General features: G+C 69.1%; 49 protein-coding genes and 2 pseudogenes. 24 read left to right on the top strand and 27 right to left on the bottom strand.

Features of this window, described 5'->3' with window-relative positions; genetic code table 11:
- The coding region (locus O3Q52_RS04895; RefSeq protein WP_269647542.1) for a histidine kinase dimerization/phospho-acceptor domain-containing protein at nucleotides 1-1,046 on the bottom strand (1,046 nt) is incomplete at its 3' end.
- The gene (locus O3Q52_RS04890; protein ID WP_269647541.1) at nucleotides 1,033-1,713 is read right to left on the bottom strand and encodes a response regulator transcription factor; all 681 of its coding nucleotides are present in this window, start codon (nucleotides 1,711-1,713) and stop codon (nucleotides 1,033-1,035) included. The genes O3Q52_RS04895 and O3Q52_RS04890, both read right to left, overlap by 14 nt.
- A gap of 725 nt (nucleotides 1,714-2,438) precedes the next feature.
- Here O3Q52_RS04890 and O3Q52_RS04885 point away from each other — a divergent pair.
- The 8 genes from O3Q52_RS04885 to O3Q52_RS04850 all read left to right on the top strand — a co-directional run bounded on the left by O3Q52_RS04885 (nucleotide 2,439) and on the right by O3Q52_RS04850 (nucleotide 12,023).
- Nucleotides 2,439-3,461 (top strand): hypothetical protein, encoded by a 1,023-nt coding sequence (locus O3Q52_RS04885; protein WP_269647540.1) that lies wholly within the window; start codon nucleotides 2,439-2,441, stop codon nucleotides 3,459-3,461.
- Nucleotides 3,462-3,577: 116 nt separating this feature from the next.
- Complete coding sequence (locus O3Q52_RS04880; protein WP_269647539.1) at nucleotides 3,578-3,940, top strand: hypothetical protein; 363 nt, start codon at nucleotides 3,578-3,580, stop codon at nucleotides 3,938-3,940.
- A 222-nt stretch (nucleotides 3,941-4,162) separates the two neighbouring features.
- Nucleotides 4,163-5,188 carry a LacI family DNA-binding transcriptional regulator gene (locus O3Q52_RS04875; protein WP_269647545.1) on the top strand — a complete coding sequence of 342 codons (1,026 nt, stop codon included), beginning with the start codon at nucleotides 4,163-4,165 and terminating at the stop codon, nucleotides 5,186-5,188.
- Nucleotides 5,189-5,247: 59 nt separating this feature from the next.
- A complete protein-coding gene (locus tag O3Q52_RS04870) occupies nucleotides 5,248-6,846 on the top strand; it encodes an FAD-dependent oxidoreductase (protein ID WP_269647538.1) in 1,599 nt (532 codons plus the stop codon).
- A 99-nt stretch (nucleotides 6,847-6,945) separates the two neighbouring features.
- Nucleotides 6,946-9,075 carry a hydantoinase/oxoprolinase family protein gene (locus O3Q52_RS04865; RefSeq protein WP_269647537.1) on the top strand — a complete coding sequence of 710 codons (2,130 nt, stop codon included), beginning with the start codon at nucleotides 6,946-6,948 and terminating at the stop codon, nucleotides 9,073-9,075.
- Nucleotides 9,072-9,671 carry a hypothetical protein gene (locus O3Q52_RS04860; RefSeq protein ID WP_269647536.1) on the top strand — a complete coding sequence of 200 codons (600 nt, stop codon included), beginning with the start codon at nucleotides 9,072-9,074 and terminating at the stop codon, nucleotides 9,669-9,671. The genes O3Q52_RS04865 and O3Q52_RS04860 overlap by 4 nt, the downstream gene beginning before the upstream one ends.
- Nucleotides 9,672-9,674: 3 nt before the next feature.
- Nucleotides 9,675-10,955 (top strand): TRAP transporter large permease subunit, encoded by a 1,281-nt coding sequence (locus O3Q52_RS04855; RefSeq protein ID WP_269647535.1) that lies wholly within the window; start codon nucleotides 9,675-9,677, stop codon nucleotides 10,953-10,955.
- A gap of 66 nt (nucleotides 10,956-11,021) precedes the next feature.
- Nucleotides 11,022-12,023: a hypothetical protein gene (locus O3Q52_RS04850; protein ID WP_269647534.1), complete on the top strand. Its 1,002-nt coding sequence runs from the start codon at nucleotides 11,022-11,024 to the stop codon at nucleotides 12,021-12,023.
- 15 nt (nucleotides 12,024-12,038) lie between these two features.
- Here the strand turns inward: O3Q52_RS04850 and O3Q52_RS04845 are convergent.
- The 3 genes and pseudogenes from O3Q52_RS04845 to O3Q52_RS04835 form a co-directional block, all read right to left on the bottom strand.
- Nucleotides 12,039-12,637 (bottom strand): annotated as a pseudogene (locus tag O3Q52_RS04845) (IS5 family transposase); the annotation flags it as partial.
- 131 nt (nucleotides 12,638-12,768) lie between these two features.
- Nucleotides 12,769-13,263, bottom strand: a complete 495-nt coding sequence (locus O3Q52_RS04840) for a hypothetical protein (protein WP_269647533.1) — start codon at nucleotides 13,261-13,263, stop codon at nucleotides 12,769-12,771.
- 318 nt (nucleotides 13,264-13,581) lie between these two features.
- Nucleotides 13,582-13,932, bottom strand: a pseudogene (locus O3Q52_RS04835) (ABC transporter permease); the annotation flags it as partial.
- Nucleotides 13,933-14,126: 194 nt separating this feature from the next.
- Between O3Q52_RS04835 and O3Q52_RS04830 the strand changes: the two are divergent.
- Nucleotides 14,127-14,447, top strand: coding sequence for a hypothetical protein (locus tag O3Q52_RS04830; RefSeq protein WP_332112867.1), 321 nt, complete (start codon nucleotides 14,127-14,129; stop codon nucleotides 14,445-14,447).
- Between the two features lie 241 nt (nucleotides 14,448-14,688).
- Here the strand turns inward: O3Q52_RS04830 and O3Q52_RS04825 are convergent, their stop codons facing one another.
- Nucleotides 14,689-15,321 carry a hypothetical protein gene (locus O3Q52_RS04825; protein ID WP_269647531.1) on the bottom strand — a complete coding sequence of 211 codons (633 nt, stop codon included), beginning with the start codon at nucleotides 15,319-15,321 and terminating at the stop codon, nucleotides 14,689-14,691.
- Between the two features lie 314 nt (nucleotides 15,322-15,635).
- On the opposite strand from O3Q52_RS04825, the gene O3Q52_RS04820 reads away from it, so the two are divergent.
- Nucleotides 15,636-15,803 carry a hypothetical protein gene (locus tag O3Q52_RS04820; RefSeq protein ID WP_269647530.1) on the top strand — a complete coding sequence of 56 codons (168 nt, stop codon included), beginning with the start codon at nucleotides 15,636-15,638 and terminating at the stop codon, nucleotides 15,801-15,803.
- Between the two features lie 79 nt (nucleotides 15,804-15,882).
- Here O3Q52_RS04820 and O3Q52_RS04815 read toward each other — a convergent pair whose 3' ends face one another.
- From O3Q52_RS04815 to O3Q52_RS04805, 3 genes are all read right to left on the bottom strand, one after another.
- Nucleotides 15,883-16,374 carry a hypothetical protein gene (locus O3Q52_RS04815; protein WP_269647529.1) on the bottom strand — a complete coding sequence of 164 codons (492 nt, stop codon included), beginning with the start codon at nucleotides 16,372-16,374 and terminating at the stop codon, nucleotides 15,883-15,885.
- A gap of 230 nt (nucleotides 16,375-16,604) precedes the next feature.
- Complete coding sequence (locus O3Q52_RS04810; protein ID WP_269647528.1) at nucleotides 16,605-17,342, bottom strand: hypothetical protein; 738 nt, start codon at nucleotides 17,340-17,342, stop codon at nucleotides 16,605-16,607.
- A gap of 124 nt (nucleotides 17,343-17,466) precedes the next feature.
- Nucleotides 17,467-18,795 carry an MFS transporter gene (locus O3Q52_RS04805; RefSeq protein ID WP_269647527.1) on the bottom strand — a complete coding sequence of 443 codons (1,329 nt, stop codon included), beginning with the start codon at nucleotides 18,793-18,795 and terminating at the stop codon, nucleotides 17,467-17,469.
- Nucleotides 18,796-18,918: 123 nt separating this feature from the next.
- Here O3Q52_RS04805 and O3Q52_RS04800 point away from each other — a divergent pair, with 123 nt between their 5' ends.
- Entirely contained in the window at nucleotides 18,919-19,881 is a 963-nt protein-coding gene (locus tag O3Q52_RS04800; protein WP_269647526.1) for a LysR family transcriptional regulator, read from the top strand.
- A gap of 51 nt (nucleotides 19,882-19,932) precedes the next feature.
- Here O3Q52_RS04800 and O3Q52_RS04795 read toward each other — a convergent pair whose 3' ends face one another.
- Nucleotides 19,933-20,565: a DUF1707 domain-containing protein gene (locus O3Q52_RS04795; RefSeq protein WP_269647544.1), complete on the bottom strand. Its 633-nt coding sequence runs from the start codon at nucleotides 20,563-20,565 to the stop codon at nucleotides 19,933-19,935.
- A 421-nt stretch (nucleotides 20,566-20,986) separates the two neighbouring features.
- On the opposite strand from O3Q52_RS04795, the gene O3Q52_RS04790 reads away from it, so the two are divergent.
- Nucleotides 20,987-21,829: a sugar nucleotide-binding protein gene (locus O3Q52_RS04790; protein ID WP_269647525.1), complete on the top strand. Its 843-nt coding sequence runs from the start codon at nucleotides 20,987-20,989 to the stop codon at nucleotides 21,827-21,829.
- A gap of 12 nt (nucleotides 21,830-21,841) precedes the next feature.
- Here O3Q52_RS04790 and O3Q52_RS04785 read toward each other — a convergent pair whose 3' ends face one another.
- The gene (locus O3Q52_RS04785; RefSeq protein ID WP_269647524.1) at nucleotides 21,842-22,708 is read right to left on the bottom strand and encodes an LLM class flavin-dependent oxidoreductase; all 867 of its coding nucleotides are present in this window, start codon (nucleotides 22,706-22,708) and stop codon (nucleotides 21,842-21,844) included.
- 206 nt (nucleotides 22,709-22,914) lie between these two features.
- On the opposite strand from O3Q52_RS04785, the gene O3Q52_RS04780 reads away from it, so the two are divergent.
- From O3Q52_RS04780 to O3Q52_RS04770, 3 genes are read left to right on the top strand one after another with little or no spacing between them, the layout of a single operon-like run.
- The gene (locus O3Q52_RS04780) at nucleotides 22,915-23,751 is read left to right on the top strand and encodes a CPBP family intramembrane glutamic endopeptidase (protein ID WP_269647523.1); all 837 of its coding nucleotides are present in this window, start codon (nucleotides 22,915-22,917) and stop codon (nucleotides 23,749-23,751) included.
- Nucleotides 23,748-24,896 (top strand): sensor histidine kinase, encoded by a 1,149-nt coding sequence (locus O3Q52_RS04775; RefSeq protein ID WP_269647522.1) that lies wholly within the window; start codon nucleotides 23,748-23,750, stop codon nucleotides 24,894-24,896. Before O3Q52_RS04780 ends, O3Q52_RS04775 begins: the two co-directional genes overlap by 4 nt.
- Nucleotides 24,893-25,552: a response regulator transcription factor gene (locus O3Q52_RS04770; RefSeq protein ID WP_269647521.1), complete on the top strand. Its 660-nt coding sequence runs from the start codon at nucleotides 24,893-24,895 to the stop codon at nucleotides 25,550-25,552. The genes O3Q52_RS04775 and O3Q52_RS04770 overlap by 4 nt, the downstream gene beginning before the upstream one ends.
- A 77-nt stretch (nucleotides 25,553-25,629) precedes the next feature.
- Here O3Q52_RS04770 and O3Q52_RS04765 read toward each other — a convergent pair whose 3' ends face one another.
- Entirely contained in the window at nucleotides 25,630-26,082 is a 453-nt protein-coding gene (locus O3Q52_RS04765; protein WP_269647520.1) for a DoxX family protein, read from the bottom strand.
- 235 nt (nucleotides 26,083-26,317) lie between these two features.
- Here O3Q52_RS04765 and O3Q52_RS04760 point away from each other — a divergent pair, with 235 nt between their 5' ends.
- Entirely contained in the window at nucleotides 26,318-26,605 is a 288-nt protein-coding gene (locus O3Q52_RS04760) for a hypothetical protein (protein WP_269647519.1), read from the top strand.
- A 394-nt stretch (nucleotides 26,606-26,999) separates the two neighbouring features.
- On the opposite strand, the gene O3Q52_RS04755 is transcribed toward O3Q52_RS04760, so the two are convergent.
- Nucleotides 27,000-27,590: a TetR/AcrR family transcriptional regulator gene (locus tag O3Q52_RS04755; protein WP_269647518.1), complete on the bottom strand. Its 591-nt coding sequence runs from the start codon at nucleotides 27,588-27,590 to the stop codon at nucleotides 27,000-27,002.
- 152 nt (nucleotides 27,591-27,742) lie between these two features.
- On the opposite strand from O3Q52_RS04755, the gene O3Q52_RS04750 reads away from it, so the two are divergent.
- On the top strand, nucleotides 27,743-28,762 hold the full coding sequence (locus O3Q52_RS04750; protein WP_269647517.1) for an aldo/keto reductase: 1,020 nt from the start codon (nucleotides 27,743-27,745) through the stop codon (nucleotides 28,760-28,762).
- Nucleotides 28,763-28,885: 123 nt separating this feature from the next.
- Here the strand turns inward: O3Q52_RS04750 and O3Q52_RS04745 are convergent, their stop codons facing one another.
- Nucleotides 28,886-29,635: a TioE family transcriptional regulator gene (locus O3Q52_RS04745; protein WP_269647516.1), complete on the bottom strand. Its 750-nt coding sequence runs from the start codon at nucleotides 29,633-29,635 to the stop codon at nucleotides 28,886-28,888.
- A 58-nt stretch (nucleotides 29,636-29,693) separates the two neighbouring features.
- Here O3Q52_RS04745 and O3Q52_RS04740 point away from each other — a divergent pair, with 58 nt between their 5' ends.
- Nucleotides 29,694-30,896 carry an erythromycin esterase family protein gene (locus tag O3Q52_RS04740; RefSeq protein WP_269647515.1) on the top strand — a complete coding sequence of 401 codons (1,203 nt, stop codon included), beginning with the start codon at nucleotides 29,694-29,696 and terminating at the stop codon, nucleotides 30,894-30,896.
- Nucleotides 30,897-30,946: 50 nt separating this feature from the next.
- On the opposite strand, the gene O3Q52_RS04735 is transcribed toward O3Q52_RS04740, so the two are convergent.
- The 6 genes from O3Q52_RS04735 to O3Q52_RS04710 form a co-directional block, all read right to left on the bottom strand.
- A complete protein-coding gene (locus tag O3Q52_RS04735; RefSeq protein WP_269647514.1) occupies nucleotides 30,947-32,371 on the bottom strand; it encodes a glucoamylase family protein in 1,425 nt (474 codons plus the stop codon).
- 197 nt (nucleotides 32,372-32,568) lie between these two features.
- Nucleotides 32,569-33,771: a glycoside hydrolase family 1 protein gene (locus tag O3Q52_RS04730; RefSeq protein WP_269647513.1), complete on the bottom strand. Its 1,203-nt coding sequence runs from the start codon at nucleotides 33,769-33,771 to the stop codon at nucleotides 32,569-32,571.
- Nucleotides 33,772-33,910: 139 nt separating this feature from the next.
- The gene (locus O3Q52_RS04725) at nucleotides 33,911-34,780 is read right to left on the bottom strand and encodes a carbohydrate ABC transporter permease (protein ID WP_269647512.1); all 870 of its coding nucleotides are present in this window, start codon (nucleotides 34,778-34,780) and stop codon (nucleotides 33,911-33,913) included.
- On the bottom strand, nucleotides 34,777-35,754 hold the full coding sequence (locus O3Q52_RS04720) for a carbohydrate ABC transporter permease (RefSeq protein WP_269647511.1): 978 nt from the start codon (nucleotides 35,752-35,754) through the stop codon (nucleotides 34,777-34,779). Before O3Q52_RS04720 ends, O3Q52_RS04725 begins: the two co-directional genes overlap by 4 nt.
- Nucleotides 35,755-35,769: 15 nt before the next feature.
- Nucleotides 35,770-37,014, bottom strand: coding sequence for a sugar ABC transporter substrate-binding protein (locus O3Q52_RS04715; RefSeq protein ID WP_269647510.1), 1,245 nt, complete (start codon nucleotides 37,012-37,014; stop codon nucleotides 35,770-35,772).
- Nucleotides 37,015-37,658: 644 nt separating this feature from the next.
- The gene (locus O3Q52_RS04710) at nucleotides 37,659-38,747 is read right to left on the bottom strand and encodes a LacI family DNA-binding transcriptional regulator (RefSeq protein ID WP_269647509.1); all 1,089 of its coding nucleotides are present in this window, start codon (nucleotides 38,745-38,747) and stop codon (nucleotides 37,659-37,661) included.
- Between the two features lie 254 nt (nucleotides 38,748-39,001).
- Between O3Q52_RS04710 and O3Q52_RS04705 the strand changes: the two genes are divergently transcribed.
- Both O3Q52_RS04705 and O3Q52_RS04700 read left to right on the top strand, forming a co-directional pair.
- Nucleotides 39,002-39,883 (top strand): MFS transporter, encoded by an 882-nt coding sequence (locus O3Q52_RS04705; RefSeq protein ID WP_269647508.1) that lies wholly within the window; start codon nucleotides 39,002-39,004, stop codon nucleotides 39,881-39,883.
- A gap of 554 nt (nucleotides 39,884-40,437) precedes the next feature.
- The gene (locus tag O3Q52_RS04700; RefSeq protein ID WP_269647507.1) at nucleotides 40,438-41,208 is read left to right on the top strand and encodes a YhjD/YihY/BrkB family envelope integrity protein; all 771 of its coding nucleotides are present in this window, start codon (nucleotides 40,438-40,440) and stop codon (nucleotides 41,206-41,208) included.
- A 98-nt stretch (nucleotides 41,209-41,306) separates the two neighbouring features.
- On the opposite strand, the gene O3Q52_RS04695 is transcribed toward O3Q52_RS04700, so the two are convergent.
- A complete protein-coding gene (locus tag O3Q52_RS04695) occupies nucleotides 41,307-42,593 on the bottom strand; it encodes an MFS transporter (RefSeq protein WP_269647506.1) in 1,287 nt (428 codons plus the stop codon).
- Entirely contained in the window at nucleotides 42,590-43,078 is a 489-nt protein-coding gene (locus tag O3Q52_RS04690; protein ID WP_269647505.1) for a MarR family winged helix-turn-helix transcriptional regulator, read from the bottom strand. The genes O3Q52_RS04695 and O3Q52_RS04690 overlap by 4 nt, the downstream gene beginning before the upstream one ends.
- Nucleotides 43,079-43,485: 407 nt before the next feature.
- On the opposite strand from O3Q52_RS04690, the gene O3Q52_RS04685 reads away from it, so the two are divergent.
- The 3 genes from O3Q52_RS04685 to O3Q52_RS04675 all read left to right on the top strand — a co-directional run bounded on the left by O3Q52_RS04685 (nucleotide 43,486) and on the right by O3Q52_RS04675 (nucleotide 45,245).
- Nucleotides 43,486-43,725 carry a hypothetical protein gene (locus O3Q52_RS04685; protein ID WP_269647504.1) on the top strand — a complete coding sequence of 80 codons (240 nt, stop codon included), beginning with the start codon at nucleotides 43,486-43,488 and terminating at the stop codon, nucleotides 43,723-43,725.
- Nucleotides 43,726-44,041: 316 nt separating this feature from the next.
- Nucleotides 44,042-44,395 (top strand): hypothetical protein, encoded by a 354-nt coding sequence (locus O3Q52_RS04680; protein ID WP_269647503.1) that lies wholly within the window; start codon nucleotides 44,042-44,044, stop codon nucleotides 44,393-44,395.
- A 289-nt stretch (nucleotides 44,396-44,684) separates the two neighbouring features.
- Nucleotides 44,685-45,245 carry an AAA family ATPase gene (locus O3Q52_RS04675; RefSeq protein WP_269647502.1) on the top strand — a complete coding sequence of 187 codons (561 nt, stop codon included), beginning with the start codon at nucleotides 44,685-44,687 and terminating at the stop codon, nucleotides 45,243-45,245.
- Nucleotides 45,246-45,283: 38 nt separating this feature from the next.
- On the opposite strand, the gene O3Q52_RS04670 is transcribed toward O3Q52_RS04675, so the two are convergent.
- The 3 genes from O3Q52_RS04670 to O3Q52_RS04660 form a co-directional block, all read right to left on the bottom strand.
- Entirely contained in the window at nucleotides 45,284-45,646 is a 363-nt protein-coding gene (locus O3Q52_RS04670) for a methyltransferase domain-containing protein (protein ID WP_269647543.1), read from the bottom strand.
- A 220-nt stretch (nucleotides 45,647-45,866) separates the two neighbouring features.
- Nucleotides 45,867-46,805 (bottom strand): sigma-70 family RNA polymerase sigma factor, encoded by a 939-nt coding sequence (locus O3Q52_RS04665; RefSeq protein ID WP_269647501.1) that lies wholly within the window; start codon nucleotides 46,803-46,805, stop codon nucleotides 45,867-45,869.
- Between the two features lie 10 nt (nucleotides 46,806-46,815).
- Nucleotides 46,816-48,030 carry an NAD(P)/FAD-dependent oxidoreductase gene (locus tag O3Q52_RS04660; RefSeq protein WP_269647500.1) on the bottom strand — a complete coding sequence of 405 codons (1,215 nt, stop codon included), beginning with the start codon at nucleotides 48,028-48,030 and terminating at the stop codon, nucleotides 46,816-46,818.
- Nucleotides 48,031-48,420: 390 nt separating this feature from the next.
- On the opposite strand from O3Q52_RS04660, the gene O3Q52_RS04655 reads away from it, so the two are divergent.
- A complete protein-coding gene (locus tag O3Q52_RS04655; protein ID WP_269647499.1) occupies nucleotides 48,421-48,870 on the top strand; it encodes a spore-associated protein in 450 nt (149 codons plus the stop codon).
- Between the two features lie 354 nt (nucleotides 48,871-49,224).
- Here O3Q52_RS04655 and O3Q52_RS04650 read toward each other — a convergent pair whose 3' ends face one another.
- Entirely contained in the window at nucleotides 49,225-49,467 is a 243-nt protein-coding gene (locus tag O3Q52_RS04650; protein WP_269647498.1) for a DUF6411 family protein, read from the bottom strand.
- A gap of 132 nt (nucleotides 49,468-49,599) precedes the next feature.
- The coding region (locus tag O3Q52_RS04645) for a dihydrofolate reductase family protein (protein WP_269647497.1) at nucleotides 49,600-49,890 on the bottom strand (291 nt) is incomplete at its 5' end.

The raw sequence follows: 49,890 nt of genomic DNA, 5'->3' as shown, positions 1-49,890 counted from the left end.
ATGGGGGTGCGGGTGTCGAGGCGGGCGAGGAGCAGCAGGTCTTCGGCGAGGGCCTGGAGGCGGTGGGTCTGTCGTGCGGCGGTGGTGGCCGCGGCGGGCCAGTCGGGGCGTTCCGGGTAGGTGAGCGCGACTTCCAGGCTGGCCAGCAGTGTGGTGAGGGGACTGCGCAGTTCGTGGGCGGCGTCCGCAACGAAGCGGCGCTGCTGGGCGGCGGCGTCGTCGAGGCGTTGGAGGGTGGTGTTGATGGTGGTGGCCAGGGCGGTGATCTCGTGTCCCGCGGCGGGGACAGTGACGCGTTCGCGGGGGTCGCTTGCGGTGACCGAGGCGGTGAGGACACGGATGGCTTCGACCGGCCGCAGCGCGATGCGGACGGCGAAGTAGGCGACGGCGGCGATCAGTACGAGGCTGACGAGCCCGGCCCGCAGCAGCCGGCGGTCGGTGGCCTCGGTGATTGCCTCGGCGATGTCCTCGCCTGCGTGTGGAAGCACCACCACATAGACCCGCAGCTGGGCGTCGGCGGCGACACCCAGAGCGGCGACTCTGTCGCTGCTCAGTTCATCGGCCCTGACATCGTCGTACATGACCTGGTAGGTTCCGCCGTCCTTGCCGAACCGGTCCCCGGGTGCGGAGTCGGGGCGCGCCGGCAGGCGCACGGGACGGGTCGTATAGCCCCAGTTCGGCCCCTCGTCCGGTGGGGCGGGCAACTCGGCCTTCGGTGGGGCGGGCAGCACATGGCGGGTGCCGGGATCGAACTCCTCCATGCCTCCGCCGTAGGCGACGGCGGCGCGTCGGCCGGTCGCGACGATCTCATACGGCACGGTGCTTCGGCGAGCGGGAACCGCACCCTTCTCCAGCTGATCGACGAGAGCCAAGAACTGTTTCTCCGTCTGCCCTTGGGCGATCCCTGTGCTCTCGCGGTAGACGTCGCGGTGTACCCACCAGCCGATGCTCACCAGGATGACGGCGGCGGCTGATGCGGCGGCCAGGGCGGTGCGGGCTCGTACCGAACGCGGCCACCAGCGGCGTCGCGGCTCAGTCTCGTTCACGGTCGTCCACCAGTCGGTAGCCGGTACCCCGTACGGTCTGCAGGGACTGCCGGTCAAACGCGGCGTCCACCTTCTTGCGCAGGGCGCTGACGCGCGCCTCCACCAGGTTGGGATCCAGGGCTTCGTCGGGCCACGCGTGATAGAGCAGATCCGTTTTGGGGACCGCCTGGCCCGCCCGGCGGGCCAGCAGCTCCAGCACGGCGAACTCCCGGGGTGTGAGGTCCACCCGGGCCCCGGCCCGGCGGCAGACCCGGCCGGCGACATCCAGCGAGAGGTCGCCCACGGCAAGGACGGGCGGGGCGACCGTGGCCGCTCGCCTGACCAGGGCTCGCAGCCGTGCGACGAGCACCACGTAGGAGAAGGGTTTGGCCAGGTAGTCGTCGGCCCCCGTGTCCAGGGCCTCTGCCTGATCCCACTCCCCGTCCTTGGCGGTGAGCACCAGGATGGGGGTCGCGTTGCCCTCCCGGCGCAACTGGGCGCAGACCTTGTAGCCGTTGAGTCCGGGCAGCATCAAGTCCAGTACGACAAGGGCGTATTCGCCGGTCCGGGCCATCCACAGTCCCTGCCGGCCGTCATGGGCGAGGTCGACACTGTAGCCCTCGGCGGTCAGACCGGTGTGCAGGGTATGGGCAAGGTCCACCTCGTCTTCGACCACCAGGATGCGCATGGGGTGCAGCCTCGCACAGCGCCGGCCTGCCTTCCTGATCGGCCGGTCAGGTTGGATCAGCAACTGGTCAACGAGGTCCGGGCACGCTGGCGGAACGTCTTCGCCACTGCTGAAAGGCCCTGCCACCGATGGCCATTGATGAGTTCAACATTGTCAATGATACGGAAAATACTCCTCAGGCACACTCTCAGAAAAGTTCCCTGCTCTCACGCCGAAGACTCCTCACTCCCTTGCTCTTGCCGGTTACATTGTCCGCCCTTCTCGGTATATGGAGAATTCGCAGAGAAGGAACCTTGTGGCATGACGAGGCTGTGACTCTCGAATTGGCTTCCCGTAGCCTGCCGGACCTTTGGCAGACGCTGGGTAACATAGACGCCGTGCATGGAGCATATTACCTTCTCATGCATGGGCTGTTTGGCCTCTTCGGGACCGACCTCCTGGTGCTGCGTCTTCCCTCTGTTCTTGCCGGTGCGCTGGCAGCGGCAGGAGTCACAGCGCTCGGGGTCCGATTGTCAGGGACGCGAGCTGGAATACTGGCAGGCCTTTCCTTCGCAGTACTCCCAGATGTTCAAAGATATTCTCAGGAGGGGCGCTCGTACTCACTGGTCTGCGCACTTGTGGTCTGGGCCACATATTCTCTTGCGAGTGCGACACTCAGTTGCCGCGCCCCGGTAATTACCGGGCGTAGAAGTTCGAGGGTGCCGTGGATCATATATGGCGCTCTCATGCTGGCAGCGTGCATTCTGCATCAGTTCGCCGCCCTTGCCCTGGTAGTACATGCCTTCGCCGTGCCGGATTATGCGCGGCGCACTTGGGCATACACCGCACTTTTGGTTGCGACGGGAGTCGCACCCCTCGCGGCTCTGGGAATGGCGCAATCCGAGCAAGTCGCATGGATCGACGGTGTCACCGTTAGTGAATACCAGCTCTTCGCGATACTGGCTTCCTTCGCGATAGTGCTGTCCTACTTCGCATCATCAGGGAACGCCGGCAAAGTTTCTCCTGAAGCGCCTTTCAGTCTACGGGCGATCGCCCTACCTCTGTTCATATTGCCCACTGCCCTTCTCATGCTGATTTCTCTTTACAAGCCTTTCTATGTAGAGAGGTACGTGCTCTACGGCCTCGTCGGCCTGGCGCTCCTTCTGGGGGCCGCGCTTGACCGCATGCTCGGGCTAGGGCGCAGCCTGCAAGTAACTGCAGCGATTGCTGTCGCGTCGGCAATCGCACTGCTCATACCCGAGTCCCTTAATCTGCGGACGCCGGAAAGCCGATCGGACAATGTCACCGCTCTGGCAATAGTCCTGTCCAGGGAATACGCTCCTGGTGACGGGGTTCTCTACTTGTCCGTGAAGAGGCGTGCATGGTCGCTGGCCTACCCTTCGGTGAACAGAGGGATGTCCGACCTTGCCCAGGAGCTCACTCCGGCAGCCTCGCACGACCTTTACGGCACCGAATTGCCCTCCCCTCAGATCCGCGAGCGCATGCGCAGCAGCTCACGAATTCTCGTAGTAACGGAACCCAAAGGCGTTCGTGCCGAAAGCAACGGGACAGAGGTAATGAAGGAGAGGGTTCTGGAAGAATATTTCACCAAGGACGACACCATACAAATCGACGGGGCTCAGGTCATTATTTACGAGCCCCGTACAGCGGCTACCGAGGCTGAGCTCACGGTGTCCCAGGAGCTGACGGTTCGTCACCCCTCAGGCGTGCCCGGAGCTCGGCGAAAAGGCCGCCCAGACAGCCGTTGACCGCCTCGCTGCATGAGACGTCGCAGGCGGCTGCGGAAGATCTTCGCGCCGGGCTCCACTGCTCTCGGAGCGGGCAAATCAGCCTCAAGGATGTGTGGTGCTTCAGTTGCGACGAGGTGGCCGAAGCTGAAGCCCAGTTCCTGGAGATCGACGACTCGTTCGACGTCGACCACAGCCGCACCCCCGACGACCTGGCCACCATCGGCCGCAACGCAGAGTCGGCAACTCCGGTCCCGCGCCCGGTCTCACAGACACCGACGAACCGGGCGACCGCACCGCATCACGCTGCGGGATTCGACGCGACCACCGTCGAGGAACGGCGCGACGGGGCGGGCGCGTTCTGGGCGGACGTCGTCCGCGAGTCAGGGGCGGCGGCCGCACTCCGGACGGCCGCCAGGTCGACATCGAGGTCGCGAAGGCGGGCCGACCGCTCGGCGGCTCCTCCAGCGACGGTCCGTACGACTACAGCGTCCACCTGACCGTCGCCACGCTCGTCCACGGCACTTCTGTTCCACCTCTTGACCCGCTGGGCAGAGAGGTGCAATCTCTCGTCAATGCGCATTAGGTAATACGCATTAACGATGCCGTCGCCGACAGCGCCAGGCCCTGCCCCGGAGGAGAGAAGCACTGTGGAACCCAGGAAGCGGCCCGGACGTACGCCCGCTCCGGCCGGTCGGACGTCGCGGCCCCGGCAGGCCGAGGTGGCTCGGCTCGCGGGGGTGTCGCAGGCGACCGTGTCCCTGGTGCTCTCCCCGAAGCCCGACGGCAAGGGGCGCATCATCTCCGAAGAGACCCGGCAGCGGGTCCTGGAAGCGGCCCGCAGCCTCGGCTACGTACCCGACCCGGCCGCACGACGACTGGCCGCCGCCCGCAACAACCTGCTCGGCGTCTTCAGCTTCACCGCCACGTTCCCGACCGATGTGCAGCACTCGTACTACCCCTTCCTGGTCGGCGTGGAGCGCGAAGCAGCGGCGCTCGGTTACGACCTGGTGCTGTTCACCGGGTCGAGCACCGGCGGCGCGGGGGCCGCGGGTCCCGACGCCCTGAGCCGGGTCCGGCTCGCCGACGGCTGTCTCTTCATCGGTCGGCACACACCCCGGGCAGAGCTCAAGCGGCTGGTCGAGGACGGCTTCCCGGTCGTGCACCTGGGCCGCCGCGAGGAACTGGAGGGCGTGGCATGGGTCGGCGCGGACTATGTCGAAGCCACACGTGAAGTCGTGGGCCATCTGGCCGAGTTGAGGCATCGACGGATCGTCCTCGTCCGTGAGGACGACGACGCGCCTGCCTCGGCGGACCGTCAGCGCGGCTTCCTGGAAGGGCTGGAGGCAGCGGGTCTGCCTTCCGGGCCCACGACCGTCTTCCGGTCCGCGGATCCGCAGCGGGACCTGACGCCCGAACGGCTGCGCGCCTGGGCCGATGAAGGAGTGACTGCCTTCGTCGCTGAGGAGACCGACACCGGGGCGGCCTGGAGGGGCCTGCTCTCCGCCGTACGCGAGGCAGGCCTCGACTGTCCCGGAGAGGTATCCCTCGCCCTGCTCGGCAGCCCGCCCGCCGACCTGGCGGGTGAACCCGAACCGACCGGATTCGACATCCCGCGGCCGCAGTTGGGCGCCGCGGCCGTACGTCTGCTGGCCGCGCTCGTCGCGAGCGAGGAGGCGCGGGAACCACTCGTCAGCTGCGTCTTCCGCCCGGGCCTGACGGCCGCACCGCCGCGTGCTCGTTCCTGAAAACACGGTCCCCACAGACCCCTCTCCCCCACTGAACGCGAACAGCAGCAAGGAGAAGCGTGATACCCGAAGCAGACATCCTCGTCGTGGGCGGCGGCCTCGGCGGCGTGGCCGCCGCACTCGCCGCCTGCCGGGCAGGACGCAGCGTCGTGCTCACCGAGGAGACGGACTGGATCGGCGGCCAGCTCACCAGCCAGGCCGTACCGCCCGACGAGCACCCGTGGGTCGAGCAGTTCGGTACGACCGCGTCATACCGGCGGCTGCGCGAGGAGATCCGGAGGTACTACCGCCACTGGTACCCCCTGCGGGCCGAGGCCCTGACACTCACCGACCTCAACCCCGGAGCGGGCCGCGTCAGCAAGCTCTGCCACGAGCCGAGGGTTGCCCTTGCGGTCCTGGAGGGCATGCTCGCGCCTCACCGGGCAGCGGGACGACTGACCGTTCTCACCGAGCACCGGCCGATCTCCGCCGAGTCCGACAACGATGTCGTACGGTCGGTGACGCTGGAGGACCTGCGCGACGGGACACATCGCACGCTCACCGCGCGGTACGTCCTGGACGCCACCGAGACGGGTGAACTTCTCCACCTCGCGGGCATCGAGCACGCCAACGGGGCCGAGGCACGCGCCGAGTTCGACGAACCGCACGCCCCGGACGAGGCCCAGCCTCTCAACCAGCAGGGCATCACGGTCTGTTTCGCGCTCTCCCACCACGAGGTCGAGGACCACACGATCGACCGGCCGCAGGACTACGACTTCTGGCGCACCTACCAACCCTCGTTCTGGCCGGGCCCGTTGCTCGGCTTCGAGGCACCCGACCCGCGCACGCTGGAGCCGGTGCCGCGGACCTTCGTACCGAATCCGGATCTCGATCCGCTCGGCGTCTCGGCCGACCAGAGTGCCGACGCCGGTGACAAGGAACTGTGGGGCTTCCGCCGCATCCTCGCCCGCAAGCTGCACTCGCCGGGCGCCTTCGACTCCGACATCACGCTCGTCAACTGGCCGCTCAACGACTACTGGCTCAAGCCGTACATCGGGCAGGAGGCGGAAGCTCTGGGCGAGGCACGGCAGTTGTCGCTGTCGCTGCTGTACTGGCTGCAGACCGAGGCGCCCCGGGCGGACGGCGGGACCGGCTTCCCGGGCCTGCGGATCCGCCCGGACGTGACCGGCACGGCGGACGGCCTGGCCAAGGCGGCGTACGTCCGTGAGTCCCGCCGTATCAAGGCCGTCACCACGGTCACCGAGCACGATGTGGCGATCGACCTCGTCGGCCCACGCGGCGGAACGCGCCACCGCGACTCGGTGGGCGTCGGCAGCTACCGCATCGACCTGCATCCCTCGACCGGCGGCGACGACTACATCGACATCGGGTCCGTGCCGTTCGAGATCCCGCTCGGCGCGCTCGTGCCGCGCCAGGTGCGCAACCTGCTGCCCGCCGGCAAGAACATCGGCACGACGCACATCACCAACGGCTGCTACCGGCTCCATCCGGTGGAGTGGAACGTCGGCGAGGTCGCCGGTGCCCTGGCCGCGCACTGCGTGGCCGAGGACGTCGAGCCGCACCAGGTGCAGGCCGAGGACAAGCGGTTCGAGGAGTTCGGGCGGCTGCTCGACCGCGACGGAGTGCAACGCCACTGGCCGGACGTACGCGGCTACTGAACAACCCCCGCGTGGGCGGGAGTTCGGGCACGGCGGCTCCACCCGCCCCGCCCGGCGACCGCCCGCGTGAACCGATCCAGCACAAGGAGGTGCACGGATATGAACACACCCCGCATCCGCGTCGGCATCGACGTGGGCGGAACCTTCACCGACGCCGTAGCCGTGGACGCCACGACCCTCGAACTTCTGGGGCAGGTCAAGGTCCCCACCAGCCACCACCACGAGGACGGCGTCGCGCACGGCATCGTCGAGGCGCTCGACCGGCTCCTGGAGCAGACCAACTGCGCCCCCGCCGACGTCGCCTTCCTGGCACACGGCACGACCCAGGCCACCAACGCCCTCCTGGAGGGCGACGTGGCGACCGTCGGACTGATCGGCATCGGTACCGGTCCCGCAGCGGTGCTCACCCGCCGCCTCGCGTCGTTCGGGAAGCTCGAACTCGCCCCCGGCAAAAGGCTTCCGCTGACCTACGCGCATGTCACCGACCCTCAGGACACGGCAGACGTCCGCCGCGCGGTCGAGGAGCTGAAGGGCGAAGGCGCTCAAGTCCTCGTCGCCAGCCAGCCGTTCAGCGTCGACCGTCCCGAGGGCGAGCAGGCCGTCCTGGACGCGGCACGGCCGTACGGGCTGCCGATGACCGCCGCGCACGAGATCACCTCGCTGTACGGTCTGCACAAGCGCACCCGCACCGCCGTCGTCAACGCGGCGATCCTGCCTCGGATGCTGGCCACCGCCGATCTCGTCGACGCCTCCATCACCAAGGCGGGCGTGACCGCGCCGCTGATGGTGATGCGCTGCGACGGCGGTGTGATGGCGCTCGACGAGATGCGCCGCCGACCGCTCCTGACCGTCCTGTCGGGACCGGCTGCCGGAGTCGCGGGTGCGCTGATGCAGGAGCGGGTGAGCGAGGGCGTGTTCCTGGAGACCGGGGGCACTTCGACCGACATCGGCGTCGTACGCCGCGGCAAGGTCGCCGTCCGGCACGCCACCATCCTCGGCAAGACCTCGTATCTGAGCGCCCTCGACGTGCGCACGGTCGGCGTCGGCGGTGGGTCCATGGTGCGGATCGGCGGCGGCCGGGTGACGGGGGTGGGACCGCGCAGCGCCCACATCGCGGGGCTGCCGTACGCCTGCTTCGCCTCCCCCGACCAGTTGCGCGACGCCAAGGTGGACATCGTCCGGCCCATGGACGGCGACCCCGCCGACTACGCCGTGATCGACGCGGCGGGCGGTCGGTTCGCCATCACCATGACCTGCGCCGCCAATGCCCTCGGCCGCGTCCCCGAGGGCGACTTCGCCCGCTGCGATCCCGAGAGCGCGCGTGCCGCGATCGCGCCGCTGGCCGCCCATCTCGGCACCGACGTCGCGACCGCGGCGACTCGGATCCTCGACGCGGGCATCGCCCAGGTGAAGACAGTGGTGGACGCCATGATCCGCGACTACCGCCTGGACAAGGACACGGCGATCCTCGTCGGCGGAGGCGGCGGTGCCGCGTCGGTCACCCCACACCTTGCTGACACCAGTGGCATGGAGGGCCGGATCGCCCGCCACAACGAGGTCATCAGCCCCATCGGCGTCGCCCTCGCACTCGTACGGGAACAGGTCGAGCGGATCGTGCCCGGCGCCACGCAGGAACAGATCCTCGCCGTCCGGGCCGAGGCGGAGCGGGCGGTCGTCGCCCAGGGCGCCGCCGCCGAAGGCGTCGAGGTCGAGGTCACTGTCGACCCTCAGACCAACACCGTGCGCGCGGTCGCGACCGGCGCCACCGAACTGCGCACCCAGGACCGGTCCCACCGCGCCGACGACACCGAACGACTCCGCGCCGCAGCGGCCAGTCTCAAGACCGACCCCGCGGCGGTCCATGTCCTGGCGGGCACCTCCGCCCACACCGTCTACGGCGCCGAGACGCACCGCCGCCTGCGGCCGACCCGCCGGCCCATACGGATCGTCGACGTGGACGGTGTCGTACGCCACCACGCCGCCGACGCCCGCGTGGAGACCACCACCGTGGCCGGTGCCCCGGAGGTGCTCGCCCGGCTGGTGGGCGAGTCCACCTCGTACGGCGACGGCGGGGTACGCGCTCCCGCCCTGCGGCTGCTCCTCGGCGCCCGCATCGCCGACCTGTCCGGCGTCCTCGACCCCCAGCCTCTACTCGCGCTGGCCCGCAGCGAGTTGCGGGCCCGAGCGGCCGACGAGCCGGTGGTCGCGGTGCTGGAGGTGCGGTCATGACAGCCATCGAACTCACCTCTGGCGACCAGGCGTTGATGGATCCCGCGTCCGTCGACGACGTCGAATGGGGCGTACGGCTGCTGGCCGCCACGCCGACCCACGAGGGCCGGGACCGCGAGCTGCTGCGCCAATGGGCCCGTAGGGCCGACGAGTTCGGGTCCCGGCTCGCCACCGTCCCATCCACCGCGCGTGTGGTCGAGCGGTCCGACGGGGTGGACCGGATGCTGCTCGCCCGCTACACGTCACGGCCCCCGACCGTCGAGCTGTACACCGACACACTTGCCCTCGCCGGGGAGTTGGTCGACGCCCGTGGCTGGCGGGCCTGGTACCCGCCGGGCTCGATGCGCGCCGCCGCGCTGGCCCACGAGGCGGTGCACGCCCACCTCCACCACGGCCCCGCGAAGGCCTCACTCAAGCAGGCGCTCGACCACACCGTGCTGCGCCTCGGACGCCACCGCGTGGCCGGCCATGTCGCCGGTGCCGAGGAGGTCGCCGCGCACGCCTACGCCCGAACCGTCTGCGGACTCGGTCGCAGCCCCCTGCTCCTCACCGCCGCGCTTCGCGCGGAACTCACCCGGCCCGGAAGAGAGAAGTGACCCATGGGTGTCGTCATCCTTCTCGTCATGGCGGCCGGCGTCGCCCTGATGCTCACCCGCAAACTGCCTACCGCCTTCGCGCTGGCCCTGCTCGCCGTCGCCATCGCCTTTCTCGCCGGGGCACCGTTCACCGGCAAGAACAGCGTGCTGGACACCGTCCTCCAGGAAGGCGCGCCGGCCCTGGCCGCCACCATGATCGCGATCATTCTCGGGTCCTGGCTGGGCAAGCTCCTCGACGAGACGGGCATCGCGGGAACACTCGTCCGCAAGATCGTCGAGTTCGGCGGTGACCGCCCGACCGTGGTGGCCCTCGGCGTCCTCGCCGTGTCCGCACTCGTCGGTACGGTGACCGGCTCGGCGCCCGCCGCCATGCTCGCCGGCATCATCGGCATCCCCGCCATGATCGCCGTCGGCGTGCCCAAGGTGACCGCCGCGGGCACGGTGCTGATGGGCATCGCCGTGGGCGTCCCCTTCGAGCTGCCGTTGTGGCAGTTCTTCTCCACCGCACTGGAACTGCCGATCCCGACCGTGCGCGGCTTCATGGTGAAGCTCTTCCCGTTCGCCCTGGCCGCGGCTCTCGCGTTCGTCCTCGTCGAGACGCGACGGCGTGGCACCGAGCACGCCTGGTCGCTCAAGTCCGTTGACGCGAAACCGCGTTCACGACGCGAGGAGCTGGGCGACGCACCCTGGTACGCGCTGCTCGCCCCCGCCGTCCCGCTCGTTCTCGCCCTGGGCTTCGAACTCGCCATCATCCCCTCACTGTTGGCGGGCGTCCTGTACGCGCTGGTCACCACGACACGGCCCGGCGGCATGAACAAGCGGCTGCTGCGCACCCTGTACGGCGGCTTCGAGGTGGCCGCCCCGCCGCTCGTCCTGTTCATCGCCATCGGCATCCTGCTCGCGGCCGTGAAACTGCCCGGCGCCGTGGACGCACTCGAACCGCTCGTCAAGGCCGTCAGCCCGCACAACCCCGTGGTGTTCGTCCTCGTCTTCACGCTCCTCGTCCCGCTGTGCCTCTACCGCGGCCCCCTCAACGTGTTCGGGCTCGGCGCGGGCATCGCCGGCGTCCTCATCGCCACCGGCATCTATCCCGCGGTCGCCGTCCTCGGCATGGCCACCTCGTACAACCAGGTCTTCGGCGTCGCCGATCCCACCAGCACACAGACCGTGTGGAGCGCCCAGTACGCGGGCGTATCTCCCCAGCAGGTCATGGTGCGCGCCCTGCCGTACGTCTGGGCGGTCGCCCTCGGTGGTCTGTGCGTGACCGCGGCGACCTATCTCTGAGCCCGGGCCCCGTTCGGGCCCGCCGAGCGACACACCTTCTGTCACCCTTCTGCCATTGGAGCCACCATGCAGGAGCAACACCTCGACCGACGCCTCTTCCTGCGCGCCACCGCGGCCACCGGAGCCGCCCTCGCCGTCGGAACGTCGCTGGGCGCCCAGTCGGCTGCCGCAGCACCCGGCGGATTCCCCAACTACACATACGTCCGCACGCTTCTGATGGCGTCTCAGCTGAAGTACAACCCCACCGGTGAGATCATCTTCCCCTGCGTCAGAGGCGTCTACGACAAGCTGAGCTCCCCGCTCGGCCGCTACTACCTGTACTACGCGCCGCACGACGCGCCCGGTGGCATCTGCCTGGCATACGGCAACTCGCTGGAAGGGCCGTTCACGGAGTACCCGTCGAACCCGATCGTCTCCAACAAGTGGTCCCCGCACTACTCCGTCAGCCATGTCTCGTCCCCCCACGTGCTGTGGAACGCGGACGCCAAGGAGTTCTGGCTGTACTTCCACGGAGAGAACACCACGACCCGCCTCGCCCGCTCGACCGACGGGATCCACTTCACGTACGACAAGGTCGTGCTGTCGACATCCATGCTCCCGGCAGGCACCAACGAGACGTCGTACGCCCGGGTCTTCCGCCACGACCTGCCCTCACGCGGCGCCCGCTACGTGATGGTCTTCATGCTCAACAACACCACCAACCACCGTGACATCCACTGGGGTTGGTCCGCCGACGGACGCACCTGGGCCTACGACCAGCAGCCGTTGATCCGGCACGGCGACGTCGGCGCCGTCAACGTCGGCGGCCCGCACCTTCTCCACCGCAACAACAGCACCTACGTCGTCTACAACAAGGACAAGGAGAGCGGCGGCGACATCATGATCACCGAGGTCGGCAACGACTTCAGCAAGCGCACCCACCTCGGCGTCTTCTACAACTCGCGCGGCACCGCTCCGGAGAACGGTCGCGCCGCGGCACCTTCCTTCGGCACCGACGGCGGCGTCCCGTACATGATCTACGAGGCGGGAGAGAGGCTCTCGGGGGCCATCGCGGTGGCCCGGGGCTAGGCAGTCTCGTCTGGATCAGCGGGCGGACCAGAGGAAGATGCCTGCCACGTGGAGTCCGGCCAGGTGGATGGTCGCGGTCTTCTCGTAGCGGGTGGCGATCCCGCGCCACTGTTTCAGGCGGTCGATGCACCGCTCGACGATGTTGCGCTGCTTGTAGGTCTCGCGGTCGAAGCCCGGCGGCCTGCCTCCACGGCTGCCCCGTCGCAGCCGGTGGCCTCGCTGCTCCGCCAGGACTGGGATCACCGCCCGGACGCCGCGCTTGCACGGGTGTTCACGGATCGCGCGGGACGAATAGGCCTTGTCGGCAAGGATCACGTCCGGCCTGGTGCGGGGGCGTCCTCGCGGCCGGGGAACGCGCAGGCGGGCCATAACGTCTGGTAAGGCGGGCGCATCCCCGGCCTGCCCGGCGGTGAGATGGAAGGCCGGCGGCCGACAGCGGTCATCTGCAGCAAGGGGGATCTTCGTGGCCAGTCCCCCGCGGGACCGGCCAATGGCGTGGACGTCGGGTTCGCTGGCTGGGGCCCCTTTTCCCGGGCCCCGGCGGCGTGCTGGTGAGCGCGCACGATCGTGGAGTCCACGGCGACAGCCCAGTTGAGGTCCTCGTCCGCGTCGGCCCCTACCAGTTGCCGTACTTCTGCGGCAGATGCACCCACTGCGCATCGCTCAACGACACACCCGAAACCAACGACAAGCCGATCCAAACGAAACTGCCTCGGGCAAGGCTGCCGCGTGGGCCCAGAGGGGCCTAGAGGGCGTCCCACACCTTGAACCAGCCGATGTTGTCGTTCGCTCGGGCACCCACGTTCGGCGTGCCGAACCCGTAGTAATAGACGGCGCTGTGGCCGTCGTTGAGGACGGCCTGCTGGCCGTCGCAGCTGTTGTAGGTGATGAACGAGGAGATCGAGCGCCACCACGTCCCGGTGCTCAGGACGTAGCCGTCTGCGTCGCAGGGGCCGTAGTCCCCGTATACGTCGGTGCTGTCGCCGCCGTACTCGGCGTGCTCGTACCAGGTCATGAGCAGGGTCCGGCCGCTGCGGTTGACCGCCGCCGTCCCGGAGTCGGAACAGGTCCGGCTCTTCACCTGGGAGAACTTCTCACCCGGCTTCACCCGCTCCACCACCACGGAGCAGTGCGTGCCGTCCGACGACGCCGAGGCCGATGCCTGCGGTGCGAGTCCGACGAGGCCGATGAACGAAGCCGCCACACTCAGCGTGGCGGCCATACGCGTGTACAGGGACATGATGCTCCTCGCGGCTGGGCTGACAGGGCATTGGGCACCGCAAGCCTAGGAAGCTCAATCGCGCAGCGGTCCCTGACAGATGTCAGGGACAGGGGCCGGGGCCGGGCCTGGGAGCGTGGCAGCCCCTACTTGACGAACCCCTCCGCCTTCATCCAGTCCAACGCCAGCTGATGCGGATCCTCCCCGTCCACTGGTGTTGATCACCGGGCGGCGTTGTAGCTGCGGATTGCCGGGATACCGCTTGGTCAGGTTCTCCAGCTCGATGGAGGCGCCGTGATGCTCGCCGGTGGTGCCGTCTGGGGCGCCGGGGCCGTTCTCAGATACGGATCTCCTCGGAATGGTCAGCCGCCCGATCAGGACGTACGCGGCGTCGAACAGCAGCGCCAGGACGCTGGTCCCGAGCGTGCCCGCGAGCACCTGGTTGAGCGCGTTCACGCTGCCCAGCGAGGCGAGGCCGCGGAAGATCACTTTGCCTAGTCCAGGGCCGGAGGCGTACGGCAGCAGGCCGTACAGCGTCAGAGCGATCACCGCGAGCGGTACGACCAGCCCCACGACCGGGATGAGCAGACCGATCAGCACCCCGAGTACGCTCGCCACGACCATGCACTGGAAGACGGTGCTGGCCTGGTGCCAGACGTCGGTGAGCAGCTGCTGGTGGCAGTTGCCCAGGTACTCCCAAAGCTCACGGACTCACCCCACCAGGTCGCGGCCACAGGGCCTGTACCCGCCGAGACGGGGCGCCCCGGCTCGGCGGCACGTCCAGTGCTGCACGTCGTATATCGCGTTGTGGGTTCAGGGACGCCCGCCATAAGGTCACGGGCATGTCTGTACGTCTTCGAATGCGTCAAGCACTGCCGGAAGCGATGCGTGCCCGTGACAAGGCCGCGGTGAGCGCCCTGCGTTCAACACTCGCTGCGCTGGACAACGCCGAGGCGGCGCCCGTGGACGAAGCCGAGCTGCGTGGCATGGCCCTTGAACAGTCACCGGTCGGTGCCGGCGCCACCGAAGCGGTGCGGTGTGAGCTGAGCGAGCGCGGTGTGGTGGATGTCGTGCGCGCCGAGGCCGCCGAACGGCTGGAGGCCGCGGAGCAGTTGACCGCACCCGCGCACGCCGACCGAGCCGCGCGGCTTCGCACGGAGGCCGCCGTGCTGCTGGGGTTCCTCGACGGTCCTGACACCCCGTAGGCACGGCGAGGCATCGCACTCGACCACAGATCTCCTTGAGGACAGACTGCTGCCCATGGCACTGACAGGCATGGGCGCCGGCTCACGGAGCGGGCAGCAGCGGTGAGTGTCGGCCTGCCCGTCTTCCGTTACCACCCCGACCCGCTCGCCAGCGGGTCCGTCCGCGCGAGCACCGCGAAGTACACAGGCTCCGCCCGACGGTCACGGGTCACGTCACGCGTCACGCGTCACGCGTCACGCGTCACGCGTCACCGACATCGTGTGGGTTCGCCGCCAAGTGAACGGCCGCGTCGACCAGCACGTCCACCGCCGAAGGCGAGTGCGGCCAGCCCTCGTACCGCACGCGCAGTTCGCCGTCGCCCGTCTCCACCGAATCCACGCCGTACGGCAGGCCCAGGCGACGTATCTCCCGACGGCTCAGCCGCGCGGGCGGCCGCTGACCAGGCAGACGGACCACGACCACCGTGACTACCGTTCCCGCCTCGCCCACGTCTTCGACAGAGCAGGCGACGCCCACCTCAACGCCCTGTGGGCGGCCCAGGGCAAGCAGCTCACCCCGGAATCGGGGACTTGTCGGCAACTCCCACCCCTGTACGTCCCCGGTGAACACCGCCACGGTGGTGCCGAAGCGCCCCTCGTTGCGGCCGGCCCACGTGGCCAGAGCTCCGTGGGTCAACGCCTTCCGACGTGCGGCGCTTCGCACATCAGCCAGCGTCATCCCGGAGATAAGGCCGGCAATCGCGACTGAGACAACGACAAACAGCAGCGACACCTGCCACGGAAATCCCCAGAACAGCCCGATCACCACGAGCAGCGCCGACGAGAACACCGCGAGGAAGACCCCCGTCTTCAGCACTTCCCGTTCTTCGTCCATAGACGGCATGTATTGCAGTACACCACCGGCTACGCCGGACCGACCCACCCTTGCACCTGGCTATGGCCGCCACCCACGCCGTGGTCGGAGGGGAGCACGGTGTCCTCCAGCACCCGTGCCGAGACGGCCGCCAGGTAATGTGCCTTGGTGCCGGTGTGCCGGTACAGCGCCGTGGGATAGACGGCCTGGGCAGTGGCTGTCCGAGGTCGCCCGGTTGTGTCGCCGGGCGATGCACCGGCACCCAAACCTCGCCCCGATCCTGGGCTCGCGGGGAGGAGGGCTGGCAGCAGGAATACGCAACCCACCTCCGGACGGTGAACCCGAACACCTTCCCGGCCCTCACCCGCAATCTCGGTCTCCTGGAGAACAACGCCTTCCTGGTCCGCTGGGACTCCGGCCGGGATCGCACCATGGACCGCAGCTTCGAAACCACGCTGGAACTACTGATCCTGGGGATGCGCGCCAAGCTCACCGCACAGTGATGAGCTGAGCGAGCCGGACCGCGCACAGCGCGTTCGCACCCGGGCCCGAGCCCGTCTTCATTCTGTGGAATCAGCGATGTCAAGCCGTGTGCTTGTGCATCACGTCGAGGTAGTGACGGTCTGGGTGAGGCACATGGTTGTCCCTGCCTGGGAGGCTGAAGACCGCGCAGACGTCAGCGGGCCGGGTGAGGATGCTGGACTGCCCGCCGAATGTCAGGGTGTCGTTGACGTGATGCTCACAGCCTGCGGTGTCCAATGCTGCGACCAGTTCCTCGCTGAGTACGGTGGCCTCGAACGACTCCGAGTCGGGCAGGACGAGATCGGGAAGCTTGGCGGTCGAGCCGGGCCAGAGGTTGATCCAGATGCCGCTGACCGCCCGCCGGGTGACTCTAAGCTGCAGCCCGTCCCAGGAGTACGGGTAGCCGTCGATGTCGGGCCCCTTCATGAGGATGGCAGGGTGCGGACGCCCTCGACCGAGGAGGTCCTCAGCGTCGGTCAGGGGCATCCCGCAGTGAAGAGGCCCAATCCGGCCGGTGCGGGCGAAGGCGACGAGGACGTCCATCAAGGTCACGGCAGTGACTGTGACACGCCCCTGGGCCGGTTCACACTCCGATATCGGCTCGCCCCCCGAGATCTCCCGCCGCCGCTGCTCGGCGGACTCGACGAATTGAAGACCATCGCGGCCAACGCCTCTGCAGTCGGCGGGTGGATGGGCCCCCTCCCCCAGCGATGCCGCTATAGCCTGCTGCGAATACCGCAGACGGCCATAGCGGCGGTGTGGGACCTTCCCACAGTGCGCTCCTACTGCGGTCGCATCAGAGCCAAGTCCTCACCCCATGCGTCCAGCACCGCGCTGTGCCCGGCCCCGCGAGCCACTGCCTCGACCTGGGCGAAGAGACGACGCTGTGTGGACACGTCGCCCCTTCCCGAGATGCGGTCCACAGCGTCGAGGAGCATGCCGGTGTCCCAGCCTGGCAGCGGAAATCGGGCAAGCTCCCATCCCAGGTACTTGTTGTAGGGGCGCGGGCGGCGGTCGAGAGCGAAGAGCAACTCCAGGAGAAACCGGATGCTGTCGGCGGCGTCGAGTCGGGCCGCGAGCGCATGTCCGTCGCGGTCGTTCTTGACCGAGCGGTAGAGGGAGTTGGCGTAGGCATCGAGCCACTCGCCCGCCTCCCGGAAGGCATCATCGGCGTCGAGCCGTGCCTTGCCGGCCAGGATCTGGGCGATGCCTCCGTCGAGCCGGTCGAGCACGATCCGCGCGCGGGCGAGGGCGTACCGCTCGAAGCCGGGCGTGCCGACAACACGGAACTCGTCGAGGGAGAGGATGACGAGGTCGAGCTCTGGGGTGCGGTGCCCCGTGAACCGGGTGAGGGCCGTCGTCGCTCCCTCGGCGAGGACGACGTACAGGTCGTGGTCGGAGTACTCGGTGGTCATGCCCTCGTGGGCCCGGGAACCCTTGAGGACGAGGCCGACGACAGCTGAATCAGTGGCGGCGAGTTCGACAAATGTGTCGAATGTGATGGGCTGTTGAGCAGTCATTGCGCGATCTCCGGTGTTGTGATGACGGGCATGCCGGCCGGGCGACCCGAAACTCATGGGGGTCACCGACACCGTCTGCGGCGGCGCTTGGCCGCCACCCGGAAGATCAACGCACGCGCGGACTCTACCGCCCTCCGCCGGTCGACCGATGGGTCTCGCATACGGCCGTCTCAAGCACGGCACGTACGCAGGGCTCTGAGGTGGGCCATCCGGCCCGCACCCCTGCGTCCGATACCGCGGGCTCAGGGGCCGGCAAATGTATTCGTCTGGGCAGCAAGAGCGGAGTGGCGAGCAGGAGGACGCCGGACAAGGTGATCGCGGCGAGCGGGCTGGTGAGGGTGGCGAGGATGCCCCAGATCACCATCAGGACAGCTTGCAGGAGTTTACTGATGGCGCTCCAGGTGCTGAGGACTTGGGCGGTACGGTCCACGGGGGTCCGCCGCAGGCGTTCCGTCGCGTAGATCGGGTTGAAGATGCCCATGCAGGTGATCAGCAGGCCCTCGACGACGATCACGGTCAGGAGTCCGGGGATACCGGGGCCGACGAACGCCAGACCGAGCGGGAAGAGTGATCGCAGCCAGCCGAAGACGATCATGATCCGGTATCGGCCGTAGCGGGCCACGAGGCGCGCGGAGAGGCGGGCGCCCACGAAGCCGCCAACGGCCGGGATGCCGAAGGCGAGTCCGTATTGCCAGGCCGGGAAGTGGTACTGGCCCAGCAGGAGGACGGACAGGAGCGGGGCGGTGGCCATGATGAGACTGCTGACCAGGATCGAGTTGAGGAACAGGCGCCTCAGTGCGCGGTCGCGGAGGATGAACCGCCACCCGCAGAGAAGGTCGGCTCCGCGCAGCCTGGTGGCCCGGTCCCGGGGTGCCGCGATGTCACCTCCGCGGACGCGGAGGACCCCGAGCGCGGACAGCAGGTAGCTGAGTGCGTCGGCCATGACCGTGATGACCGGGCCGAGCAACCCGATGAGTGCGCCGCCGAGGGGCGGGCCCGCCGCGGTCGCCACCCAGTTCGTGCCCTCGAATCTCCCGTTCGCCACGAGGAGTTGATCGCCACGGACGAGGTATTTCAGGTACGCGCCGGATGCGGCGGAGAAGGCGATGCTCGCGGTCCCGGAGATGACGGAGACAACCAACAGTTGGCCGTACGAAAGCAGGCCGAGGACGTACGCGATCGGGACACTTGCCACCGCGACGAACCGGATCAGGTCCATCGCGATCATCACCGGACGCTTGGCCCGGTGCTCGACCCACGGCCCGAGCGAGAACGCGACGATCGCCGCGACGGCGAGCCCGGCCGCCTCCAGCACCGACACGGCGAATGCCGACGCGTGCAGCACTTGAACCGCGATCAGCGGGAACGCGCCGAAGGCAAGCCACGTACCGTAGGTACTGACGGCGTAGGCCGACCACAGCCAACCGAAACTGCGCCCCAACCGCACGCGCATGCGTCTCCCTCGCGACAACCGATGTTCGGGTCGCTGAATCACACCGGACCCACCACCGCGGGATCAAACAACCGGATCCCGGGCGAGCCACAACCATCGGTTGGGCACGTCTATGCTCGACGAATGGATACCGAGGCGGTGCGATCGTTCGTCCGCGCGGCCGAGCTCGGGCAGCTGCAACACGCGGCCGACGAGCTCGGCGTAACGCAACAGGCCGTGTCGAAGCGCATCGCGACCCTTGAGCGCGAACTCGACGTCCGGTTGTTCACCCGCACCGCCCGAGGGGTCGAGCTGACACTCGACGGGCAGGCCTTCCTCCCGCATGCCCGGAGCATCGTCACGGGTGTCGATCGCGCGATCTCCGCGATCAGACCGGGCTCGCGGGCCCTTCGGATCGACGTTCTCGGCCTGCGATCCGCGCAGGCGGTCGTCCTTCACGACTACTGGCGGTCGCATCCCGAGACCGACCTCGACGTGGTGACCCTCAGGGTCAACGACCCGCGCCTGGCGGTCGCCGCCGTCCAAGCAGGCGATATCGACGCCTCGTTCCGCTCGGTCACCGACCCCGCCACACTGCCGCGCGACGTGCAGATGATCCACGCCTTCGACTCCCCGCTGGAACTCCTCGTCGGACCCGGGCACCCGCTGGCCTCCGTACGGGCACTGACACCAACCCAGCTGCGCCGACACCGGATCTGGGTGCCCGGTATCGCGCCGCGAAGCGAATGGGCTGAGTTCTACGATCAGCTCGCCACCGACTTCGACCTCCGCATCGACGCCGCGGGGCCGAACTTCGGCAACGAGGTCCTCCTCGACATCCTCGCGGACTCCGCGGACGTGGCAACCTTCGTGGGCTCGCGCGACCGCTACATCTGGCCGACGAACCACGACCTGCGCCGCATCCCGATCGTGAATCCGACGCTCGCGTACCCGCTCTCGCTCATCCTCCCCCGCGAGAACCCCCACCCCGGACTCCGCGCGATCATCAGCCACCTCGGCAGCCTGACACCGCTCCCTGAGACGGCCTGGCGCCCCTCCTGGGCAACAACACCACGCCGCGGCGACGGAACCGTCGAACACACCTGACGCTGACGGTCGAGGGCTGCAAGGACAGCTGCAAGCGCCTGCAGAAAGGGATCAGGGCCTGCGCAGCAGCCACTGCCCGAACGTCCGGCGCCGCGGCCGAACCACCACGCGGCCGTGAGCCTTCTGCCCGACCAGCTCCACTCGCAGAGTGACCGGCGTGTCAGGGTCCGCCGAATTCTGACGGTACTTGACCCTGCTGTGCACCAGCTGCAGACCATCGGTATCGACCACGACCCCCGGCCTCGTGACCAGCGTCAGCGTCTTGCCCGTCATGCCCACGTCGATCCGCAAGGTGTCGTGCGTAATCACTGCGTCAGTGAAGTCGAGTGTCACCTCGCAGAACGTCACCGCGAGTTCCATCCTCCGCGGCACCACCCAGCGTCCCAGGCGCTCGATCGCGCCGCTGTGGACCTGTTCGATCCGGACTACGTCCTTGACCTCGGCCACGGTCGTGCCGGCCGTGGCCGAGACAGGCGGCAAATCAGCGGTGAGCGTGGCCAGTTCACTCAGAGTCCGCGCCGACAGGGCGGCTTCCAGGCGCTCGTCCAACTCGTCCGCGGTCAGGAGGCCGTCCCCCGCCGCGATCCGCAGCACATCCACCACCCGATCCCGGTCCGCATGGGAGGCTCGCAGCTCGGGCGACGAGCCGGAGTGCTTCCCGGTGGGCGAAATCTCTCCCGGCATGCTTCCGTCCTGGTCCTGTCGAACGTCTGCGCGCGACGCGGGCAGCGGCGCGAATAGAAGACTAACGCCATATCGCGACATGGCCCCCAGACCCAAGGAGCCGGGACACGCCAACGACTGCACCATCGGCCTCGCCGAGGCCACCAAGCCGGTCTCGTCCGGCCCCAAGCCCGGCGACTCCGGCTCACCGGTGTTCAGGGCACTCACCCAGAAAGCCTCAGAACGGCCGGGGAAGCACACACAGACCCGACCCGCCACTACGGGGGGAAGTGACGGGCCGGGCCTGAGGTCCACGGTGCCACATCCGTCCCCGGCGCGCGCGGTCTCCGGGGGAAGTCGCCCGGGATCGAGGGAGTCGCCCCTGCTCCGCGGCCTGCTCCTTCGGGGTCGCGCTCATCCGAGCCCGTTACCGTAGGGCGCCATGAAGGTCCTGATCATCGGTGACAGCGGTTTTCTCGGCACGGAACTGGTGCGCCAGGCGACGTCCGCGGGCTGGGAGACGGCCGCGACGTACTGTTCCCGCCCCGGCGGCATTGCCGGAGTTGCCGGAGCATCGTGGTACCGGCTCGATCTTCGCTCCGCCGGGCACATCGACGAGGTACTGGCCGCGGTGGCTCCCAGCACCGTCATCGACGCAACGAGCGGCGGGAGCGACTGGGCGGTCACCGCCGACGGCTCGATCCGCGTGGCGATGGCCGCGATGCGACGCGGTTGCCGCCTGGTCCACGTCTCCAGCGACGCGGTGTTCTCCGGTTCCCGGATTCGCTACGCCGAGAGCTGCCTGCCCGACCCGCTCACCCCGTACGGCGCGGCCAAGGCCGCCGCCGAGACCGCGGTGCGGCTCCTGGCGCCGACCGCCGCGGTCGCCCGTACGTCGTTGATCATCGGACACGGCGGGTCCCGGGGGTCCGTGCACGAGCGCCTGGTGCACGCCCTGGCCGCCGGCGCGCACGACGGCGTCCTGTTCACCGACGACATCCGCTGCCCGGTCCATGCAGAAGATCTGGCTTCCGCCCTGCTGGAGCTCGCGGTGTCGGACCAGGCCGGGATGTTCCACCTCGCCGGAGCGGACGCCCTCAGCCGCCACGAACTCGGCATACTCATCGCCCGCCGCGACGGACTGGACGCGGCCCGGCTGCCTGCTGGGCGCCGGGCCGACAGCCTCGTGCCCGGCCCCCTCGACGTCCGCCTCGACAGCGGCGCCACGCAGGAACGCATACGCACACGGCTGCGGGGAGCCGGAGAGTTTCTCCAGGTCCAGTAGACGCCCGACGCGCTACAGGACCGGCGGGCCCTGTTCGATGCGGCACAGCACCGGCGTGAGCCGGTCCAGCGTTTCGCTGGTCTGGATCTGCCGTTCGTCCCACCAGGTGGCCCCCGCCTCGGCCAACGGGCCGATCAGATCGCGGGTCCTGGCAGCGTCGTCGCCCGGTGTGGCACCGCCGAGGACGATCTCGAACGGGGTGCCGGACCGGTCCTCACGCTGCTTGCGCACGTATGCGACCAGGTCGTGGACCTGATCGACAGGCGGTACGTGGCCGTGCCTGGCCTCGGCGAACAGTGGGACCACACCGTCCCAGCGGGCGGCCCGGCGCATGGGCGGGCGGTTCGGCCAGAAGCCCGCGACCCAGACCGGCGGCCGAGGGCGCTGCACCGTGGCGGGCAGCAAAGTCACGTCCCGTACCTCGTAGTGCCGTCCCTCGTGATTGACCGGCTTGCCCGACCAGTAGCGCTGGAGCAGGTCCAGGCCCTCGTCCAGCCGCTCGGCCAGTACTTTCGGGTCGGTGGTGTCACCGAAACTCGCGTACTCGTCCTCGACGGGCCCGCCCAGCCCCGCAGCGAAGGTGACCCGGCCGCCGCTCACGGCGTCCAAGGTGGCCACCTGGCGGGCGAGTTGCTGCGGGCGCCGCCGGGCGACGGGGGTGACCAGCGTGCCCAGCCTGATCCGGGACGTCGCCAGTGCGGCGGCGGTCAGCAGCATCCAGGGGTCCCCGAAGGGTCTTCCCCCGTGCTTGCGGTGCAGTACGTGATCCCAGACGAACAGCCCGTCCCACCCTGCCTGTTCGGCCGCCGCGGCCACCTTCGCCACGGTCCTGGGATCGGCGAAGTCACCGAAGTTCGGAATGTTCACCGAGAAGCGCATCCCCGAATCGTGCTGCACGGCACCGGGAGCGGCAACTGAAAATCCTGCCGGGCCTTGGCGCCTCGCACCGGGGGGCCTGTACGCCCTGTCCCCCGAGAGAGCTACGCGCAGGTGTCCACCGAGCGGTGACGATTCCGGCTCCCCGGATCCATAGCTTTCTACACAGCCCGCGGCACCCAGGTCGCGGCTCTGACGTGGGAGTTCTCATGAGACTGGTCTGGCAATTCCTGGCCGTCGCGGCGGTCGCGTTCATCGGCGGCCAGGCGCTTGCCGCGCTGGAGGACCACCCGTGGCTCCAACTGGCCGTCGGCGTCCCGACAGCCGTGCTCGCGGTGCTTGTCTACGGGTGGGTGGTACGGCGGACCGAGCACCGCCCGTCCACGGAAGTGGCCCCGGAAGGCTCTCCAGCCGCGATCGGCCGCGGAACACTGATCGGCGCCGCGCTGTTCGGGGCCGTCATGGTGAACCTCTTCACCTCCGGGCACTACGAGGTCGACGGCGTGGGCTCGGTGTCGGGCGCGGCGGGGCTGTTCGGCTTCATGGCCGCCGCCGCGGTGACGGAGGAACTGCTGTTCCGCGGCGTCCTGTTCCGCATCACCGAGGAACGCATCGGTACGTGGATCGCGCTGGTGCTGACCGGAACCCTGTTCGGCCTGTCGCATCTGCTCAACCCGAACGCCGGCGTGTGGGGTGCCACGGCCATCGCCATCGAGGCCGGCGGCATGCTCTCCGCCGCGTACGTCGCGACCCGCAAGCTGTGGGTGCCGATCGGCCTGCACTTCGGCTGGAACTTCGCCGCGTCCGGCATCTTCAGCACCGAGGTCTCGGGCAACGACACCCCCCAGGGACTGCTGGACTCGACGATGTCGGGCCCGAAGCTGCTCACCGGCGGCGACTTCGGCCCGGAGGGAAGCGTGTACTCGGTGCTGTTCTGCGTACTGGCGACGATCGCGTTCATGTGGCTGGCCCACCGGCGCGGCCATGTGGTGCCCCGCCGTCGGCGAGCCGAGCGGACCGACACCACCGCTACACTCCCCCGATGATCAGTCTTCGGCGGCCCCCCGAGTGGTGGCACCGGGCCCACGTCACGATCCGGGATCTCCCGATCGGATTGCTGTGCCTCGCCGCGTCGTTCCTGCCGGGGTTCTACGGCACGCAGATCGGCAACCTGCCGCACCGCCCCTTCGACGCACTGGCCTTCGTGGCGATCGCCCTCGAATGCTTCCCGCTCGCCGTGCGCCGCCGGTGGCCGGTCGTCTGCCTCGCCCTGGTGTCGGCCGGCTTCGCCATCGACCAGATCCGCGGCTACCACTCGTTCGCGGGCACCGCGCTGCCGATCGCGCTGCTGAGCGTGGGAGCCCACCTGGAACGGCACCGGCGTACCGCCGCGATTGCCTTCTCCGTGGCGTACGTGCCGCTGGCGGTCGCGCTCATCCTGCTCGATTCGGGCGAGCCACCGATCGGATTCGTGACGTTCTATCTGGCGATGGTCCTCGCGTGGGGTTTCGGGGCGTGGCTGCGCTCCACTCGGGTCGCGGATGCCGAACGCCGCAGCCGTATCGCCGAGGACACCCGTACCGCCGAACGCACCCGTATCGCCGGCGAGTTGCACGACGTCGTGACCCATCACGTGACGGCGATGGTCGTGCAGGCCGAGGCGGCGCGCTATCTGACCGCCTCACCCGATCGACTCGACCAGACCCTGACCGCCGTCTCCGACACCGGCCGGCGGGCCATCACCGACCTGCGGCACCTGCTCGACCTGCTCAACCCCGACCACGGCACCGAGCCCAGAACGCCGTCCGTCGGCAGACTGCTCACACTCGTGGAGCAGACGCGCCGGGCCGGTCAGCCGGTGGAGTTCACGGAGGAGGGCACACCGGCGGAGTCGACCGGCAGTGCCGAACTCGTGGCCTACCGGGTCGTGCAGGAGGCCCTGACCAACGCCCTCAAATACGCTCACGGCAGCCGCACTTCGGTCCAGGTGCGCCATGCCGAAAAGGAGATCACCGTGGAGGTCAGTACGGACGGTTCCGGCTCTCGGGCCGGGTCACCCGGCGGGAGCGGGCGGGGCCTGGCCGGTCTCCGCGAACGGGTGTACGTCCTGGGCGGCGACTTCAGCGCGGGCACGCGGAAGGCCGGTGGCTTCGTCGTACGGGCGCGGATACCCGCGGGGAGCCCGTCGTGACCGCACCGATCCGGGTCCTGGTCTGCGACGACCAGGTGCTGATCCGCACCGGGCTGGTGACGATCATCGACGCCCAGCCCGACCTCGAGGTGGCAGGCGAGTGCGGAGACGGACAGGCCGCGGTCGACCTCACCGCCCAAGTGCACCCCGATGTCGTGGTGATGGACGTACGCATGCCGGTGCTCGACGGCATCGAGGCCACCCGCCTGCTGGCCGGCGCCGGGGTGCCGCATCCCGTCAAGGTGCCCGTGGTGACCACGTTCAACCTGGACGAGTACGTCTACGAGGCGCTGCGCGCGGGGGCCAGCGGGTTCCTGCTCAAGGACGCCCCGCCGGCCCAACTGCTCCACGGGATCCGGACCGTGGGCACGGGCGCGGCACTGCTGGACCCCGAGGTGACGCGTCGGCTCGTGGGGCGGTACGCCGCCCGCATACGGCCCGCCGAGGGCGGCCCCGCCGACATCCCGCTGACCCCTCGCGAACTGGAGGTCCTTCGGCTCATCGCCAACGGCCTCTCCAACAGCGAGATCGCCGCGACCCTCGTGATCAGCCCGGAGACCGTCAAGACCTTCGTCTCCCGCATCCTCGCGAAACTGAACCTCCGCGACCGCGTCCAGGCCGTCGTCTACGCCTACCGCCGAGGGCTGGTGACCTGACCCGGCACTCGGGCGACGGGTGCGGAGCAGCCTTCCTCTCGCAGGTGTTCAACAGCCTTGCGAGGAAGGGCCGATCGCTACCGGGCCCGTTCGGTCATCGGGCTCGCGACGGGACGTGCGTCGCTTCCGCGGCCGACCAGGCCCGCGAGGGAGAAGGCACCGGGGCCGGAGAACACGATGAGCAGGAATCCCCAGCAGAAGAGCACCGGTGAAAGTCCCCCGTTCTGCAAGGGGAAGAGGCCGTCCTGCTGGTGTTCCGTGAAGTACGCGAACGCCATGACGCCCGAGCTGAGGAACGCCGCGCTGCGGGTGGCGACCCCGAGGAGAACCAGAACGCCGCACACCAGCTCGATCACCCCGGCGTACCAGAAGGGCCAGTCGCCCGTCGGGCTGGCCTTCCGGTCCAGCACCCCGAAGACCGTGGCAGCGCCCTCGCTGGCGAACAACAGGCCAAGGACCATACGGAACAAGCCCAGCACGAACGGCTGGCGCGTCGTCAGCCAGTCTCCGAGGCGCGGAGTGGTGGTCATCGGTACTCCTCGAATGTGTCACAACGGAATCAGGGGCGATGAACCACAGGATGCAGGTAGAAGCCCCTAGTTGACCGTACGTGTCCGGAGCGCTCCGGGTTCAAACGGGTTCCGATGTCTCTGTGCACCGTGATCGTCGTCGCCTGCGTCGAGGTCTGAACCGCCCCCATCTCGCACTAGCACTCACCAAGTGGCAGACGGCATGATGTCCACCCGGAGCCCGTAGGGAGTAGTCATGAGATCGCGCCTGCAGTGGACCCAAGGCCGCGGGGAGCATGTCATCGTCGGCCGCAAGCAGACGTACACAGCCGAGATCTTCATCAAGTTCTTTGTCCTGGCCGGCCTGCTGTACATGCCGGTTCTCATCTTCAAGTGGGGTGAGTGGATCCCGTTCGCCGGAGCCAGCGTCTACCTGCTCTGGGAACTCGGCCGCTCCAACAGCGCACTCGGCGAACTCGCCGAGCTCTGGAACGAGCAGCACGAGCAGCGGCAGGAGCCGGCTCGCAGCGACTCGCTCCAGTGACACAGCCCGCCAGTTGACACACCTGCCGCCGCGCCCCGACCACGAGAGAGCGGCCGGGGCGCCCGCCACATCGCACCCGTCAGTGATGGTGGCCCTGCGGCCGAGGGTGCCCACCCAGGTTGACCCGCGGCTTGCCGAGGAGGTCGCTGCTCGCGTCGCCGGGCGTGGTCGTCATGGTGTCCTCCGCGGTGTCTCGTGCCCGGGCAACGTTGTGCGACATCCGGGCGACGCCCATACGACGCCTACGACGCTCACCGGAACACACCCGCGCCCCCGCCGAAACTCATCCCGGCAGGGGCACCTCGGCCGACCCTGCACGGATCACGTCGGGCCGGCAACCTCGCGGACGCGCGCTCAGCGATGGACAAGAGGGCCCCGTTCACGGGTGTCACGGTCAGCCCGGTTGGCGTAGGCCCGCGACGAGGAGTTCGACCAGTCGGCGTGCGTCGTAGCGGGAATCACTGTCGGCGCCGATGCAGAGGTTTCCGACGCCGCGCATGAGTTGGTAGGCGGTGAGGTCGGAGCGGATCTCGCCGGCGGCGGCAGCAGCGTCGAGGAGCTGGGTGCACACCGGCAGGAGGCGGTCCAGGAAGTAGGAGTGCAGCGTTTCGAAGCCGGCGTTGTCGGTCTGCAGCGCGGCCGCGAGTCCGTGCTTGGTGACCAGGAAATCGACGAAGAGGTCGACCCACTTTCCGAGGGCGGCATGAGGTGTCGGGCTGCTCTCCAGCAGGGCCGGGCCGGCCTCGGCGCAGGCGTCGACCTGGTGGCGGTAGACGGCGATGACGAGATCCGCCCGGGTCGGGAAGTGACGGTAGATCGTGCCCAGCCCGACACCGGCCTTGGCCGCGATGTCACGCACCGGTGCTTCCACGCCCGAGGTTACGAACACCGCGGCGGCCGCATCCAGCAAGGTCTCCTTGTTGCGCCGGGCGTCCTTCCGCCTGGACTGGGCCGCGCCCCCCGCGCCCTCGTCGCTGTCGTTCACCGCGCCACCCTCCGCTGCCGAGCTTGCAAAACGGAACGCCGTTCCGTATTGTTCCGGAACGTGGTTCCGTTTGCTCATGATGCCAGAGCAGGGGCCCCACAACCAAGCCATGCAGTGACACCACGCTTCACCCGCAACGGAGGATCACGGTCATGCAGTACCGCACCTTGGGCCGCACCGGTGTACAGGTCAGCTCCCTCGCGCTCGGCGCGATGAACTTCGGCAGGATCGGGCGCACCACGCAGGACGAGGTCACCGCTGTCGTCGACGCCGCCATCGAGGGCGGGATCAATGTCATCGACACGGCCGACGCGTACAGCGGCGGCGAGTCCGAGGAAATGGTCGGCAAGGCCATGACCGGCCGCCGCGACGACATCGTGCTGGCCACGAAGGCGACCCTGCCGATGGGCCACGAGCGCAACCATCAGGGCAGCTCGCGCCGCTGGCTGGTCACCGAGCTGGACAACAGCCTGCGCCGTCTCGGCGTCGACCACGTCGATCTCTACCAGATCCACCGGTGGGACCCGACCACCAGCGACGAGGAGACACTGTCGGCCCTCACCGACCTGCAACGCGCGGGAAAGATCCGCTACTTCGGCTCCTCGACCTTCCCGGCGTACCGCATCGTGCAGGCACAGTGGGCCGCCCGCGAGCACCACCTGAGCCGCTACGTCACCGAACAGCCCAGCTACTCGATCCTGCAGCGCGGAATCGAGACCCATGTCCTGCCCGTGACCGAGGAGTACGGGCTCGGGGTACTGGCGTGGAGCCCGCTGGCCTCGGGCTGGCTGTCGGGGGCGATCCGCGAGGGCCGGGACATCACCACCAGCCGCTCCTCGTTCATGCCGCAGCGCTTCGACACCGCCATTCCCTCCAACCGGGCGAGGCTCGACGCCGTCGAGAAGCTGGCCGATGTCGCCGACGGGGCCGGCCTCACCATGATCCAGCTCGCGCTCGGATTCGTGACCGCACACCCGGCCGTGACCAGCGCACTGATCGGTCCCCGCACGCTGGACCATCTGCACTCGCAGCTCGCCGCCGCCGACACCGTGCTCTCCGCCGACGTGCTGGACGCCATCGACACCATCGTCGCCCCCGGCACCGGCCTGGCCGCACACGAGAAGAACGACACTCCGCCGGCCCTGCTCGACCCGGCCCTGCGACGCCGCTGACGGCCCGGCCCGCCACAGCGCGCCCACGTCCACATCACACGGCCAGTACCCGTTCCGGCAGTACTCGTTACGGCTCCCCGATCTGCCCGGCGGCTCTTGTTCTCGTCGGCCGGGTCCGGAGTCTCATCCGCGCTCGCGGAGGTACGCCTCCAGCTCGGCGGCCCCGGTCAGCATGGCCCGCCCGCGGGCCGATACCCGGCCTCGCCAGTCGGACAGTGCGGCCTCCAACGGCTCCAGCCCGCCGGCCGACCGCAGCTGGGCGATCAGCGGGGCGATCTGCTCCAACAGGTAGCCGCCCCGCCTGAGTTGGTGGGCCAGCCGGGCATCCCGTACGTCGGACTCGTCGTAGACGCGGTATCCGGTCAGCGCGTCGCGGCGCGGGCACATCAGCCCGGCGCGCTCCCATTTTCGCAGCGTCGCGGGACGAATCCCGAGCTCTTCCGCCAGCGGCCCGATGAACCTGTCGACGGGCCCGGAACTCGCTCCGGGTCCAGCAGCCGCATCGCTCCCGTACCCCGTGGTGGGCTCCAGGTCGCGGAGGGCACTCTCCACGGCCTGGAGAGTGCGCCGGTCGTCGAGGAGCTGGGCGTGGCTCTCGTCGATGAGACGGAACGCCTCATCGACCGCGCCCTGGTTCACGGCACGCATGATCGACGTCGCCGTCTGGTGCCCGTGGCCGGGTACCAGGGCAAGAAACGCGCGCAGGGCCTCCGCGTGCAGCGAGGTATAGGTGCGGTAGCCGGTCGGTGTGCGGTCAGCGGCCGGAAGGATGCCGGCCTCCTCGTAGTTCCTGACCGCCTGCGTGGACAGACCGTGCCCGCGCGCGAGGTCAACCGGCCTGAGCCGCTCACCGTTTTGAAGGTTTCGTCCCATGGCCCTGCCGATATCGCGCGAAAGTTTCAACCGGAGGTTCAACGATACCGTTGAAGGCATGGCTACTGACATCAAGGACGCCGTCCACGCCTTCGACGCTGCCGCAGTCATGAGGCTGCTTCCGACCCGCCCTCGCCTGCTCGCGCTGGGCGAGCCCACCCACGGCGAGGACACGCTGCTCGACCTGCGCAACGAACTCTTCCGGCAGCTCGTCGAGCAGGAGGGCTACAGGACGATCGCGATCGAGAGCGACTGCATGATGGGCCTGGTCGTGGACGACTTCATCACCTCGGGCAAAGGCACGCTCGACGATGCGACGGAGCACGGATTCAGCCACGGTTGGGGCGCGTCCGCGGCCAACCGCGAGCTCGTGCGCTGGATGCGCGCCCACAACGAGGGCCGGCCCGCGTCCGAGCAGGTCCGCTTCGCCGGTTTCGACGGCCCGCTGGAGATCACCGCCGCCGCGAGCCCCCGGCAGGCCCTCACCGCACTCCACGCCTACCTCACGGCCCAGGTGGACACGGATCTGCTCCCCTGCACCGCGGAAACACTCGACCACCTGCTCGGCGCCGACGACCGGTGGACCGATCCCGCCGCGATGATGGACCCGTCCCAGTCCATGGGGCAGTCGGCCGATGCCGGTCGGCTCCGGCTGCTCGCCGACGATCTGGTGGCACTGCTGGACGCACAGACACCGCACCTGATCACGACGACCTCGCGGGAGGACTTGGACCGGGCACGCCTGTACGGCCGCACCGCGACCGGCCTCCTGCGCTACCACCACTGGATGGCCGACACCTCACCCGCCCGCATGGCACGGCTGTGCGCGCTGCGGGACCTGATGATGTCCCACAACCTCCTGGCCGTCGCCGCCCGGGGACCAGCACTCGTCCACGCCCAGAACTCCCATCTCCAGCGGGAGAAGAGCTCCATGCAGATGTGGCAGGGGCGGGTTGAGTGGTGGAGCGCCGGCGCGCTGGTGAGCGCCCAACTCGGCAAGGAGTACGCCTTCGTGGCCACGGCCCTCGGCACGATCCGCCACCAGGGAGTGGACACCCCACCGCCGAACACCCTCGAAGGCCTCCTCTACGAACTCCCGGACGACCGCTACGTCATCAACCCCCCACAACTGACCACCGCCCTCGGCGACACACTCCCCCCAATCCGCGTCTCCCCCTGGTTCGGCTACGCCACGTTCGACCCGGCCCACCTGGCGGACAGCGACGGCATCGTGTTCGTGAAGGATGTCCTGCGGAGCTGACCCCACCATGAGCAGTCCGACCTGCAGGGGCCCGGCGATGCCCCTCCCGTCTAGAGGGAGAACCGCTCCTTTCCGAGCAGCGGGCGTACCCGGGTGTGGAAGCCTGACGTGCGGAACGGTGCTTGGAGCAGGCCCGGTTGCAGGTGTTGCGCGATGGCTGCGGTGATCATGCCTTGGTCGAGGGCGAGGACGTAGTCGCTCACGCGGCCGGTGGTGACGTCGACGGAGTCGCGGAAGCCGTAGCGGTCGTCGTAGGTGCCGAAGGTGCGGTCGAGGGCGCGGAGGTTGGAGAGGGCCTCGGCCGGGGCCTGGGGCAGGGCCAGGAAGGAGGCGTGCGGGGTGACGACACCCAGGGAGTTGTAGCCGTCCTCCTGCATGCCTATCGCGTCGACTCCGTACTCGCGGTAGCCGCCGGCGGGAATCGAGGCCGGTGAGAAGCCCCAGTAGCCGTACTCCTCCTCGATCAGGCCGTGTTCGATCTGGCTGCGCACGTAACGTCGGTGTGTGGTGCCCCAGGAGCGTGGGGACCACTCCGATTCGGGCACGAACAGCGGGACCATCAACGCCTCGAACATGGAGCCGCCCCAGGTGGGGACGAGTCTCCGGCCGCGGTAGGTGTAGTGGCCCTCCCAGACGCGTACGCCGTCGATCTCGACGTACTCGCCCTGCGGTTCCTGTTCCTGGCCCATGCCCGGGAGCAGGGTGCGCATCAGGTGCCAGTAGTGCTCGGTGGGCAGTGAGCCGTCGGCGATGCCGAGGTAACTGGCCATACGGGGCTCGGTGTTGAGGGCGCCGTAGTGGTGGCCGGTGGGTTCGCCCTTGCCCGGCTTGTCCGGCCAGAAGCCGCCGCGCAGTTGTCCGGGGCCGGCGACCGGGTCGGCCGGATCGAAGGGCGTGTAGTAGTACGACCAGTCGGCGTCGGCGAGGAGAGCGGAGATACGGGGGCGCAGGCCGGGGTGGGCGTGCGCGGCGATGCGCAGGCCGGTCACCAGCCACGCGTTGTCGACGCTGGACAGGAACGGACGCAGGGGGTCACCGGTCTCCGGCCAGGCCGTCAGCAGTGAACCGTCGTGCGCGTCATACCAGTTGAACCAGAAGCCGTGGGCGCGCTCCAGGCGTTCCACGGCGGCGACCGTGCGAGCCAGCCGACTGCGCATGGTGGCAGCGGAGATGACCCCGAGTCCGGCGGCCGCGACGGTGGACCACAGGCCGCAGCCGATGTTGGTCGGCGAGGTCTGCGCGGACGGCACCGGCGTACCGCTCCCGCTGACGTCGATCTTGTCGGCGGCCAGGCCGAGTTCGGTCGTCATGGCCTCCATCGAGCGGTGCGTCGCGACGAACCAGTCGCGCAGCAGACGGCGTTCCGCGTCGGTTCGTACGGCTGGGGCGGCGTTGGCCGCGGTGGCGGTGAGGGACGTGGCGCAGGTGGCCGCGGCAGTGGTTGCGGCGGCGGTGAGGAAGCTACGACGGTTCATGCGGCTCTGGCTCCTGTGCTGTGGGCAGGCAGGCGGAAGGGTGCGTGTCCGTGGTGCGGTGGCGCGATGGCGCGGTCATGCAGTGGTGCGGTGGTGCCGGATTGTGTTGTGGGAACGGCGGGTTGTTACGCGTGCGGTGGGGGACGGGAGCCGGCCGGTGTCAGGGGCCGGCCGACTCCCGGGTTCTGGGGAGGGCGTCAGGACTCGGTGCGCGGCAGGGCGCGGTCCCGGCCCAGGCTGCCGAGCCAGACGGCGGACGGCTTCGCGGTGCGCTCGAAAGTGGTCGGGTCCACGGCGATCAGTCCGAAGGTCGGCTTGAAGGAGCCCCATTCGTAGTTGTCCAGGGCGCTCCACGCAAGGTAGCCCTGAACGTTCAGGCCGTCCTCGATGGCGGCGGCGACCGCGCCGAGGGCGCCGGTGTAGTAGTCGACGCGACGGCTGTCGTCTCCGGTGGCGATGCCGTTCTCGGTGACGATCAGGGGTGTGTCGTCGCCGATGACCTCGGCGGTGTGGCGCAGGGCGTGGCCGACGGCGGTCGGGTAGTACTCCCACTGTGTGAGGGTGCGTTCGACGTCGTCGGGGGCCGGGACAGGGCCCTCGGGGGCGATCTTGGTGCGGGTGTAGGACTGCACGCCGATCCAGTCGTCACCACGGGCGGCCTCGATGAAGACGTCCTCGCGGGGGTGCCGGTAGTCGGCGGTGACCTGCTCGGCGCCGGGCAGGGACTGGTAGACCTGGTTGGCGATGGTCCAGCCGACCTCGACGTCGGGGTGCTGGGCACGGATGGTCTTGACGGCCGCCTGGTGCGCGGCGATCACCGCGAGGGTGGTCTCCTCGTCGGGCGTGGGCAGACCCGCGGGCGGGAAGCCCTTGTCCCCGGCCTTCGCGGCTCCCGCCATGACGGCGATCATGTTCGGTTCGTTGATGGTGCACACGTGCCGCACGCCGTCGGCGATGACGGGCGCGCACCGATCGACGTAACGTACGAAGAGGTCGACGGCGCCGTCGGCGGTCCAGCCGCCGAGGTCCTCGAACCACTGCGGGACGGTGAAGTGGTGCAGGGTCACCATGGGGCGCAGACCGCGGGCGAGGGCGCCTTCGACCATGCGGCGGTAGTGCGCGATCTCGGCGTACGAGAACATGCCGCGGACCGGCTCGATGCGCGCCCACTCGATACTGAACCGGTAGTCGGTGAAGCCGAGTTCGGCGAGCAGGTCCATGTCCTGCTCCCAGCGGTGGTAGCTGTCACAGGCGTCCAGGCTGGGTTCGGCGATGCCGGCCGCGGAGTCGTGCTCCTTGCGCCACCAGTCGCTGTTGACGTTGTTGCCCTCGATCTGGTGGGCGGCGGTGGAGGCGCCCCACAGGAAGCCGTCGGGGAAGCGGGTGGTGGTGTGCGTCATCGTCCGTTTCTGTCCTTCTGATGTGGGGGTGTTGGCACGGCGACCCGGCCCGGGGGTCGGCGGAGCGACCGGCGGACACGGAGGCCGGGAGAGGCGGAAGCCGGGGGGCCGGGAGGTCGGGACAGGTGCCCGGTCGGGGCTACTTGAGGCCCGCGGTGGCGATGCCCTGGGTGAAGTGCCGTTGCAGGACGGCGAATACGGCCAGGACCGGCAGTACGACGAGGAGAGAGCCGGCCATCAGCATGCCGTTCCCGCCGCCGACCGTGCGGTTGGGATCGTTGGCGAAGGTCGCCAACGCCACCGGCAGGGTGTACTTGTCCGGGTCGTTGGTGGCGATCAAGGGCCAGATGAAGTTGTTCCAGGAGCCGAGGAAGGTGAAGATCGTCAGGGTCGCGAGGGCGGGCTTGACCAGCGGCATCACGATCCGCCAGAAGATGTACCACTCCCCCGCTCCGTCGAGACGCGCCGCCTCCAGCAGCTCGTCGGGCACGGAGAGCATGAACTGGCGCATCAGGAACACCCCGAACGCGCCGGCCGCGAAGGGCAGCACGAGTCCGGCGTACGTGTCGATCAGGCCGAGGCCGTTCATCAGCACGTACAGGGGCAGGATCATGAGGTTGCCGGGGACCATCAGGGCGGCGAGCACGAGCGCGAAGACCTTGGAGCGCCCGGTGAAGTCGAGCTTGGCCAGCGCGTAGCCGAGCATGGAGCAGAACAGCAGGTTGCTGCCGGTCACCAGGACGGCCACGATCAGCGAGTTGAGGAAGTACTGCGGCATGTCGAGCTGGTCGAGCAGGGCCGTGAAGTTGTCCAGCGTCCACCGGGAGGGGATCCACACGGGCGGGCTCGCCGTGAGGTCCTGCTTCGTCTTGAACGCGGACAGCGCCATCCACAGGAACGGGGCGGCCATCAGCAGCAGCGCGACCGTAGCGATCGTGTAGAGCAGCGGGGTGCGCACCCGTCCGGTGCGCCTGCGGGGGCGGGCCTTGGTGGCCGTGTCGGCGGTCATCGGGTGTTGTCCTTCAGCAGTCGGAGCTGGAGCACCGTGATGCCCATGATCACGACGAACAGGACGTACGCCATGGCGCTGGCGTAGCCCATGTGGAAGAAGTTGAAGCCCTCGCGGTACATGTCGAGCGACACGGTCAGCGTGGAGTCGGAGGGGCCGCCCTGGGTCATCACGAAGGGCTCCTCGAAGACGTTGAGGTAGCCGATGGTGGTGATGACCGTGGCGTACAGCAGGGTGGGGCGCAGCAGCGGGACGGTGATGCCGCGCAGTTCCTGCCAGGCACCGGCGCCGTCGAGGCGGGCCGCCTCGCGGACCTCGGCCGGGATCGCCTGGAGGCCGGCGATGCACAGCACCATGACAGTGCCAAGGTTGCGCCATACGGCCATGGTGATCAGGGACGGCATGGCCCAGGTCTCCGAGCCGAGGAAGTCCGGTGCTGTCAGGCCCACTTCGGAGGCGAGGGAGGCGATCAGCCCGTCGGAGGGGTCGAGCACGAAGCGCCAGACGACGGCCACGGCGACGATGGTCGTGACGACCGGAGCGTAGAAGCCGACCCGGAACAACGTACGGGCCCGGTCGATGCCGTTGTTCAGCAGGATCGCCGCCAGCAGTCCCAGGACGATGGTCGCGGGGACGCCGACGACCACGAAGTAGGCGGTGTTGAACAGGGCCTTGAGGAACTTGTCGTCCTGGAAGAGCTGTGTGTAGTTGTCGAGGCCGACGAACTCCGCCTCCAGCGGGCGGGTGACGTTGCGGGCGCCGAAGTCGGTGAAGCTCATCAGGAGCGTGGCGACGATCGGGAAGAGCATGAAGACGCCGAACAGCACCAGGAACGGCGTGGAGAACAGCCATCCGGTCAGGTTGTGCTTGCTCAGTGAGCGACGGCCTCGGCCGGCGCGACCGGATTTCCCGCCGCTGTCGGGGCTCTTGTCGACAGCCGCCTGCGGGACGGCCGGTCCTGTGGTGAGGGACATGAGGGGGACGCTCTCCTACTGCACGAGGCCTTCGATCTCGGACTGGGCCTTGTCCAGCGCGGCCTTCGCGGAGGACTTGCCCTGCGTGACCGACTCGATGGCCGTGTCCACCTTGGAGGTGATCTCGGTCAGCTTCGGCTGGGAGGGGGTGGCACGGGCGGTGTCCATCTGCTTCCGCCACACCTGCATGGTGGGGTCGGTGGCGAGTTCACCGGTCTTCCAGGCGGCCGTGTTGGCGGGCAGGTCGTTGGTCCGCTCGAACCAGTCGGCCTGGCCCTTGGCACCGGTCAGGTAGGAGACGAGCTCCTTGGCTGCGGCCTTGTGGTCGCTGTCGGCGGACACTGCCAGGCTGGATCCGCCGGCCATGGACACGGATGCCTCGTCGGCGGGAACGGGGGCGACGGCCCACTTGCCCTTGATGTCGGGGTAGTTCTCGTCGAGGAGGTTGGTGATCCAGGGGCCGCCGAAGAACATGGGTACGGCACCGGAGTTGAAGTCCTTGGTGACGTCGTAACCGGGGCGCACGGCCTTCTCGCTGAGGCCCTTGTCGAAGTAACTGCCGTAGTTCTCCAGCGCCTTGACGGCCGCGTCGGAGTTCACGACGGCCTTGCCGTTGTCGTCGATGATGGCGCCGCCGGCGGAGTACAGGAACTGGTAGAAGCTCTGTACGGTGTCGAGTCCGCCCGGCTGGATGGACAGGCCCCACTTGGTGTCGGCCTTCTTCTGGTAGGCCTCGGCGGCGCTCTGCAGTTCGGCCATGGTGGCCGGGGCCTTCTTGATCCCTGCCTTGGCGGCGAGGTCGGTGCGGTAGAAGAGCACGCGGGTGTCGACGTACCAGGGGACGCCGTAGGTCTTGCCGTCGTAGGAACCCTGCTGCCAGGCGGCGGGGAAGAAGTCGCCCTCGCGGAAGGTCTTGGTGTCGACCGGCTCCAGGACGCCCATGTCGGCGAACTCGCCCAGGTAGCTCCCGCCCATCTGCATCACGTCGGGCAGCTTCCCGGCGGCGGCAGCGGCGACCAGCTTCTGGTGGGCCACGTCCCAGCCGATCGGGGTGATCTTGACCTTGATGTTGGAGTGCGACTTCTCGTACTCCTTGGCGACGTCGCCGAGCTTCTCCCCCTCCGTGCCCATCGCCCACACGGTCAGGGTCTGCTTGGCGTCTGCTGCCACGCCCGCGCCACCCGAACCGCCACAGGCGGTGAGGGTGAGCGCAGACGCCAGGGTGAGTGCGATCGACCCGGTTGCGACGGCGCGATTCATGGGCGGCTCCTCCTTGAGCGGTGATGTATGCGCTGCCTGTAAGCGCATACATCACTCTGTTGCAGCGATTCCAAGCCTGGCAAGAGGGGTCCAGGTCACACTCCCGTAACGAGAGGGACATCCGTCGGGCGGCCCACACCGCCCGGCGACACAGTGTCGGCCGCGATGGTCCTGTGCGAGAGCAACGTAAAACGGATCAGTGCGCGGGGAAAGCATCTGTGCTCCAGGGCTCTCTTTGCCGACGGATGGGCGAGGCCTCGGAGGGTTGCAGCATGACCGGTGGCCGGGGTTGTCTTTGCTGGCGCGACCGTGCGATGGGTCCCGTACGCCTGCCACGGATTCGTGACTGGGGGCGGCTATGGCGGGCGCCACGGGACTGGCGCCGACGTATTCGCGGCTCGGTGAGGGCTTCGGCGGCGAGGTAGCGCGTCTCGGTGAGAGGTTCGGCGCCGAGGTAGCGCGTCTCGGTGGGAGCTTCGTGTGCGGGATCCGGTGCTGGGAGGGAGTCCCAGGGCCGCCTCCTCCCTCTCCGTGCATGCAGGGCCGAGCCCGGCCGAGACGCGGCGAGTGTGAGCCCGTGCCCGGGAGTCAGTCGGCCGGTCGGTCGCCGGCGGATGGGCCGCCGGCCTTCGGAGAGGCGGCGATCAGCCGGTCGTCGTAGAAAGGGCCGACGTCTCGTCGCAGCCGCAGCTCGCCCGGCGGACCACGCCGACCGGCAGCATCAGTGAGACGGGCTCCTCCGGAGGCTGTCCGGTCAGCCTCCGTACGAGCAGGTCGACGGCCTCCTCCCCCATGCGCACCATCGGCTGGCGCACGGTGGTCAGGGCGGGGCGCACCAGGCGGCTCAGCGGAATGCCGTCGAAGCCGGTCACCACCACGTCGTCGGGCACGCGTACACCACGGCGTTCGAGCGCCTGGAGCGCGCCCACCGCCATCTGGTCGTTGGCGAACACGAACGCCTCGGGCCGGTCGGCGTTTCCCTCGCACAGCAGGTCAGCGGCCCGGGCGCCTTCGGCCTGGGTCATCATCGGCATGCGCAGTGCCGGTGCGGCGGCAGTCTCGATCCCGGCCTCGCTGCAGGCCCGGCGAAATCCGCGGAACCGGGCCTCGACGTCCGGAGACTCGTCGACGAGCCCCACGTAGGCGAGGCGGCGCAGCCCGTGGTCGTGGACGAGGTGGCGGGTCAGCTCGTACTGACCGTCCTCGTTGGCGACCTCGACGTGGTCGAGGTGGTCGAGCGAGGGGTCCTGCGCGCGGGGGCCGGCCAGCATCACCACCGGTCGGCGCCTGGAGATCGCTTCGAGCTCCTCGGTCGGTACCGTGCGGGCCATCACCGCGAAGCCGTCCACACGGCCGGCCACCTGGGCCACGAGGTTCTCCGGGCCACCTTCGAGGGAGGCGGCGATCAGCAGCGCGTATCCGTGCCGGCGGGCCGCGCGTTCCATGCCCCGGATGATCTGGTCCGAGTAGAGCATCGCGGCATCGTCGTCCTCGGCACCGAGCGTGTCCGGGTCGGAATAGTCCGGGAAGCACAGGCCGAGGACGCCGGTCGAACGGCTGGCGAGACCGCGGGCGTTGCCGCTCGGCACGTATCCCAGTTCTCCCGCCGCGGCCAGCACCCGTTCGCGGGTGGCGGCACGCACGGAGTCGGGGCTGCGGTACACCCTGGAAACCGTGGCGATGGATACGCCGGAGCGTTCGGCCACGTCGTACACCGTGGGGATCGTGTTCACGATGCGGTGCCGTTCATGGGTCGGGCCCCCGTCTCTCCTGATGCATGCATGTAGATGAAAGCGCATTCACCCTAGGACGGGGCAGGTCTGCGAGGCAACCGGGGGCTCGGAGCCGTGCCGAGGGGGTCGCTGCTGCGGAGGTGGGGACTTCTCCCCCTGTCGTCGCCTGAAACCAGCGGGTTCAAGGCCGTCCGCCCCCGCGGGGACTCCCCCGCCGGCACTCCCGCCGTGCGGCCGGGGGCAGTGTCACCGCGATGAGCTGCTTCGCCGCGGGCGGCAGCGTGGGGTTCTTCGTCGCCCCGGCGCTGGTCACCCCGGCCCTGGACAACCTCGGGATGGGCGCGACCGCGCTCTTCATCCCGCCTTCCGTCCTCATGGGCTTCGTCCTGCTGCGCCACCACAATCGCACGTCCGATACGGCGGTCAAGACGGTGCAGCGCCAGGGCAAGGACCGGCCAGGCCGGTTCGCGGCCCTGACCGCCGTCGAGATCGTGCGGTCCACCATCTCGACCGGACTGAACACCTTCATTTCGCTGTACTGGATCCGCCACCTGGAAGCGAGCAGCGGCCTCGGTGGTCTCGCCCTGGCACTTGCACTCGGGGGTGGTGTGGCCGGCACGCTGCTCGGCGGGCGGCTGGCAGACCGCTTCGGCATGGTGCGCACCGTGCAGATCGGCAACGCGGCCATGCTGCCCGCCCTGTGGCTCATGCTGGTCTGCGACGACGAATACGTCGCGCTGCCACTTGCGCTGCTGGTCCGCCTGATCTCGAACATCCCGTTCGCCGTCCTCATCAAGCTCGGCCAGGACTACCTGCCCAGTCGGCCCGGGACCGCTGCCGGCGTCACTCTCGGCCTCGCGATGAGCGCCGGCGGACTGTTCATGCCGCTGCTGGGCATTCATCGCGACCCACTACGGTCCCCGAGGCGCACTCGCGGTACTCGCCACAGTGCCGGTACTCGCGATGCTGCTCTCCGCCTTCTTGCGCGAACCTCTCCAGGACGAACCGATGCCCGCCGAGGACAGGCCCCTCACCGCCACCTGACGTTCCGGTCAGACACACGCTGTTGCGCCCTGCCCGATGCGCGAGCAGCCGTGAACCCGACGAGCTGCGCAGCGACGCCCATGCCGCGATGAACGAGAGGTCGGCCGGTTTTCCCGCAACGGGTTCGGAGCCTGGCGGGTACCAAGGCCGCTGAGCCGGTCGCGCTTCCGGAGGGGGCGGGGCACGCTGGAACCAGCACTCGTGACGCACGGGGCCGCCCGGTGCGGGGGCGAGTCGGCATGCGGTGCATGGGAACGGGAGCACGGGACGAGGTGACCACGTATGCGCCACGGGGTCGTTCCACCGTTGCTGCAGGTTTCTCGCAGCCCTCGTCACCCTCACGAGCTTCGCGGTCCTCGCAGCCGTCGTCACTCCCTCGCACTGGAGCGGAGCGCGGGACATGCCCCGCCTGTCGGACTCGTCTGAGCCGTCCGAGCCCTCTGAGCCGTCCGGCTCAACGGGGCGTCCGGACTCTGCGGGGGCACCGGATTCCCGGCCCCCCGGCCGACCGGGCAGATGCAGTAGCGCTGGCAGGGCCAAGAACCGGACGCACCTCCAAAGCCGCAAGCACCGTTCGGCGGAACTAGGACACTTCCTCCACGACCGGGGCACGCGCGTATGGCAGCGCGGCAAAGAAGTGGAGCTGATGCACCGGGCCATGGGCTTCGCCGCACTGGGACTGGTGACGCTCGCCCCGCTGCTGATCGTGGTCGCGGCGGCCCTCCCGATCCAGGAACGCGGCTTCGCCCTGTGGATCGTCGACGGCATGGGGCTGTCCGGGCGCCCGGCCGACGCCGTACAGGACGTCTTCGCCGCACCGAGCAAGGTCCTGAGCACGACCAGCGTCCTGAGCGTGGTGCTGCTCGCGCTCTTCGGCGTGACGTTCGCGGGCAGTGTCCAGACGGGGTACGAAAAGGTGTGGGACCTGGCGGCCGGACGCTGGCACACCGTATGGCGACGCGTGGTGTGGCTCGTCGTTCTGACGGCGTATCTCTTCGCCGAAGCGCAGAGCGTGGCAGTCCTCGGGTCGGGAACCCTGCGCTCATCGGGCCGGATCGGGATGTCCACGCTGCTCGGCTGCCTCTTCTTCTGGTGGGGGCAGCGTTTCCTGCTGGGCGGCCGCATCCCCTGGCGCGCCCTCCTGCCGGGCGCCATCGCCACGGTGGTGGGTCTGGGCGGCCTGCGCCTGTTCTCGTCCCTGGTCTTCTCCCCGCTCATCGTGAGCAACGCGGTCTCGTACGGTTCCGTCGGCACCGTACTGATCGTGACGTCCTGGCTCATCGGCGTCGGCTTCGTCGTCTTCGGCGGCGCCCTCCTCGGCCGCTACTGGTACGTCCACGAACCGCACCATGTTCCGCACCCCCATCCCCACCACCGCTCTCACAACCGCTCCCGCTCGCGCTCACGGAAGCGATGAAGCTCCGAAGCGCTCGGCGGCCTGGACTGAGCAGCCCACCTGCCCGACGGATTCGTAGAGAAGTCGGAGGGCAAGCCGTTGGAACACGGTTGGAACACCTACCCAGCAGCCGTCGCCGCGTCGGCAACCTCCCGGGTGGGTGGCCCCGCGGCGGCAGGCGGCGTGCGGTAGGCGCGGAGGGGAGCATTGGTCGCGGCCACAGCGGCAATCGCCAGGATGGCGGACAGGCCTCCGGCGACCAGGGAGAAGGAGGCGGAGGTGGCCGAGGCCAGCAGGCCGCCTCGGAAGTTGCCGAGTTCGGGGCCCGCGACACCGATGACGTGTTCCACGGAGGAAACGCGTCCCCGGTACGCGTCCGGGGTCTCCAACTGGACCAGTGCGCTGCGGGTAACCACGGACACCGTGTCGGCGGCGCCCGCCAATGCCAGGCAGCCGAGCGCCAGCCACAGCGGCCCGGCCAGACCGAAGCAGGCCAGCGCCACGCCCCAGACGCCGGCCGCGGTCAGCTGGACCAGGCCGCCACGACGCCAGCGCGTCACCGTGCCGGAGAGCAGACCGGCTGTGATCCCGCCGACCGCGACGGCCGAAAGGAACAGGCCGAGGGTCTGCGGGTTGCCGTCGAAGCGGATTTCGTTGACCAGCGGGAAGAGTGCGATGGGCATGGCCAGCAACGTCGCGGACAGGTCGGTGGCCATCGAGCCCCACAGCGTCGGACGGCGCAGGACGATCCCCCAGCCGCCGCGTTCCGGTCGACGCCGGCCGCCCTTCGCGTCGACACCCTCGGGCTTCATGGCCGGGAGGCGGATCACCGCGAGCATCGAGACCGCGACGGTCACGGCTTGTACGGCGTACGCGGCCGGGAAGCCCCAGCGGGCGATGATCAGCCCGGCCAGCGCGGGCCCGGCCAGCATCGCCGCCTGGAAGGAGACGTTGGTCAGCGCGAGACCGGCCGCGACCTGGTCGGAGGGGAGCAGCCGGACCGGGAACGTACGCCGGGCAGGGGCGCCGAGCGCGCCGCAGGCGGTACCCATGGCGACCAGGGCGAGGAGCAGCGGCACGCTTCGGTTGTCCGCCAGAGCCTGGGCCAACAACCCTGCGGCGGCCAGCAGTTGGCCCGCGGCGGTGGCCCGCACCACCGCACGACGGTCGACTGAATCGGCCAACGTGCCACCGAGCAGCCCGAACAGCACCATCGGCAGGCCGGTGGCGAGCCCGATGGCGCCGGTGCCCACCGGGCTGCCGGTCAGGTCCCACACCTGGGCCAGCACCGCCACGGTGGCTGTCTGCCCTCCGAGTTGGGAGGCCGAGGTGCCGATCCACAGGTCGCGGAACGGTCGGCTGCTTCGCAGCGGACGGGTGTCGAGGAACCGGACGCGCCGTCTCATCCGGCTGGCTCGACGAGGTGGTGGAGGATCCGCTGCCGCATGGACCGGTGCTCCAACGCCCGGCGCACCTCCTCGACGACGGTGGTCAGCGCGTACGGGATCTCTGCGTCCAGCTCGGCGACCGTCGCGTGCGTGGCGCGCCACTCGGCCTCCAGGAACGGCACCAGCGACCGGCCGCGCTCGGTCAGGTCGATCCGCCGGGTGCGGGCGTCGGGGCCCGGCTCTGAGGTGACCAGGCCCTCCTTGCGCATGGCGGCGACGGTCTGACTGATCGCGGAGTGCGAGCGGTCCAGCGACTCCGCGAGCTCGCGGATGGTCAGCGGCCCGGTGTGGGCAAGCCGGATCAGCGGATAGGCGAACCGCGGCCGCACCCCCTCGATGCCACGCTCGACGTAGACCTGCTCGATCTCTGCGTCCATGGCGGCCAGCAGCTTGTGCAGTGACTGCCATGGATCGGGCAGCGCCGTGGGATCGGAATTTGTCACAGCGCTAATATAACAGCGCTGCGATAATCCCGAGAGCCCTTCACCAGGGTCTTGAGTTACGGCGGCCGCGGGGCCTGGCAAAGGAGGACGGCGGCGCCCCAGCCCCCGAACTCCTCGGCCGCGCGCACCACTTCGACCGTCTCGGCGAGTTGTCCGCCGACCGCGGCCGCCTGCTTCAGGTCCCGGTTCAGCGCGTCGACTCAGGAGAAGCCGTCCCGTGGTTGACAGCCGGCACGTGTACGTCACCACCACCGGAGTCGGCAGTGAGGCTTGTGCACCACTGGTGACAAGTTTGTGACGGTTGACGCTGAAGGTTCGCCTGAAGATCCACTCGGCCCTGACTTGGAGCTTCCGGGCCGGGTACGGCAACGACCCGGCCGTTCGACGATCATGGGGGTATGTGCCTGATGGCACGTCAGTTCAAGCGCGTTTCCATAGTGTTCGCGACCACGTCCCTGGCCTTCGGAGGCGCACTCGTCGTCGGGCCTGCCGCCCAGGCGAACACTCAACACTGCAGTAACAGCGGGCCGTTGCTCCTGGAGCTCGACACGTCGGGCGAGAACATCGACATCGAGTACTCGTTCTGCGTCGACAAGTCGGAGGGCGGCAAGTGGTACGGCGTCCCGGGCTCGACCGGCCTGTCCTGACCCGGCGTCCCTGACCTGTCGTCAAGCCCGGTTCCCACGCGCACCGCATATGCCCGCGCGACCGGCCCGACGGGGCGCTGAACTGCACTTCGCCCGGCCCGGTGTCCACGAGGTCTTGCGCGGCCCGGCCGGGTGCTTCGATCCGAACACGCGGGTCTCCAACGAGAGTTGTCAGCAGTGCCTGGAGCACCGCAGGCTAGCTTCGGGCCCCCCGGACCGCCGTGGGTATGTCTGCCGCGGTCCGCTTGTCCTGGTACGGGGCCAGGAACGCGGTCAGCGCGGCCAGCATTGCTTCTGGGACTTCCTCGGCTGGATAGTGGCCACACTCAGGGAGGACAAGGCTCGCCACGTCATCGGCGGCGAGCTTCATCGTTTCGCTGACCGGTGTGCCCATGTTCTCCGCTCCCCCGATCGCCAGGACGGGGAGGGACAGCCGTCGGGTCCGGCGCTTCTGGTTCTGCGCGATGGTCGCATCGAGTGCGCGGTAGAAGCCGACGCCCGTACCCTCGACGAGCTCGCCACGTTCGTCGTCGCCGTCAACCAGTCGCTGGCCGTCCTGAGCCGTGCCGGCACCTCGGACGCCGAGCTGCGCTCCGTGACCCGGCTCGCCTGCACAACGGTGGCGGACACCCTCGCCCGAGCAGCATCCGAGGAAGTCACCCAAAGCTGACGGGCACCGGCTCCGCCGGACCAGGTGAGCCGTCGCGCCTGACGCCCCGAACGATGCGGACGGCAGCTGCAGCCCGCCGTCGCCACGAACCCGCTCGCCGCCGGCGGAACCTCAGCACCTGTGGCACCGACAGCGCGAACCAGCCCATATCTCATTGGGTTTGGGCCCCAGTTGGCGATCGCTCGGGCATGATCTGTCACTGCGAATGACCCCACCCTGGCGTCGCGAGGTGTCTTGGACACGGCCGCGCCCAGGGCGCGGGTCGCCGACGATGAGGTGGGAGAAGCGTGTGATCGTCTGGGTGAACGGTGCGTTCGGCAGCGGGAAGAGCACGCTGGTGGATGAACTGCGTCCGCGTTGGCCCGAGGCGCTGGTCTACGACCCGGAGATGATCGGGTATGTGCTGCGCGAGATCGTCGAGGTGCCGACCGGCGATTTCCAGGATCTGCGATTGTGGCGGCGGCAGGTCGCGGACCTGGCCGTGGGTCTGGTCCAGGAGTATCAACGCCCGGTCCTGGTGCCCATGACGCTGGTCAATCCCGGGTATGTCGGCGAGATCTTCGGCGCACTCAAGGACGCGGGCATCGTCACCCACCACTTCTTCCTCAAAGTCCCGCCGGAAGTCTTGGTGAAGCGGATCGACGGACGGAGCTTCACCCCCGACGATCCCGCCAAGGACGAACAGGTCCGACAGTGGTGCAAAGACAGGATCGAGCCGTGCACGACCGCGGCCGACACCTTGCCCGGCGACACCGTGTTCCTGGACGGCGAACTACCCCCGCAGGAACTGGCCGCCAGCGTGCTTGCCCGCGTCAGCGCCGGCCTGAACGGTCCCACTGGCCTGCTCTAGTGGCTGCCGCCGCCGATTTTCGGGTCACCGAGAGCAGATCACAGTGATGAGGGTGAACGATGCGTAGAAGGAGCCTTCAGCCTGCCGAGGCTGCGTCCGATGGTGGCGTGGCGGACCACTTCCTCAGTGGTGTACCGAGTGAAGGCACGGCTGGTCTGAAGATCCTCCGCATCGACGACCAAAGTGTCCCAGTCGGGCTCGACAAGACCGACCAGGGCACCTGACCGGGTGACACGGTGCAATTGGACGAGAGCATCACCAGGCTCAGCAACGTGCATCAGAACCCGGTCGATCTTGGCCCTGTCCACAGATCCCGACTCGACAGGAAGCGCGTGCACGTCACCCTCCCGAACCTCCACTCCTCGCAGGCCACTTGCACGTTCACGTGCCTGGGCGAGCATGGTCGCATCGCGATCGACCCCGATCACTGTGCCGTGCTCACCGACCTTCTCAGCCAGACCTCAACCCGGCCGAGGGTGTGTGGGCCCACCTGAAGAACAGCCTGGGAAAGCTGGCTCCGTGCAGCATCGATGAACTCACCGCACTGGCCCGCACCCGCCTCAAACGGATGCAGTTCCCAGTCCGGACTGGGAACTGCGCATTACGCGGCAGAGACGCCGGTCACCATTGGCCGATGGCCGGCGCGTCGGGTTCGTGCTGCCGCCACATCCGGGTGAGGCGGGCGAGCCGTTCCGCGGCGGCGAAGCCGTGCAGCGCCGCCACCTTGCCGTCCCTGATCTCGAACGCCGCGGCGCCCACGATCCGGTCCTCGAGCGCGGCGAGCACGGCGGGCCAGCCGTTGATCTGCCCGATGTGGAACGTGGGCGAGCCGCCGGCCAGGCGCCGCTTCGCGGGAGTGGGTTTGAAGGCGGTCCGCATCATGGCGGCAATGCGCTCGGGGGTCTCGTAACGCCACAGCGTCCTCGCGAGTCCCGCGCCGTCGGAGATCGCGGTCGCGTCGTCGGTGAGGAGCGCCACCAGACGTTCGGTTCGGCCCGAGGACGCGGCGGCGAGGAACTCCTCGAGGACCTTGCGCGCGGACGCCGGGTCGACCTCACCGCCGCCACGGCGCGCGGCTGCGACCCGGCGCCGGGCCCGGTGGACGTGCTGCTGGCTCGCGGACTCCGAGATGTCGAGGATCCCGGCGATCTCGGAGTGGGGGTAGGAAAATGCCTCGCGCAGGACGTAGACGGCCCGTTCGACCGGTGAGAGTCGCTCCATCAGGGTCAGGACGGCGAGCGACACCGATTCGCGCTGCTCGAAGGTGTCGGCCGGGCCGAGCATCGGGTCGCTGTCGAGAAGCGGCTCGGGCATCCAGGCGCCGGCCGAGCGTTCGCGGCGCACCGGTGCCGAGCGGAGCCGGTCCAGGCACAGGTTGGTGACGACTTTGGTCAGCCACGCCTCCGGCACCTCGATCCGTTCCCGGTCGGCGGCGTGCCAGCGCAGGTACGCGTCCTGCACGATGTCCTCGGCGTCGGCTGCCGAGCCGAGCAGACGGTACGCGAGCGAGGCCAGCCGTGCCCGGCCGGCCTCGAAGCGATGAGCGCCGGTGCTCTCCATGTAGACGACCTTATGCGGCAGCATTCTCGGGCGCGGTGGCAACGGCCGTGGTGTCGGCAGCCGTCGTGGTGGCGGTCAGGCGGCGCTTGCGCTTCGGCATGCCGAAGGTCGGGTGCGAGGTGGCCCACAGGCTGCCCCTGAGGACGCCCGCCTTCAACCGCGCGGCTTTCCGGCCGCCCACGAACCAGGACTTCGCCCGTGCGTCGCCATCGACCATCTGAAAGATCGCGTCGTACCGCCCGAGGCTGATGTGGTTGCCGAAGTAGGTCTTCTTGCCACTCGAAACCCGGCGTCCGGTCAGCCGTCCCACGATCGCGTCCGTCGCCTGCATGTTGGTATGGCCCGCCGAGGCGCAGGACATCGGCAGTGGCCGGCCGTTGTCGCCGATCGCGTACGCGCTGTCGCCCGCGGCGTAGACGTCCGGGTGCGAGACCGAGCGCATGGTGTCGTCGACGACGATCCGGCCGTCCTCGGTGACCTCGAGACCGGCGGCGGCCGCGATGGGGCCGACGGCGAACCCGGCCGTCCACACGGTCGCGTCGGCCGGGAAGGAGGTGCCGTCCGCACCGACCGCGTCCGTCGCCCCGACGGCTTCGACGCCGGCGTGCTCGTGGACGGTGATGCCCAGCCGGTCGAAGGCCTCCCGCAGGTGGAGCCGGGCCCCCGGGGAGAGCCAGGCTCCCAGCTCACCACGGGCGGCGAGTGCCACGGAAAGACCTGGACGCGACTCGGCGATCTCGGCGGCGGTTTCGATGCCGGTCAGGCCCTCGCCGACGACCAGCACGGTGCCGACTCCGCCCAGACTGTCCAGGCGTGCGCGCAGCCGCAGCGCCGACGGCCGTCCCGCGACGTCGAAGGCGTGCTCGGCCACACCAGGGACACCGTGGTCGGCGACCCGGCTGCCGAGCGTGTACAGCAGCGTGTCGTATCCGAGCTCGCCGTCACCGTCCTCGCCGGTCACGGCGACGGTCCTGCGCTCCGGATCCACCGCGGTGACGCGCGCCACGCGCAGCTGTACCCCGGTGCCCGCGAACACGTCGGCGAGCCGCCGGGTCGCGAGTTCCCGGCCCGCCGCGAGCTGGTGCATGCGCATCCGCTCGGCGAAGACCGGCTCGGCGTTGACGACGGTGATCTCGGTGTCGGTGGGCGAGAGGCGGCGGGCAAGACTCCCGGCGGCGAAGGCCCCGGCGTAACCGGCGCCGAGGACGAGGATGCGGTGCTTCATGGTGGGCTCCTGTCTGAATCGCTTGCCCCTTGAGCGGGACAGCGCAGCGATTCCTGACAGGAGCCGGGTGTGAGGTGGGTCACCGGACCGGTGCCGGTGGCCGTTGGTTCTCCGCGCCGTGCTGCCGGAGGGCTACGACCACGAACCTCCGAGGCCTGATCCCGGTCCCGCGAGGCCCCGAACCGAAAACCTCAGTAGCGGAGTCCGAGAACCGATGCCGCTCAACAGGCAGCCGCCCAGGGCGCGTTCGGGCGACAGCACGCCCCTCGGCCCGAACTGCCCCGACGACAACATGCGGGGCTCTCGCGCGAAACCGTGCACAACCATTCGGATGCCCCGCGTGTCACACCAGGCAGGAGCAAACGCCTGCAAGAAGCACAAGGGGGAAATATGAGATTCAACCGTTCCGTCCTGGCCGGCGCCGCTTTGGCAGCCCTGTCAGTGGGGGCCACCACCGCGTTGGCGGCGCCCGCCTCCGCCGCACCCAACACCACACCGCAGAAGGTCTGCGGAAGCAGCTACAAGACCGTGAACTCGGCGCCCGTCGGCTCGTTGGGCACCGTCTACCTGACGTACAACTCGTCGAACGGCGAGAACTGCGTCGCGACCATCCGCAACAACCCCGGCACCGCAGTGGACATGTCCACCTGGATCTACGTCCCCGACACCGATGAAGGTGCGGAGGACTACGGGCGGTACACCTCGTACGCGGGTCCGGCCTACGTGTACGGCAAGGCCCACTGCGTCGACTGGGGCGGTCACATCAACAACGTGTACGTGCAGATAACCGGCTCCAACTGCCAGGCGCTCAAGGAGCGCCGAGCCACCTTCACCCGCTGACCCGCTCCTCCCCCGGCCACCACCTTCCCGTACCGCCGACTCCCGCCACCGACCATGCGGAGCCGACGGTAATCGCGACCGCGCCCACGACCAGCCGCTCGCACGGGAACCCGTAGTGGTTCGGCCCGCCCTGGCAGACTCATGGAGTTCTGCCAGGGCGGGGGCGCGTTCGCGCCCTCCGACGCATGCGACACGCCGTGTCACGGCCTCTGGAGCGGATCCATGACACCTGCTCCGCCTCGTCCAGTGTTTGCAGCAGACGTACCGCTGCGCTCCAGTCCCGGCTCGACATCCCTTGTTGTCAGGCCCGCACTTGAGAACCCATCCTCGATCAGTCGGCAGCGCTACGGCCGGTCAGAAAGGCATCCGGCCCCGCGTACGACGGCCGGCGGCGCCGCTGCGGCCGACGGCTCGGGAGCTGCTGCTGAAGGGTTTGCGCAGCAGCCTGCCCAGCGGACCTGGCGCCTTGCCCGCGACCTGACCGCCGGCTCCGAGGGTGCGTTGCGTTCCGTTTTGGGGGTGGCGTGACAGCCTGGGCAGCAGGAACGCGAGCACGAGCAGTACGACGCAGACGGCAACGATACCGACGATCATCATGAATTGACTCCTCCTTCATGGGGTTCTTCACTGGGTCCTTCACCCGGTCCTTCGTTGGGCGAAGTGTCCGGGTACCCACATGCCGACGTCGCACGCTGCGTTCGACACCCCCACCCCTGCTGCTCGATCGGCTCAGCGTCGGACGCGGTAGCGGATGTGGGTCGCCTCCGGTGTGTCGATCACCTGGACGATCTCCAACTCGATCTGCGACGGCAGGACGTCGAACAGTCGATGGCCGCCGCCGAGCAGCACCGGGATCTGATGGATCTGCACCTCGTCCAGTACCCCGGCCGCGAGCGCCCGTTGGGCCGTGTACGCGCCGTGCACCAGGACGTTCCGGTCCCCGGCTGCGGCCTTCGCCTGTGCCATCGCGCTTTCGATGCCGTCGGCCACGTACGTCACCAGCGGATAGCCCCACCGGGC

Source organism: Streptomyces sp. ActVer (assembly GCF_027270795.1).
GTDB classification, from domain to species: Bacteria; Actinomycetota; Actinomycetes; order Streptomycetales; family Streptomycetaceae; genus Streptomyces; species Streptomyces umbrinus_A.
The sequence above is the reverse complement of the archived record's forward strand: the minus strand, read 5'-3'. Positions and strand labels throughout refer to the sequence as shown.

What these genes read in the sequence shown, in the direction of transcription:
- O3Q52_RS04830 (WP_332112867.1), top strand. Translation starts at nt 14,127, where the DNA reads ATGCGTGCCCGTGACAAGGCCGCGGTGAGCGCCCTGCGTTCAACACTC.
- O3Q52_RS04730 (WP_269647513.1), bottom strand. Translation starts at nt 33,771, where the DNA reads ATGACGCACACCACCACCCGCTTCCCCGACGGCTTCCTGTGGGGCGCC.
- O3Q52_RS04785 (WP_269647524.1), bottom strand. Translation starts at nt 22,708, where the DNA reads ATGCGCTTCTCGGTGAACATTCCGAACTTCGGTGACTTCGCCGATCCC.
- O3Q52_RS04750 (WP_269647517.1), top strand. Translation starts at nt 27,743, where the DNA reads ATGCAGTACCGCACCTTGGGCCGCACCGGTGTACAGGTCAGCTCCCTC.
- O3Q52_RS04735 (WP_269647514.1), bottom strand. Translation starts at nt 32,371, where the DNA reads ATGAACCGTCGTAGCTTCCTCACCGCCGCCGCAACCACTGCCGCGGCC.
- O3Q52_RS04715 (WP_269647510.1), bottom strand. Translation starts at nt 37,014, where the DNA reads ATGAATCGCGCCGTCGCAACCGGGTCGATCGCACTCACCCTGGCGTCT.
- O3Q52_RS04840 (WP_269647533.1), bottom strand. Translation starts at nt 13,263, where the DNA reads ATGTCCCTGTACACGCGTATGGCCGCCACGCTGAGTGTGGCGGCTTCG.
- O3Q52_RS04860 (WP_269647536.1), top strand. Translation starts at nt 9,072, where the DNA reads ATGACAGCCATCGAACTCACCTCTGGCGACCAGGCGTTGATGGATCCC.
- O3Q52_RS04890 (WP_269647541.1), bottom strand. Translation starts at nt 1,713, where the DNA reads ATGCGCATCCTGGTGGTCGAAGACGAGGTGGACCTTGCCCATACCCTG.
- O3Q52_RS04800 (WP_269647526.1), top strand. Translation starts at nt 18,919, where the DNA reads ATGGATACCGAGGCGGTGCGATCGTTCGTCCGCGCGGCCGAGCTCGGG.
- O3Q52_RS04740 (WP_269647515.1), top strand. Translation starts at nt 29,694, where the DNA reads ATGGCTACTGACATCAAGGACGCCGTCCACGCCTTCGACGCTGCCGCA.
- O3Q52_RS04695 (WP_269647506.1), bottom strand. Translation starts at nt 42,593, where the DNA reads ATGAGACGGCGCGTCCGGTTCCTCGACACCCGTCCGCTGCGAAGCAGC.
- O3Q52_RS04885 (WP_269647540.1), top strand. Translation starts at nt 2,439, where the DNA reads ATGCTGGCAGCGTGCATTCTGCATCAGTTCGCCGCCCTTGCCCTGGTA.
- O3Q52_RS04665 (WP_269647501.1), bottom strand. Translation starts at nt 46,805, where the DNA reads ATGGAGAGCACCGGCGCTCATCGCTTCGAGGCCGGCCGGGCACGGCTG.
- O3Q52_RS04745 (WP_269647516.1), bottom strand. Translation starts at nt 29,635, where the DNA reads ATGGGACGAAACCTTCAAAACGGTGAGCGGCTCAGGCCGGTTGACCTC.
- O3Q52_RS04660 (WP_269647500.1), bottom strand. Translation starts at nt 48,030, where the DNA reads ATGAAGCACCGCATCCTCGTCCTCGGCGCCGGTTACGCCGGGGCCTTC.
- O3Q52_RS04725 (WP_269647512.1), bottom strand. Translation starts at nt 34,780, where the DNA reads ATGACCGCCGACACGGCCACCAAGGCCCGCCCCCGCAGGCGCACCGGA.
- O3Q52_RS04760 (WP_269647519.1), top strand. Translation starts at nt 26,318, where the DNA reads ATGAGATCGCGCCTGCAGTGGACCCAAGGCCGCGGGGAGCATGTCATC.
- O3Q52_RS04650 (WP_269647498.1), bottom strand. Translation starts at nt 49,467, where the DNA reads ATGATGATCGTCGGTATCGTTGCCGTCTGCGTCGTACTGCTCGTGCTC.
- O3Q52_RS04720 (WP_269647511.1), bottom strand. Translation starts at nt 35,754, where the DNA reads ATGTCCCTCACCACAGGACCGGCCGTCCCGCAGGCGGCTGTCGACAAG.
- O3Q52_RS04685 (WP_269647504.1), top strand. Translation starts at nt 43,486, where the DNA reads ATGGCACGTCAGTTCAAGCGCGTTTCCATAGTGTTCGCGACCACGTCC.
- O3Q52_RS04775 (WP_269647522.1), top strand. Translation starts at nt 23,748, where the DNA reads ATGATCAGTCTTCGGCGGCCCCCCGAGTGGTGGCACCGGGCCCACGTC.
- O3Q52_RS04850 (WP_269647534.1), top strand. Translation starts at nt 11,022, where the DNA reads ATGCAGGAGCAACACCTCGACCGACGCCTCTTCCTGCGCGCCACCGCG.
- O3Q52_RS04700 (WP_269647507.1), top strand. Translation starts at nt 40,438, where the DNA reads ATGCACCGGGCCATGGGCTTCGCCGCACTGGGACTGGTGACGCTCGCC.
- O3Q52_RS04670 (WP_269647543.1), bottom strand. Translation starts at nt 45,646, where the DNA reads ATGCTCGCCCAGGCACGTGAACGTGCAAGTGGCCTGCGAGGAGTGGAG.
- O3Q52_RS04805 (WP_269647527.1), bottom strand. Translation starts at nt 18,795, where the DNA reads ATGCGCGTGCGGTTGGGGCGCAGTTTCGGTTGGCTGTGGTCGGCCTAC.
- O3Q52_RS04765 (WP_269647520.1), bottom strand. Translation starts at nt 26,082, where the DNA reads ATGACCACCACTCCGCGCCTCGGAGACTGGCTGACGACGCGCCAGCCG.
- O3Q52_RS04795 (WP_269647544.1), bottom strand. Translation starts at nt 20,565, where the DNA reads ATGCCGGGAGAGATTTCGCCCACCGGGAAGCACTCCGGCTCGTCGCCC.
- O3Q52_RS04855 (WP_269647535.1), top strand. Translation starts at nt 9,675, where the DNA reads ATGGGTGTCGTCATCCTTCTCGTCATGGCGGCCGGCGTCGCCCTGATG.
- O3Q52_RS04810 (WP_269647528.1), bottom strand. Translation starts at nt 17,342, where the DNA reads ATGACTGCTCAACAGCCCATCACATTCGACACATTTGTCGAACTCGCC.
- O3Q52_RS04790 (WP_269647525.1), top strand. Translation starts at nt 20,987, where the DNA reads ATGAAGGTCCTGATCATCGGTGACAGCGGTTTTCTCGGCACGGAACTG.
- O3Q52_RS04705 (WP_269647508.1), top strand. Translation starts at nt 39,002, where the DNA reads ATGAGCTGCTTCGCCGCGGGCGGCAGCGTGGGGTTCTTCGTCGCCCCG.
- O3Q52_RS04780 (WP_269647523.1), top strand. Translation starts at nt 22,915, where the DNA reads ATGAGACTGGTCTGGCAATTCCTGGCCGTCGCGGCGGTCGCGTTCATC.
- O3Q52_RS04865 (WP_269647537.1), top strand. Translation starts at nt 6,946, where the DNA reads ATGAACACACCCCGCATCCGCGTCGGCATCGACGTGGGCGGAACCTTC.
- O3Q52_RS04825 (WP_269647531.1), bottom strand. Translation starts at nt 15,321, where the DNA reads ATGGACGAAGAACGGGAAGTGCTGAAGACGGGGGTCTTCCTCGCGGTG.
- O3Q52_RS04655 (WP_269647499.1), top strand. Translation starts at nt 48,421, where the DNA reads ATGAGATTCAACCGTTCCGTCCTGGCCGGCGCCGCTTTGGCAGCCCTG.